General features: G+C 42.4%; 54 protein-coding genes and 4 tRNA genes (1 of these 58 running past the window's edge). 47 read left to right on the top strand and 11 right to left on the bottom strand.

Going from position 1 to position 57,671, the window contains the following annotated elements:
- The 4 genes from recF to dnaA all read right to left on the bottom strand — a co-directional run.
- Positions 1-166: the 5' portion of a DNA replication/repair protein RecF gene (recF, locus tag BFU02S_RS02800; RefSeq protein ID WP_066366249.1), read on the bottom strand. Its footprint begins 953 nt before the window's first position; only the first 166 of its 1,119 coding nucleotides appear in the window; the start codon lies at positions 164-166; the stop codon falls past the left edge of the window.
- Positions 167-177: 11 nt separating this feature from the next.
- Positions 178-396: a ribosome maturation protein RlbA gene (gene rlbA / locus BFU02S_RS02795; protein ID WP_066366247.1), complete on the bottom strand. Its 219-nt coding sequence runs from the start codon at positions 394-396 to the stop codon at positions 178-180.
- Between the two features lie 270 nt (positions 397-666).
- Positions 667-1,803 carry a DNA polymerase III subunit beta gene (gene dnaN / locus BFU02S_RS02790; protein ID WP_066366244.1) on the bottom strand — a complete coding sequence of 379 codons (1,137 nt, stop codon included), beginning with the start codon at positions 1,801-1,803 and terminating at the stop codon, positions 667-669.
- Positions 1,804-1,983: 180 nt separating this feature from the next.
- Positions 1,984-3,330 carry a chromosomal replication initiator protein DnaA gene (gene dnaA, locus BFU02S_RS02785; protein WP_066366242.1) on the bottom strand — a complete coding sequence of 449 codons (1,347 nt, stop codon included), beginning with the start codon at positions 3,328-3,330 and terminating at the stop codon, positions 1,984-1,986.
- Between the two features lie 747 nt (positions 3,331-4,077).
- Here dnaA and rpmH point away from each other — a divergent pair.
- The 11 genes from rpmH (at position 4,078) to BFU02S_RS02730 (ending at position 14,360) form a co-directional block, all read left to right on the top strand.
- The gene (rpmH, locus tag BFU02S_RS02780; RefSeq protein ID WP_042354587.1) at positions 4,078-4,212 is read left to right on the top strand and encodes a 50S ribosomal protein L34; all 135 of its coding nucleotides are present in this window, start codon (positions 4,078-4,080) and stop codon (positions 4,210-4,212) included.
- 85 nt (positions 4,213-4,297) lie between these two features.
- Positions 4,298-4,642, top strand: a complete 345-nt coding sequence (rnpA, locus tag BFU02S_RS02775) for a ribonuclease P protein component (RefSeq protein ID WP_066366239.1) — start codon at positions 4,298-4,300, stop codon at positions 4,640-4,642.
- A gap of 143 nt (positions 4,643-4,785) precedes the next feature.
- Entirely contained in the window at positions 4,786-5,562 is a 777-nt protein-coding gene (gene spoIIIJ / locus BFU02S_RS02770; RefSeq protein WP_066366236.1) for a YidC family membrane integrase SpoIIIJ, read from the top strand.
- Positions 5,559-6,188, top strand: a complete 630-nt coding sequence (jag, locus tag BFU02S_RS02765; RefSeq protein WP_066366234.1) for an RNA-binding cell elongation regulator Jag/EloR — start codon at positions 5,559-5,561, stop codon at positions 6,186-6,188. The genes spoIIIJ and jag overlap by 4 nt, the downstream gene beginning before the upstream one ends.
- A gap of 215 nt (positions 6,189-6,403) precedes the next feature.
- Positions 6,404-7,789, top strand: coding sequence for a tRNA uridine-5-carboxymethylaminomethyl(34) synthesis GTPase MnmE (gene mnmE / locus BFU02S_RS02760; protein ID WP_066366232.1), 1,386 nt, complete (start codon positions 6,404-6,406; stop codon positions 7,787-7,789).
- 84 nt (positions 7,790-7,873) lie between these two features.
- Entirely contained in the window at positions 7,874-9,763 is a 1,890-nt protein-coding gene (mnmG, locus tag BFU02S_RS02755) for a tRNA uridine-5-carboxymethylaminomethyl(34) synthesis enzyme MnmG (protein ID WP_066366231.1), read from the top strand.
- 17 nt (positions 9,764-9,780) lie between these two features.
- A complete protein-coding gene (gene rsmG, locus BFU02S_RS02750) occupies positions 9,781-10,497 on the top strand; it encodes a 16S rRNA (guanine(527)-N(7))-methyltransferase RsmG (protein WP_066366229.1) in 717 nt (238 codons plus the stop codon).
- Positions 10,498-10,893: 396 nt separating this feature from the next.
- A complete protein-coding gene (noc, locus tag BFU02S_RS02745) occupies positions 10,894-11,754 on the top strand; it encodes a nucleoid occlusion protein (protein WP_066366227.1) in 861 nt (286 codons plus the stop codon).
- A gap of 232 nt (positions 11,755-11,986) precedes the next feature.
- On the top strand, positions 11,987-12,748 hold the full coding sequence (locus tag BFU02S_RS02740; RefSeq protein ID WP_066366225.1) for a ParA family protein: 762 nt from the start codon (positions 11,987-11,989) through the stop codon (positions 12,746-12,748).
- Positions 12,741-13,595 carry a ParB/RepB/Spo0J family partition protein gene (locus tag BFU02S_RS02735; RefSeq protein ID WP_066366223.1) on the top strand — a complete coding sequence of 285 codons (855 nt, stop codon included), beginning with the start codon at positions 12,741-12,743 and terminating at the stop codon, positions 13,593-13,595. The genes BFU02S_RS02740 and BFU02S_RS02735 overlap by 8 nt, the downstream gene beginning before the upstream one ends.
- A gap of 48 nt (positions 13,596-13,643) precedes the next feature.
- Positions 13,644-14,360, top strand: coding sequence for a DUF554 domain-containing protein (locus BFU02S_RS02730; RefSeq protein ID WP_066366222.1), 717 nt, complete (start codon positions 13,644-13,646; stop codon positions 14,358-14,360).
- 32 nt (positions 14,361-14,392) lie between these two features.
- Here BFU02S_RS02730 and yyaC read toward each other — a convergent pair whose 3' ends face one another.
- Positions 14,393-15,007, bottom strand: coding sequence for a spore protease YyaC (gene yyaC, locus BFU02S_RS02725; RefSeq protein ID WP_066366220.1), 615 nt, complete (start codon positions 15,005-15,007; stop codon positions 14,393-14,395).
- Positions 15,008-15,240: 233 nt separating this feature from the next.
- Here yyaC and BFU02S_RS02720 point away from each other — a divergent pair, with 233 nt between their 5' ends.
- The 3 genes from BFU02S_RS02720 (at position 15,241) to BFU02S_RS02710 (ending at position 18,430) form a co-directional block, all read left to right on the top strand.
- On the top strand, positions 15,241-16,116 hold the full coding sequence (locus BFU02S_RS02720; protein WP_066366213.1) for a mechanosensitive ion channel family protein: 876 nt from the start codon (positions 15,241-15,243) through the stop codon (positions 16,114-16,116).
- A 22-nt stretch (positions 16,117-16,138) separates the two neighbouring features.
- Positions 16,139-16,336, top strand: a complete 198-nt coding sequence (locus BFU02S_RS02715; protein ID WP_066366212.1) for a DUF951 domain-containing protein — start codon at positions 16,139-16,141, stop codon at positions 16,334-16,336.
- 78 nt (positions 16,337-16,414) lie between these two features.
- Entirely contained in the window at positions 16,415-18,430 is a 2,016-nt protein-coding gene (locus tag BFU02S_RS02710; protein ID WP_066366210.1) for a molybdopterin-dependent oxidoreductase, read from the top strand.
- Between the two features lie 107 nt (positions 18,431-18,537).
- On the opposite strand, the gene BFU02S_RS02705 is transcribed toward BFU02S_RS02710, so the two are convergent.
- Positions 18,538-20,772 (bottom strand): SH3 domain-containing protein, encoded by a 2,235-nt coding sequence (locus BFU02S_RS02705; protein WP_084360967.1) that lies wholly within the window; start codon positions 20,770-20,772, stop codon positions 18,538-18,540.
- Between the two features lie 272 nt (positions 20,773-21,044).
- Between BFU02S_RS02705 and ychF the strand changes: the two genes are divergently transcribed.
- The 21 genes from ychF (at position 21,045) to rlmH (ending at position 38,910) form a co-directional block, all read left to right on the top strand.
- Positions 21,045-22,145, top strand: coding sequence for a redox-regulated ATPase YchF (gene ychF, locus BFU02S_RS02700; RefSeq protein WP_066366208.1), 1,101 nt, complete (start codon positions 21,045-21,047; stop codon positions 22,143-22,145).
- 145 nt (positions 22,146-22,290) lie between these two features.
- Positions 22,291-22,578, top strand: coding sequence for a 30S ribosomal protein S6 (gene rpsF / locus BFU02S_RS02695; protein ID WP_066366205.1), 288 nt, complete (start codon positions 22,291-22,293; stop codon positions 22,576-22,578).
- A 68-nt stretch (positions 22,579-22,646) separates the two neighbouring features.
- Positions 22,647-23,150 carry a single-stranded DNA-binding protein gene (gene ssb, locus BFU02S_RS02690; protein WP_066366202.1) on the top strand — a complete coding sequence of 168 codons (504 nt, stop codon included), beginning with the start codon at positions 22,647-22,649 and terminating at the stop codon, positions 23,148-23,150.
- 52 nt (positions 23,151-23,202) lie between these two features.
- Complete coding sequence (gene rpsR / locus BFU02S_RS02685; protein WP_066366199.1) at positions 23,203-23,442, top strand: 30S ribosomal protein S18; 240 nt, start codon at positions 23,203-23,205, stop codon at positions 23,440-23,442.
- A gap of 245 nt (positions 23,443-23,687) precedes the next feature.
- Positions 23,688-24,632, top strand: coding sequence for a YybS family protein (locus BFU02S_RS02680; RefSeq protein WP_066366190.1), 945 nt, complete (start codon positions 23,688-23,690; stop codon positions 24,630-24,632).
- 24 nt (positions 24,633-24,656) lie between these two features.
- The gene (locus BFU02S_RS02675; protein ID WP_066366188.1) at positions 24,657-26,630 is read left to right on the top strand and encodes a DHH family phosphoesterase; all 1,974 of its coding nucleotides are present in this window, start codon (positions 24,657-24,659) and stop codon (positions 26,628-26,630) included.
- Complete coding sequence (gene rplI, locus BFU02S_RS02670; protein WP_066366186.1) at positions 26,627-27,076, top strand: 50S ribosomal protein L9; 450 nt, start codon at positions 26,627-26,629, stop codon at positions 27,074-27,076. The genes BFU02S_RS02675 and rplI overlap by 4 nt, the downstream gene beginning before the upstream one ends.
- Before the next feature lie 191 nt (positions 27,077-27,267).
- Positions 27,268-28,632, top strand: coding sequence for a replicative DNA helicase (gene dnaB, locus BFU02S_RS02665; protein ID WP_066366183.1), 1,365 nt, complete (start codon positions 27,268-27,270; stop codon positions 28,630-28,632).
- A gap of 174 nt (positions 28,633-28,806) precedes the next feature.
- The gene (locus BFU02S_RS02660) at positions 28,807-30,099 is read left to right on the top strand and encodes an adenylosuccinate synthase (RefSeq protein ID WP_066366182.1); all 1,293 of its coding nucleotides are present in this window, start codon (positions 28,807-28,809) and stop codon (positions 30,097-30,099) included.
- Between the two features lie 286 nt (positions 30,100-30,385).
- A tRNA-Lys gene (locus tag BFU02S_RS02655) sits at positions 30,386-30,461 on the top strand.
- Positions 30,462-30,475: 14 nt separating this feature from the next.
- A tRNA-Glu gene (locus BFU02S_RS02650) sits at positions 30,476-30,547 on the top strand.
- A 63-nt stretch (positions 30,548-30,610) separates the two neighbouring features.
- Positions 30,611-30,687, top strand: a tRNA-Asp gene (locus BFU02S_RS02645).
- A 163-nt stretch (positions 30,688-30,850) separates the two neighbouring features.
- Positions 30,851-30,923: transfer RNA gene (locus tag BFU02S_RS02640), tRNA-Phe, on the top strand.
- A 168-nt stretch (positions 30,924-31,091) separates the two neighbouring features.
- Positions 31,092-31,802 carry a response regulator YycF gene (gene yycF, locus BFU02S_RS02635; RefSeq protein ID WP_066366180.1) on the top strand — a complete coding sequence of 237 codons (711 nt, stop codon included), beginning with the start codon at positions 31,092-31,094 and terminating at the stop codon, positions 31,800-31,802.
- 5 nt (positions 31,803-31,807) lie between these two features.
- On the top strand, positions 31,808-33,634 hold the full coding sequence (gene walK, locus BFU02S_RS02630) for a cell wall metabolism sensor histidine kinase WalK (protein WP_235841971.1): 1,827 nt from the start codon (positions 31,808-31,810) through the stop codon (positions 33,632-33,634).
- Complete coding sequence (locus tag BFU02S_RS02625) at positions 33,631-34,950, top strand: YycH family regulatory protein (protein ID WP_066366175.1); 1,320 nt, start codon at positions 33,631-33,633, stop codon at positions 34,948-34,950. The genes walK and BFU02S_RS02625 overlap by 4 nt, the downstream gene beginning before the upstream one ends.
- A complete protein-coding gene (locus BFU02S_RS02620; RefSeq protein ID WP_066366173.1) occupies positions 34,937-35,737 on the top strand; it encodes a two-component system regulatory protein YycI in 801 nt (266 codons plus the stop codon). The genes BFU02S_RS02625 and BFU02S_RS02620 overlap by 14 nt, the downstream gene beginning before the upstream one ends.
- A 4-nt stretch (positions 35,738-35,741) precedes the next feature.
- Positions 35,742-36,536 (top strand): MBL fold metallo-hydrolase, encoded by a 795-nt coding sequence (locus tag BFU02S_RS02615; RefSeq protein ID WP_066366171.1) that lies wholly within the window; start codon positions 35,742-35,744, stop codon positions 36,534-36,536.
- A 290-nt stretch (positions 36,537-36,826) separates the two neighbouring features.
- Positions 36,827-38,071, top strand: coding sequence for a S1C family serine protease (locus BFU02S_RS02610; RefSeq protein WP_066366170.1), 1,245 nt, complete (start codon positions 36,827-36,829; stop codon positions 38,069-38,071).
- 99 nt (positions 38,072-38,170) lie between these two features.
- On the top strand, positions 38,171-38,329 hold the full coding sequence (locus tag BFU02S_RS02605; RefSeq protein WP_084360968.1) for a CxxH/CxxC protein: 159 nt from the start codon (positions 38,171-38,173) through the stop codon (positions 38,327-38,329).
- A gap of 101 nt (positions 38,330-38,430) precedes the next feature.
- The gene (gene rlmH, locus BFU02S_RS16225; protein ID WP_084360966.1) at positions 38,431-38,910 is read left to right on the top strand and encodes a 23S rRNA (pseudouridine(1915)-N(3))-methyltransferase RlmH; all 480 of its coding nucleotides are present in this window, start codon (positions 38,431-38,433) and stop codon (positions 38,908-38,910) included.
- Here rlmH and BFU02S_RS02600 read toward each other — a convergent pair.
- The 3 genes from BFU02S_RS02600 to BFU02S_RS02595 form a co-directional block, all read right to left on the bottom strand.
- Positions 38,812-40,566, bottom strand: coding sequence for a recombinase family protein (locus tag BFU02S_RS02600; protein ID WP_066366165.1), 1,755 nt, complete (start codon positions 40,564-40,566; stop codon positions 38,812-38,814). The two genes, rlmH and BFU02S_RS02600, sit on opposite strands and share 99 nt — an antisense overlap.
- Positions 40,567-40,579: 13 nt before the next feature.
- Entirely contained in the window at positions 40,580-40,744 is a 165-nt protein-coding gene (locus tag BFU02S_RS16610) for a hypothetical protein (protein WP_157075839.1), read from the bottom strand.
- A gap of 63 nt (positions 40,745-40,807) precedes the next feature.
- Entirely contained in the window at positions 40,808-41,314 is a 507-nt protein-coding gene (locus BFU02S_RS02595) for a helix-turn-helix domain-containing protein (protein ID WP_066322370.1), read from the bottom strand.
- A 141-nt stretch (positions 41,315-41,455) separates the two neighbouring features.
- On the opposite strand from BFU02S_RS02595, the gene BFU02S_RS02590 reads away from it, so the two are divergent.
- On the top strand, positions 41,456-41,641 hold the full coding sequence (locus tag BFU02S_RS02590; RefSeq protein ID WP_066366162.1) for a helix-turn-helix domain-containing protein: 186 nt from the start codon (positions 41,456-41,458) through the stop codon (positions 41,639-41,641).
- A gap of 210 nt (positions 41,642-41,851) precedes the next feature.
- Here BFU02S_RS02590 and BFU02S_RS16605 read toward each other — a convergent pair whose 3' ends face one another.
- Positions 41,852-42,028 (bottom strand): hypothetical protein, encoded by a 177-nt coding sequence (locus BFU02S_RS16605; protein ID WP_157075838.1) that lies wholly within the window; start codon positions 42,026-42,028, stop codon positions 41,852-41,854.
- Positions 42,029-42,162: 134 nt separating this feature from the next.
- Here BFU02S_RS16605 and BFU02S_RS02585 point away from each other — a divergent pair, with 134 nt between their 5' ends.
- The 7 genes from BFU02S_RS02585 (at position 42,163) to BFU02S_RS02560 (ending at position 52,088) form a co-directional block, all read left to right on the top strand.
- Entirely contained in the window at positions 42,163-43,143 is a 981-nt protein-coding gene (locus BFU02S_RS02585) for a replication initiation factor domain-containing protein (RefSeq protein WP_148660346.1), read from the top strand.
- A 640-nt stretch (positions 43,144-43,783) separates the two neighbouring features.
- Positions 43,784-45,013: an IS256 family transposase gene (locus tag BFU02S_RS02580; protein ID WP_066322375.1), complete on the top strand. Its 1,230-nt coding sequence runs from the start codon at positions 43,784-43,786 to the stop codon at positions 45,011-45,013.
- Positions 45,014-45,547: 534 nt separating this feature from the next.
- Positions 45,548-47,326 carry a class I SAM-dependent DNA methyltransferase gene (locus BFU02S_RS17125; RefSeq protein ID WP_218005645.1) on the top strand — a complete coding sequence of 593 codons (1,779 nt, stop codon included), beginning with the start codon at positions 45,548-45,550 and terminating at the stop codon, positions 47,324-47,326.
- A complete protein-coding gene (locus BFU02S_RS17120) occupies positions 47,307-48,389 on the top strand; it encodes a type IIL restriction-modification enzyme MmeI (RefSeq protein ID WP_439950983.1) in 1,083 nt (360 codons plus the stop codon). The genes BFU02S_RS17125 and BFU02S_RS17120 overlap by 20 nt, the downstream gene beginning before the upstream one ends.
- A complete protein-coding gene (locus BFU02S_RS02570) occupies positions 48,386-50,470 on the top strand; it encodes a DEAD/DEAH box helicase (RefSeq protein WP_066322379.1) in 2,085 nt (694 codons plus the stop codon). The genes BFU02S_RS17120 and BFU02S_RS02570 overlap by 4 nt, the downstream gene beginning before the upstream one ends.
- Positions 50,471-51,655, top strand: coding sequence for a GIY-YIG nuclease family protein (locus tag BFU02S_RS02565; protein ID WP_066366160.1), 1,185 nt, complete (start codon positions 50,471-50,473; stop codon positions 51,653-51,655).
- A gap of 247 nt (positions 51,656-51,902) precedes the next feature.
- Entirely contained in the window at positions 51,903-52,088 is a 186-nt protein-coding gene (locus BFU02S_RS02560; protein WP_066366158.1) for a GrpB family protein, read from the top strand.
- Between the two features lie 138 nt (positions 52,089-52,226).
- Here BFU02S_RS02560 and BFU02S_RS02555 read toward each other — a convergent pair whose 3' ends face one another.
- Positions 52,227-52,667: a MarR family transcriptional regulator gene (locus tag BFU02S_RS02555; protein ID WP_066322380.1), complete on the bottom strand. Its 441-nt coding sequence runs from the start codon at positions 52,665-52,667 to the stop codon at positions 52,227-52,229.
- 591 nt (positions 52,668-53,258) lie between these two features.
- Between BFU02S_RS02555 and BFU02S_RS02550 the strand changes: the two genes are divergently transcribed.
- The 4 genes from BFU02S_RS02550 (at position 53,259) to BFU02S_RS02535 (ending at position 57,466) form a co-directional block, all read left to right on the top strand.
- Positions 53,259-53,606, top strand: coding sequence for a hypothetical protein (locus BFU02S_RS02550; RefSeq protein WP_066322385.1), 348 nt, complete (start codon positions 53,259-53,261; stop codon positions 53,604-53,606).
- Positions 53,607-53,683: 77 nt separating this feature from the next.
- A complete protein-coding gene (locus BFU02S_RS02545) occupies positions 53,684-55,174 on the top strand; it encodes an IS1182 family transposase (protein WP_066366156.1) in 1,491 nt (496 codons plus the stop codon).
- A 178-nt stretch (positions 55,175-55,352) separates the two neighbouring features.
- A complete protein-coding gene (locus BFU02S_RS02540; RefSeq protein ID WP_066322390.1) occupies positions 55,353-56,666 on the top strand; it encodes an AIPR family protein in 1,314 nt (437 codons plus the stop codon).
- Positions 56,667-56,836: 170 nt separating this feature from the next.
- Complete coding sequence (locus tag BFU02S_RS02535; RefSeq protein WP_066366153.1) at positions 56,837-57,466, top strand: hypothetical protein; 630 nt, start codon at positions 56,837-56,839, stop codon at positions 57,464-57,466.
- The last annotated feature ends 205 nt before the right edge of the window (positions 57,467-57,671 follow it).

The raw sequence follows: 57,671 nt of genomic DNA, 5'->3' as shown, positions 1-57,671 counted from the left end.
TTGACGTTCGGTGTGATTTTGCCATTGCTAAAACATAAATGGATTCCATGACATTTGTTTTTCCCTGGGCGTTTTCACCTAAGATAACATTTACTTTATTTTCAAATTCAATAAATAATTGCTCATAATTGCGATAGTTAGTTAATGATAAAGTTTCAATATACATGGAACGCACCCTTACGATTCGCTTATGACAAACTCCCCAAAGCCGGCAATTTCTACTTTATCCCCAATGTGAAGCTTTCTGCCTCTTCTTTGGTCTTGTTCACCATTGACCCATACTTCATGTTCACTTAAAAACCACTTGGCCATGCCGCCAGTTTGAATAACATCTGCTAATTTCAAAAATTGTCCTAGAGTAATAAATTCTGTATCCAGCTTGACTTTTTTTGGCATGTTATCACCTTCATTCCAAAAATAGACTCAATACTTTATTTTACTAAAAAAAATAAAAAAGCGAAAGTTTCATTCAGACAATGAAAAGAAAGCCACCAAATGAAGGTGGCAAAATAGAAAAGCTTAATGCTTCCGCTTAGCGGCTTGTGACCTCGAGCCGCTGGCGCCTCCGCCTAAAAGCTATCGCTTTTAGACGTGCGATGCTGATGCTGTCGAAGCTTTCCTTATGGAGCTGGACAATTCTCAAAGTCCAAATTCTTTCTTATCTTTTTAAAAAGTCCTTACTGGAAGAATTAACTGCAAAATAGTTTCATCATGGAGAGGGCGAATGACAAATGGGCGCATTGCTCCGGTAAAGCTGATTTTAATCTCTGTTCCTTCAAGGGCTTTGAGAGCATCCATCATATATTTAGCGCTGAATGAAATTTTCAATTCTTCCCCTTCAATCATTTGGCTTTGAATTTCTTCGACTACTTTCCCAATCTCTGGAGAATTGGAGGAAATTTCTATTATGCCGTCCTCATTTGCTGCTAGTTTTACCACGTTATTACGTCCTTCTCTCGCAAGGAGAGATGCACGGTCAATTGCCTGTAAGAATTCTTTCGTATTTAGAATTAAATTAGTTTTACTGTCTGCTGGAATTAATCTTGATGTATCAGGATAATTTCCTTCTAGTAATCTTGAGAAAAATAATAAATGCTTCGCTTTAAACAAAATTTGATTCTCAGTTATCACAATTTCAATCTGACCATTGGAGTCATCAATAATTTTACTCAATTCACTCAAACTTTTCCCTGGAATAACGATATTATAAGTTTCATTATTTTCAGCTTCAATTTTTGCATTTCTTAGTGCAAGTCGATGACTGTCGGTGGCAATACAGGTCAGTTCCCCATTTTCAATTCTCCAGTTGACACCTGTCAAGATAGGGCGTGTTTCAGAAGTAGATACAGCAAAATGGGTTTGGCGGATCATTGCTTTTAATAGATCCGTTGCGATATAAAATTTGTTATTTTCTTCAATTTGTGGCAGACGCGGATATTCTTCTGCATCAAGGCCAAGTAAATTAAATTCTGACTTTCCTGAACGGATGACAGTTTGAAGTGAACCTAATACCTCAATTTCTACAAAATCAGTTGGAAGTTTTCTGATGATTTCACTAAAAAACCTCGCTTGAAGGACGATAGCACCTGTTTGTTTGATTTCAACAATCTCATTGCCGTCTTCCTCTTTTGGGATAAATGATTCAATGGAAATATCTGAATCACTTCCTGTTAAAGTAACCCCATCGATTGCAGCTGTAATTTTAATACCTGTTAAGATCGGAATTGTAGTTCTTGATGATACGGCCTTCATTACATCTTGAACACTTTGGACCAAATAGTCACGCTGGATGATAAATTTCATTATTTAATCCCCCGTTATGCATAATTTTTTAACTACTGAATATAATATTTTTTTATAAAAAAAATCGTAGAAGTACTAGTAGGACTTGTTAACATGTGGATAACTAATTTTAACAACGGAAACACAGTCTATCCACATGTGGATAGACTGTGTATAGACTATCAAAAGTTATGCACAATATTAGACCTTTAGCAGTTCATTCAGTTCCTTGATTTGTTTCTGCAGTTGGGAGTCAGTCTGAAGAAGCTTTGAAATTTTTTCATGGGCATGAATGACGGTTGTATGATCACGGCCGCCAAATTCTTCACCTATTTTAGGCAAAGAATAATCGGTTAACTCACGCGATAAATACATGGCAATCTGCCTCGGAAAAGCGACAGATTTTGTTCGTTTTTTCGCTTTAAAGTCCTCCAGTTTCACATTAAATTGTTCCCCGACTGCTTTTTGAATATCATGGATTGTAATCACCTTTGGCTTTGAACTAGGAATGATATCTTTTAAAGCTTCAGCTGCCAAATCCGCATTGATATCTTTATTAATTAATGATGAATAAGCGACTACACGGATAAGCGCTCCTTCAAGCTCGCGGATGTTGGAATCAATTTGATTGGCAATATAAAGCATTACTTCATTTGGAATGTCTAAACCGTCTGCCTTAGCCTTCTTTCTTAAGATTGCAATTCTTGTTTCCAAATCCGGTGGCGTAATGTCCGTTATCAATCCCCATTCAAATCGTGATCGTAAACGGTCCTCCAGAGTCGGAATTTCCCTTGGCGGCCGGTCACTGGAAATGACAATTTGCTTGCTGTCTTCATGTAATGCATTAAACGTATGGAAAAATTCTTCTTGTGTTGATTCTTTTCCGGCCAAAAATTGAATATCATCAATTAGCAGCACATCGACATTTCGATATTTATTGCGGAAATTCTCCGCTTTATTGTCGCGAATCGAGTTAATAAATTCATTCGTAAATTTTTCTGAAGATAAATAAACGACCTTTGCAGTTGGATTATGTTCCAGCACATAGTGTCCGATGGCATGCATTAAGTGGGTTTTCCCAAGACCGACGCCTCCGTAAATAAACAATGGATTATAGGCTTTTGCCGGGGCTTCTGCGACTGCCAAGGAAGCGGCATGTGCAAAGCGGTTGCCGGAGCCGATAACAAACGTATCAAATGTATACTTTGGAATTAATACACTTTGAGGAAAATCAGTGTGCTCATCGTCTTTTTTTACCTTCTTAGGCGGTGCCGGGAGCTCAATATCCTCATCTTTTTGGTTTTGAGGAATGATAAATTTGACCGTCAGTTCCTCTCCGGTTATTTCGTATAGTACTTCAGAAATGTGTTGAGAATAGCGTTCTTCGAGCCAATCGCGGGCAAATTCATTAGGTGCTGTTATGACAAGCAGGTCGCCTTGAAGGGTATGGGCCTTTGTGGATTTAAGCCATGTCTCAAAGCTCGGCTTACTTATCTTCTTCTCCATTTCGGCTAGAGCTGCTTGCCAAAGATCAGCAATGTTTTCCAACTAATTTCCCTCCTCACTAGAAATGCGCAAGGCGCCTGCTTAGCTGCGACAAGCACAAGACAAACCGACGAGAAGGCAGTTATTTAACCTTCTGACAGATTGGCTTGTGACTTCGAGCCGCTGGCGCCTGGAGCTGGACAATTTTTGAATATTTCTTGTCTATAACTCTAAATTGTCATTTATGATCCAATCTAAAAAGACTTAATTCAGCTTTAAATAGCTGTATTATAACAGATAGGGACCTATAAATTTATAAATATACAAAACAAGGAATGTGGATATTTATATAATAAGGAAAAAAAGTGGAGTTTCGACAATATCCACCTCTTGTGGACAAGTTTTTACAGAAATTCAGAATGATGTGTCCACAGCTTATCCACATTTTGTGGATAACATCATATGTGAACAAAATTATTCAGAGTGAAAACACAAATATAATATCAAATAATAGCAAGGTGTGCAATGGTTTTTCGAACCTTATCCACAACCTGATGTACTTGTGAATAAAAATTGTCCACAGATAGATAATTTGTGAAAAACCTGTCAATATCTTGTGTGGATAGCGAAAAAAATGTCGTTTTTTATCCACAACGAAAATGTTCTGGTTATTAAAGCAACTAGGCAATAAAAAAATGGAAATAGCGTGCAATTATTGGGGAGTGGTTGACAATCTTGGCAATACATCTTTATAATAAGTAAGACTGTCATTTTGCTTTGAGAGCTATCCTTTTAGGGAGGTGTCATATAATGAAAAGAACATATCAACCGAATAAACGTAAACACAGCAAAGTTCATGGATTCCGAAGCCGGATGAGCACAAGCAATGGACGTAAAGTTCTCGCTCGCCGCCGCCGCAAAGGAAGAAAAGTATTATCAGCTTAGACCACTGAAACGTCTCAGTGGTCTTTTTTATAAGAAGTGTAATCTCATAAGTATAAAATAAAGCTGTTTAACTGAAGGTGTTTTGATGAAAAAAGAACTGCGGATCAAAAAGAATAAAGACTTTCAGGCAGTATTTCAGAAGGGGCGGTCGTTTGCCAACCGGCAATTTGTCGTCTATTCACTGAAGAAGGACGACCAGGATTTCTTCCGAATCGGTTTATCTGTCAGCAAAAAGCTCGGGAATGCTGTGACCAGGAATCGAATCAAACGATATATTAGACAGGCCATTTTTGAATTGAAAGATCAGCTCACTTCAAGCCATGATTATGTAATTATCGCTAGAAAACCGTCAGCTGAAATGGATTTTTTTGAAGTAAAAAAAAGCTTGAGTCATGTCCTTAAAGTAGGAAAGGTCTTAAAGAATTTGTAACTGGAAATAATATTTATTGGTTTAGTAAAAAATGGTGAAGGATAGAGACAAGATTTATTACTAAGTGTTAAAATACAATGAGAAAACAATAGAGATTTATACATAAAAAGTTTCACGATATTTTAAGAGGAGGAAGTGTTTGGTTGAAAAAACGAATATTACTGGTAGTCGGTATTTTTTCATTACTTTTTTTACTTGCAGGATGCAGTGAAATCAAGCAGCCGATAACACCGGAAAGCAAAGGGATTTGGAATCACTATATCGTTTACCCATTATCCTGGCTGATTAAGGAAACTGCACACTTGCTTGGCGGAAATTATGGCTGGGCGATTATTATTGTGACTATTATTGTTCGTCTCGCAATTTTACCGCTGATGATCAAGCAGACAAAAAGTTCAAAGGCCATGCAGGCATTACAGCCGGAGCTTACTGCCTTACGGCAAAAATATAGTTCAAAGGATCAAAAAACTCAGCAACTGTTACAGCAAGAAACAATGGCATTGTTTCAAAAGCATGGTGTGAACCCGATGGCCGGCTGTTTTCCACTAATTATTCAAATGCCTATTTTAATCGGTTTCTATCATGCAATTTCCCGAACAAGAGAGATTGCTCAAGGTTCTTTCTTATGGTTTGATCTGGGTGAAAAGGACCCATATTACATTTTACCAATTGTTGCAGGAATCACGACATTTATCCAGCAAAAGATGATGATGGCCGGTACGGCAAACCAAAATCCGCAGATGGCAATGATGGTATGGATGATGCCGATCATGATCGTTATTTTTGCCTTTAACTTCCCGTCGGCTCTTTCACTTTATTGGGTTGTCGGAAATATTTTTATGATTGTGCAAACCTATTTTATTAAAGGTCCGGAATTGAAGGCACAAGCCGCCGGCACTTCGGGAGGAGCGAAAAAGTGAAACAGGTGACTGCTACAGGACAAACTGTCGAAGAAGCAGTAGAATCGGCTTTAGCTCAATTGCAAACAACGAAAGACCGTACAAATGTTGACATTATTGACGAAGGAAAAAAGGGAATCTTCGGTATTTTTGGCTCTCGCCCGGCTGTTGTAAAAGTAACAGTCAAAATAGACCCAATCGAAGAAGCAAGAACATTTCTCAAACATGTGAGTGAACAAATGGGTGCACCAATAGAAACTGAAGTGTATCGTGATGGCAAGCAGGTCCGGTTTGTTTTAACCGGCGAAAAAATAGCTTTATTAATTGGGAAACGGGGCCAGACTCTAAATTCCCTTCAATATTTGACACAGCTGGTGATTAACCGCCACTCTGATCAGTATTTGACAGTATTTTTGGATGCCGAGGATTACAGGAACAAGAGAAGTGAAACCCTGATTCAATTAGCACATCGCCTTGCCCAAAAGGCAATTAAGACAGGGAAAGATGTTGCATTAGAACCAATGCCTTCTTATGAGCGGAAAATCATTCATACCGCTTTGTCAGAAGAAAAAGAAGTAAAAACAAGTTCGGATGGAACCGAGCCGCATCGTTATGTGGTCATATCGCCAATTCGGAAAAAAATATAAAACATCCTATCGATTTGATAGGGTGTTTTTTTATACGAAAAAACACCTTGTTAGCAACTAATTGCAGCAATTTTGTTTTATTGTTATTCACATGTGGATAAGTTAAAATAATACAAAGATATTTTTAGACTGTGGATAACATGGTATACTAATAATTTGAGTAAAAAATCATTGGCCATTTAAGATAGATCGTTAGTACAGTGAGGTGACAAGAAGTGGATTATGATACGATTGCGGCGATTTCAACTCCAATGGGGGAAGGTGCGATCGCGATAGTCCGTTTAAGCGGAGAGGAAGCGATCTCGATTGCAGATCAACTGTTTCGTGGAATTGGTGGAAAAAAGCTGGCGGATCAAAGCTCCCATACAATTCATTATGGTCATTTAGTTGATCCGGCTAGCGGGCAGACAGCCGAAGAGGTAATGGTCTCGGTCATGAAGGGGCCAAAAACCTTTACCAAAGAAGATGTAGTGGAAATTAATTGTCACGGGGGAATTGTTTCTGTTAATCGGGTGTTGCAACTGGTATTAAAACAAGGGGCAAGGCTTGCAGAACCGGGTGAATTTACAAAGAGGGCTTTTTTAAATGGACGGATTGATTTATCACAGGCGGAAGCAGTAATGGATTTAATCAGGGCCAAATCTGATAAGGCAATGAATATTGCTCTTGGCCAGATGGAGGGACGGCTGTCTAAGCTGATTCGCCGTTTGCGCCAGGAAATTTTGGAGGTACTGGCTCATGTGGAGGTAAATATCGATTATCCGGAATATGACGATGTAGAAGAAATGACTCATAAGATGATGGAGGAAAAAGCTCGCTTTATAAGAGAGGAAATTAAGAAACTGCTGCAAACCTCCCAGCAGGGGAAAATTCTCCGAGAAGGCCTTTCTACTGCAATTGTCGGCAGACCGAATGTCGGTAAATCATCATTATTAAATATCTTGGCTCAGGAAAACAAAGCTATTGTTACGGACATACCGGGAACAACGCGCGATGTAATTGAAGAATATGTTAATGTTCGCGGTGTGCCGCTTAGGCTTTTGGATACAGCGGGAATCAGGGAAACAGAAGATATCGTTGAGCAAATAGGGGTAGAGCGGTCCCGCCAGGTGTTAAAGCAGGCTGATTTAATTTTGCTTGTCCTGAATTATTCAGACCAATTGACAAAAGAGGACGAAGCACTATTTGAAGCAGTAAAAGGCATGGAAACGATCGTAATTGTCAATAAAACAGATCTCCCGCAGCAAATTGACTTAGAACGGGTAAAGGAATTGGCAAAAAACCATAAACTCGTAACAACTTCATTATTGGAAGATCGCGGGGTTGATGAACTGGAAGAAGCAATTGCGTCTTTATTCTTTACGGGTTCGATTGAAGCGAAAGATGTCACATATGTGTCTAACAGCCGTCATATCGCCCTGCTGAACCAAGCATTAAAAGCGATAGAGGATGTTATGATAGGTGTAGAATCAGACACGCCGATCGATATCGTTCAAATTGATTTGACAAGAACTTGGGAATTCCTTGGGGAAATCATCGGCGACAGCGTTCATGAAAGTCTCATAGACCAATTATTCTCACAGTTCTGTTTAGGAAAATAGACACGGAAGTCATGGTTTAAAAAGTGCAGTTATACGAAATTCAAAGAAGTTTTTCCGTTTGTTACGGAAAGGAGGAACCATTATATGACATATGAAGCAGGAAATTACGATGTGATTGTCGTCGGCGCTGGCCATGCAGGCTGTGAGGCGGGCTTAGCTTCGGCGCGTCTTGGAGCGAAAACATTAATGGTGACCATTAATCTTGATATGGTGGCCTTTATGCCGTGCAACCCTTCTGTCGGTGGACCTGCCAAAGGGATTGTCGTCCGGGAAATTGATGCACTAGGCGGAGAAATGGCAAAAAATATCGATAAAACGTATATTCAAATGAGAATGCTGAATACGGGTAAAGGGCCGGCTGTCAGGGCACTGAGGGCACAGGCCGATAAATTTGCCTATCAGCATGAAATGAAGAAAACGCTCGAAGAAGAGCCAAACTTGACGTTAATTCAAGGTATGGTAGAAAGATTAATTGTCGAAGATGGGGTATGCTGCGGTGTCATTACAAAGACAGGTGCTGTATACCGCTCCAAAACCGTCGTGATCACAACAGGGACATTCTTGCGCGGCGAGATTATCATTGGAGAATTGAAATATTCCAGCGGTCCGAATAACCAGCAGCCATCTATTAAGCTGTCAGAACATTTGGAGGAGCTTGGGTTTGAACTTGTCCGTTTTAAGACAGGAACACCGCCTAGGGTGAACAGCAATACGATTGACTACAGCAAGACAGAGATTCAGCCTGGTGATGAAATCCCGCGGGCGTTTTCTTATGAAACCACGAAATTTATAACCGACCAACTGCCTTGCTGGCTGACCTACACAAACGAACATACACATGAGATTATTGATGCGAATCTGTATCGCTCTCCAATGTATTCTGGAATGATTAAAGGCACAGGGCCGCGCTACTGTCCATCGATTGAAGATAAGGTAGTCCGGTTTAATGATAAGCCGCGCCACCAAATTTTTCTGGAGCCGGAAGGAAGAAATACAAAAGAAGTCTATGTTCAAGGATTGTCAACAAGCCTGCCGGAAGATGTTCAAAAGCAAATTTTAAAAACTGTTCCCGGCCTTGAGAAGGCAGAAATGATGCGAGCGGGATATGCGATTGAATACGATGCCATTGTCCCTACACAACTATGGCCGACATTAGAGACAAAGGTTGTAAAAAACCTTTATACCGCTGGGCAAATCAACGGGACATCCGGCTATGAAGAAGCTGCAGGTCAAGGACTGATGGCCGGAATCAATGCAGGTTTAAGGGCGCTTGGACGCGAAGAGTTAGTCTTGAGCCGCTCCGACGCATATATCGGGGTGCTAATTGATGACTTAGTAACGAAGGGAACGAATGAACCGTATCGTCTGTTGACCTCAAGAGCGGAATACCGTTTGCTGCTTCGTCATGATAATGCGGACTTAAGATTAACCGAAATTGGCTATAAAATTGGCCTTATTCGTGATGAACGCTATCAAAAATATGTAGCTAAAAAGAACGCCATTGAAGAAGAAAAGGAAAGATTAAGGTCAACTATCTTAAAACCAAATACAGAAGTTCAGGAATTAATCAGGAGCATTGGCGGCAGTGAACTAAAAGATGGAATCCGTGCTTCCGATTTATTAAAGCGGCCCGAAATGACTTATGAACTGCTTGAAACCTTAACAAAACCGGAACATCCATTAGATGATGAAGTGAAAGAACAAGTAGAAATTCAAATCAAATATGAAGGCTATATTGAAAAATCCTTGCAGCAAGTGGAGCGTTTAAAGAAAATGGAGGATAAAAAAATCCCAGAAAACATTGACTATAACGCTATTACTGGATTAGCGACGGAAGCAAGACAAAAATTAAATAAAATCAGGCCGTTATCACTTGCCCAAGCATCACGCATTTCCGGAGTAAATCCCGCCGATATTTCGATTCTGCTTGTCTACTTGGAACATGGACGGATTGCCAAAGTCTCAAATGATTAGGTTAGTGAGGAAAGAAAATGAATGTTGAACAATTTGCCGCAAGTTTAAATGAAAAGGGGATTGCACTGACTGACCGGCAGTTGGAGCAGTTTGACATCTATTATGAAACACTTGTTGAGTGGAATGAGAAGATGAACCTGACAGCGATTACCGAAAAATCAGAGGTTTATTTAAAACATTTTTATGATTCCATTTCAGCAGCATTTTACTTTGACTTTACCGGATCCCTAAGGCTTTGCGATGTCGGTGCCGGTGCCGGCTTTCCGAGCATTCCGTTAAAAATTGTATATCCGCATTTGCAAGTGACGATTGTAGATTCACTGAATAAGCGGATTTCTTTTTTACAGCATCTTGCGAATATGTTAAACCTTGAAAATATCCAATTTGTTCATGATCGTGCAGAGACCTTTGGCGTAAATACTATTTTCCGGGAAAAGTTCGATGTTGTAACAGCAAGGGCAGTGGCCCGAATGTCAGTGCTAAGTGAGTTATGCCTGCCGCTTGCCAAAGTAGGAGGGCACTTTATCGCATTAAAGGCATTACATGCCAAAGAGGAATTAAAAACGGCACAAAAAGCAATTACGACTCTCGGAGGCAAAGTAGAAGAAATGTTTACTTTTACATTGCCGGTTGAGGAAAGTGAGCGGAATATTATCATTATTAAAAAGGAAAAGCAAACACCGAAAAAATACCCAAGGAAACCGGGAACCCCGGCAAAAATGCCAATTGAATAAGTAGGAAACTCTTTTCTTCATACAGTAAAGTAAATTTTGTCTTCGAGAATTGTTCAGCGCAAGCAGCCTAGCCCCTCGGGACAAAAACCAGACTTTTAGGGCTAAAGAACGCTGAGCAAGGCGCTTGCGCTTTTCTTAAAAGATAAGAAAGTATAAATTTGACTTCGAGAATTGTCTAGCTCCAGGCGCCAGCGGCTCGAGGTCACAAGCCGATCCGTCAAGAAGGCTAAAAAGCAGCCTTCTCGCCGGCTCGTCTTGTGCTTGTCGCCGCTAGGCGGGCGCCTTGCGCTTTTCTTAGTACTGACAATTCTTCAGCAAAAATGGTATCCTAGGCAGGAAGAATCAATTTATGCAGAGAATTATGTAATAGGGAGTTTCATAAAGGTGGTGTTGGGGATGAAAAATTCATTTACACGCTTTTTTGGTCTTGGTGATAAAGGACAGACACTTGAGCTCGAAAAAGAATTAACAGCTGAGAAGCATGATGAAATAAAAAAAGTACTGATTGATCAAATCATTCCTAACCGTTTTCAGCCGCGGACGGTATTTGATGAAGAGAAGATTGAGGAATTGTCAAGAACGATTCATATACATGGTATTATCCAGCCGATCGTAGTCCGGGAGTTTGCTCCTGGCAAATATGAAATTATTGCGGGTGAACGGCGCTGGCGGGCGATGAAAAAACTGGGCTGGACAGAGGCTCCAGCCATTATTAAGAATTTATCTGATGCGGAAACAGCATCTGTTGCCCTTATAGAGAACCTGCAGAGGGAAGAATTGTCGCCCATTGAAGAAGCAATTGCTTACGGGAAGCTGCTTGAATTGCATAATTTAACACAGGAAGCACTTGCCCAGCGCCTTGGGAAAGGGCAGTCTACTGTTGCCAACAAACTGCGGCTCTTAAAATTACCGCAGCCCGTCCAGGATGCATTGTTAAATAAAACGATTACCGAGCGTCATGCCCGTTCACTCATTCCGTTAAAAGATCCGGAGAAACAGATTGCTGTTCTAGGAGAAATTATTGAGAAAAATTTAAATGTGAAGCAGACCGAGGAGCGGGTTGTCCGACTATTAGAACAAAAAAATGTAAAGCCAAAACCAAAACGAAAAGCCTTCAGTAAAGATATGAGAATTGCCGTCAATACCATCCGCCAATCACTTAGTATGGTAACAGATAGTGGGATTACCCTTGATGCTGAGGAAGAAGAATTTGATGATTATTACCAATTCACAATCCGTATTCCAAAGAAAAAATAAATGAAGTAAATGAGGACTAAACAAAATCATTGTTTGGTCCTCATTTTTATATAACTGGGAACATCCCCTTCACCTGTCTATTGGATTATTTTTTTTAAAAAAACTACATCGAATAAAATTCGTGTTAAAATAAAGAAATGGAATTTCTCTATCTAAATCTAGGGTAAGTGAATCATTAATTTGATAGAATAAAAAAGTAAGACAATTGTAGAAATTAAGGGTAGGTGACATTGTGGGTAAAATTCTTTCTATCGCCAATCAAAAGGGCGGAGTTGGTAAAACCACTACTTCTGTCAACCTGGGCGCCTGCTTAGCTTACATAGGGAAACGTGTCTTAATAGTGGACATTGATCCGCAAGGAAATGCAACAAGCGGAGTTGGAATTGAAAAAGCAGAAGTAGATCAATGTATATATGATGTTTTAGTAGATGATGTTAAGGCGCAAGAAGTCATTAAAACAACAGCTGTGGAAAATTTATATTGTATTCCGGCCACTATTCAACTTGCCGGGGCTGAAATTGAATTAGTTCCCACCATTTCAAGAGAAGTTCGCTTGAAAAGAGCCATCGAAGAAGTAAAAGGTCAATTTGATTATGTCATTATTGATTGTCCGCCTTCGTTAGGCTTACTAACCATCAATGCTTTGACTGCCTCTGACGCGGTACTAATTCCGGTACAATGTGAATATTACGCTTTAGAAGGATTAAGCCAATTATTAAATACGGTCAGATTGGTGCAAAAGCATTTAAACCAGGACTTGAAAATCGAAGGTGTGTTATTAACCATGCTTGATGCAAGGACAAACCTCGGTATTCAAGTCATTGAAGAAGTGAAAAAGTACTTTCAAGATAAAGTTTATAAAACCATTATTCCAAGAAATGTGCGTCTGAGTGAAGCTCCAAGCCATGGGGAACCCATCATAACATACGATGCCAAATCCCGCGGTGCTGAAGTTTATTTGGATTTAGCAAAGGAAGTGGTCGCAAATGGCTAAAGGGTTAGGAAAAGGTCTGAATGCATTCTTTAATACGGAGGCTGTTGATAAGGAAGAGACAGTTCAAGAAATTAAATTGAAGGAACTGCGCCCAAACCCTTACCAGCCAAGGAAGACTTTCGCACAAAAAGCGATTGAAGAATTAAAGGATTCTATTCTAGAGCATGGAATATTGCAGCCGCTGATTGTCCGAAAGAGCATTAAGGGGTATGAAATTGTAGTTGGAGAGCGGCGTTTCCGTGCCGCCAAAGAGGCCAAACTCGAAACGGTTCCCGCGGTTGTCAGGGAGTTTTCGGAACAGCAAATGATGGAACTTGCTGTACTGGAAAACTTACAGCGTGAGGATTTAAATCCTATTGAAGAGGGATTGGCCTACCAAACATTAATGGAAAAGCTGAAGCTAACTCAAGAAGAAGTAGCCAAGCGCTTAGGAAAAAGCCGGCCGCATGTTGCGAATCATATCCGACTCCTCTCGCTTCCGCCTGCCATTCAAGAGTTGATATCCGAAGGGAAAATAACAATGGGCCATGGTCGCGCTTTATTAGGATTACGGCAGAAGGCCAAACTTCCTGCAGTTGTGGAAAAGGTCATCAAGGAATCACTAAATGTACGCCAGTTGGAAAAATGGGTTCAGCAATTAAATGAGAATGTTTCACGTGAAACAAAAAAACAAGAACAGAAAAAGGATGTTTTTATTGTAGAACGTGAGCATTCCTTAAGAGAACGTTTTGGAACAACTGTCCATATTAAGCAAAACAAAAATAAAGGGAAAATTGAAATCGAATTTTTCTCCCAGGAGGATTTAGAAAGAATCCTTGAATTATTAGATCATGATGATACTTTTTAACCATCTGACGGATGGTTTATTTTTTTGGTAAGCAAAAGGGGGATGACGATGTTTTTATTAGGAACCATTGTGAATGTACTTTTAATTATTATTGGATCCCTGCTTGGGAAACTGCTGAACCGAATCCCGGAAGGAATGAAGACAACGGTTATGTTTGCCATTGGTTTATCCGTTATGGTTCTCGGTTTACAAATGGGATTAAAAAGTCAAAATTTCGTTATAGTCATTATTAGCCTCGTATTCGGTGCCATTATTGGAGAATCGTTGAAATTGGAGGATAAATTAAATGATTTAGGATTATGGCTCGAAAGAAAACTCGGTTCAAACGAAAAAGACAGCATTTCAGAAGGATTTGTTACAGGGACACTGATTTTTTGTATTGGGGCAATGGCAATTATTGGTGCCCTTAACAGCGGAATTAGCGGGGATCATTCCGTTTTATATATGAAGTCTATCATCGATGGTTTTACGGCATTAATGTTAACAACAACACTTGGAATGGGCGTTATTTTTTCAGCTGTGCCTGTACTTGTTTACGAAGGCTTAATTGCTTTATTTGCTACGCAAATCAACCAATTTATTCCGAAAGAATTAATGAATCAATTTATTATCGAAATGACATCTGCCGGAGGGATTATGATATTTGCTATTGGCTTAAATTTAATTGGGCTGACAAAAATAAAAGTTGCCAACTTCCTTCCCGGTATTGTCGTAGTAGGAATCATCTCTACAATTTTGTATAGTATTCATTTTTATTTTAAATAAATAAACAGCCGGTTCTTAGACCGGCTGTTCCATTAATAAGTCTGTTCTTCTCCTACCCAATCCAATCGTGTCCAGCTTTGCTTGGCGTAAACAAGGCTAGCTTGATAGATTCCGCTAGCAATCGTTTTGGCCATTTTCATGACAAGATTTAACCGGGTATTTTGTAGAACGAAAAATTCCATGAACCCGCTGACATTCACGATTCCGGTGATATGTATATCTCCGACGGCGGGTAGTTGTTTGTTTACTCCGGCACCAGGTTTGACAGGGCCGCTGCCAACTTGTATAGTACCGACATTTTTCATGCGACCCAAACAGGCGTCGATTCCGATGATATACGGATTGGCATGTTTTGTCATAATTACATGAAGTTTTTCTTCTAAATTAACAGCATGAATAGGCTCATCTAATGTTCCATATACATAAAAGACTTTCGGTCTTTTCTCCTCTAATAATGTACCGATCAGTGGCCCTAATGAATCTCCGGTGGAGCGGTCAGTTCCAATGCAAACAAATACAATCGGGCGGGACGCCATGGGCGGAAGGATGGTCAGCAATTCAGCTGCTAAATCTTCCGCAGCATGAACATCATCATGATTAATTTGCGCTTTCCCCCTCCGGTCAAAGAAATAGGTCTTTAGATTCATTATGTCCACTCCTTAAATACATATTAAATATAAAAGAATAATATGCAGCCATTATTAGGCAGATTCATTTAGTATTGTTTAAAATTTTTTAATACCCTCTTTGCCTTATCATTATACGGAAATTTTCGGAAATCTATACATAAATAGAGGGGAAAAGTATAAACACAACGCTATTCTCTAATCAGAAAAATTGTTAAAATGATAGAGGAATCAAGCTAAAGGAAGGTGTATAAATGAACTTAACAGCTGTGAATATTCCAAAACTTTTTCAAACCTTTCAAAACGAAGAGACATGGCTAAGATTTGGAGCAGGTCTTCTGAAGATTATTGTGATCTTGATCATTGCCAAGATCTTAATCAAAATAGGGGAAATGGCCATCCATAATATTTTTAAAATCAGGAACCTTTCACCGCTTGCGAAGCCGCCTGGACGGAGAGAGGAAACCCTTTCTAAACTTCTACAAAATATTCTTTCATATGTTGTTTATTTTATTACGTTTATGATGATTCTATCCGTGTTTGGGATTAATGTGCAGGCACTGATTGCCGGAGCAGGGATTGTTGGTTTGGCAGTTGGTTTCGGAGCACAAAATTTAGTGAAGGATGTTATATCCGGCTTTTTCATAATCTTTGAAGATCAATTCTCCGTCGGCGACCATATCCGGGTTGGACAATTTGAAGGAAATGTTGAAGCCATTGGATTACGGACAACCAAAATCAAAAGCTGGACCGGGGAATTGCATATATTGCCGAATGGAAGTATCACCCAAGTAACGAATTTTTCTTTAAATAATAGTATTGCCGTTGTTGATATTGCCATTGCTTATGGTGAAGATATTGGACGAGCTGAAAAAGTAATTGAGGATAGCTTACAAAAAATGCCGGATCAATATGAAGATTTAATCAAAGCACCTGAACTTTTGGGTATTCAAACACTGGGACCTACAGAAGTAGTACTAAGGATTGTGGCGGAAACACGGCCAACGAAGCAGTCCGGAATTGCCCGAGCGATTCGCAAGGATATCAAGCTCTTGTTGGATGAACATGGAATAAAAGTCCCGCCACCGCAACTTGTCATGTATCCAGAAGGAGCGGGAAAGCCGAAGTAATAAGATGACAGGAGGAACATGAATGGAAGGAAAAGAATTTGCTCTCAATGATATTGTAGAGATGAAAAAGCAGCATCCATGCGGAACAAATCGCTGGAAAATTATCCGGATGGGGATGGATATCCGGATTAAATGCGAAGGCTGCGGTCATAGTGTTTTAATTCCGCGTAGGGAATTCGCTCGTAAAATGAAAAGAGTATTAGTGAAGCATGAAGGGTAAATTCATGCTTTTCTTTTTGTAAAAGTTCAATTATTTTTATTAAAATAGGCGATAGAAAGTTAAAATGGGGGTGAAAGTTTGGCCATCATAAGAAAAGCAGCCTGTCCATTAAATTGTTGGGATAGCTGTGGTTTACAGGTGACAATTGAAAACGGCAAAGTAGTGAAAGTAGAAGGTGACCCGGATCATCCGATCACAAAAGGGAAAATCTGCGGCCGGGGAAGAATGCTTGTGGATCGGACAAATTCATCTAAACGTTTATTGCACCCCTTAAAAAAAATCAACGGTCAGTTCGTAGAAATCTCCTGGGATCAGGCACTTGATGAAATTGCCGGCAAATTAAAGGAAATAAAGACGCGGTTTGGTACGACTGCTGTGCTGCATAGCCATGATTATGCCAATAATGGCATTTTGAAAAACTTGGATCAGCGCTTTTTTAATTGTTATGGAGGCGTCACTGAACTTTACGGTTCATTATGCTGGGGGGCAGGAATTGAAGCGCAAAATTGGGATTTTGGCGGTGCGTACAGTCATGAGCCAAATGATATTTATCATAGTAAAAACATTGTCATTTGGGGCAGAAATGTAGCCAGAACCAATATGCACTTTTATGAACAACTGTTAAAAGCCAAAAAACTTGGGGCAAAACTTTATGTGATCAATCCATTGTATAATGCACCAGCTAAATTAGCCGATGACTTTATTACGATAAAACCTGGAATGGATGGACTATTAGCGGCAGGAATTATGAAGGAAATCCTTCGCCTGGGGTTAGAAGATCGCACATTTATTGAGCAGTTTACGTATGGTTTTACTGATTTAGTTCAGCTGCTAAATGAAATGACAATTGCACAAATTAGTGAAATGACGGAAATCCCAGCAGAACTCATCACCAAATTAGCTTATGTATATGCTGATAAACCGACAAGTACGTATATGGGATTAGGAATGCAACGCTATCGAAATGGTGGAAATACCATCCGTTTAATCGATGCTCTTGTAGCAATAAGCGGTAACATTGGCATTCCGGGCGGCGGGGCTAATTATGCTAATACACAAGTAGGACAAAGTTTTGCTTTTGAAGAGTTAACAATGCCAAATCGCAGGCAGGCCCATCGGCAGTTTTCCATTATGAAACAGGCAGAAAACGTTTTAACCGCTACTAATCCTGAAATTAAAATGATTGTCGTGACTTGTGGTAATCCGCTGACACAGGTCCCGGATTCGAGTATCGTAGAAAAGGCTTTTACTTCGGTGGATACATTGGTTGTTATGGAGCAATATATGACAGACACAGCCCGGCTTGCCGATTATGTGTTGCCGATAACAACAGCATTTGAAGAAGAGGATTTTTATTATGCTTCAATGTACCATCATTATGTCAATTACGGCCCAAAACTTGTCTCCGCTCCCGGTGAGGCAAAGCCAGATTTGTGGGTTTGGACCCAATTGGCTGAGCGGCTTGGATTTGGGCAGGATTTTCAATTTACAAGAAAAGAATGGCTGGAAATGACGCTAAAACCGCTAGCCAAGCATGGTCTTTCACTGGAATCATTAATAGAACAGCATACAATGGAATTACCTGTTGCGAAAATTCCATGGCATGACCGAAAATTTAAAACCCCTTCGGGAAAATTCGAATTTACTTCCCTTCTGGCTCAGCAAAAGGGTGAAAATGGAAAGTTAACGTTAGCGCTTCCGGATGAATCAAAATGGTCAAAACCGGACTTGGCAGATAAATATCCGTATAACCTGCTGACGATTCACCCGATGCGTTCCAACCATTCACAGAATTATCATCTATTGGGTGGAAAAGTAAAGTTGAAAGTAGAGATTGCCCAAAATATTGCCGACGAATTATCGTTACAAAATGGAGACTATGTAAGGGTATGGAATGATCGTGGTGAAGTGAAGGGCTATATTTCCATTTTACCTGCAGCCCATCCTAACACCATCAATATTGATGAAGGGATTTGGCAGGAATTTGGCGGATCTGTCAATCTACTGACCTCTAATAAGGAATCAGATAATGGTTTAGGAAGCACTTTATATGATTGCCTCGTAAACTTAGAGAGGATTCCCTTGAATGAATAATGAGCTCAGGGCTGCCGTATCGGCAGCCCTGTTATTTTAATAAACATCAGACGACTAAAAGCTATTGCTTTTAGTCGGAGGCACTAGCTTGGCGCCTTGCGCTTTTCTTACTTATATTTCGGGATTTCCAGTACTAGTTTATATGAATCTAATAACTTGTATAAATTATAAATCTGCTGAACTTGTTTTGCGGCCCAGCCGATATCTGAGGCATACTGATGTGTTGCTGTGCCCAATAATGCTGCAGCACTTGGATTCCATCTCATTTTATAAAGTGTGTCCTGGCCAGCATTGATATATCCATCGGCAATAAACTTGGCACCGCCGATAATAGCTGCTTCTGGAGTGAACCACCCTGCGTTATAAGCAAACTGTGCTCCGCTTGCCACTGCACGTTGATCATAGGCTCCAATTCCATACATATTGTAAACTGTTCTTCCATTAATCTTTACTCCATTAGCAAGTTCCGATTTTCCGTTATTTGTTTCAAGTAAGGCATGGGAAATTAAATAAAGCTCATTAATTCCATATGTATTACTTGCTTTAATAAAGGTTGAAGCCATGCCTTGTAGAATTCCTTTTCCCTTTAGAATTCTTTCATTTACTTCATCGGTATTGAGGTTTGTTGTAATCGACAGTTTTAAAAATTGTAAGGAATCTACTGTATTATTTAAAAAGTTATCCGGATTTACGTAATAAGAAATATCATCCGGACTGGCATTTACCCATTGTTTATTATAGGAAACCTGGTACCAATCATGGCCGTCTGTTCCTTTTACTTTTGCAAGAATTTTTAATGGTTCTTGATTGTTAACTTTACCGACGATCCAATAGTTTAAACCGGCTCCGCCCCTTACACTCCAGCCATTGCCATTTACGATTCCGCTTGAAGAACTGGTTAAGGTTAATGCATCAGAACGAATATAGGTATTGTATTTTTTATCTGTCTGCGGGTTTGTGGGTATTTCTAATTTCACCATGTCCTTTAAGCTTATATTATAAGTTTGTGTTATTTTTTCTATAGAGTTCTTCGATGTATTTGGACTTAATGGCGGTGTAGCAGATAGGTACTGTGAACTGACATAGCCTGTTTGTCCGTTTGCTGTTACCTTTGCCCAGCCATTTGCTTCAGAAAGAACAGTGACAACCGTTCCTCTGGCCAATTTGGCGATGATCGCTGCATTGGAAGTGCCAGCTGATCGCATATTAAGACTTGAACCGTATATAACGTTTACATATTTTTCAGCTTTTGTCTGATTACTCTGCCCGGGACTTGGTTCTTGTGAATGATTGGTTTCAGTATCAGGTTTTGTGACCGATAAATAGTTGGAATTAACATATCCGGTTTGACCGTATACTTCAACTTTTGCCCAGCCATTTGTTTCTGAATCAACGTTTACCTCTACTCCGCGAGCTAATTTGACTACTATCGATGCATTTTCACTAGCACTTTTCCGCATATTCAATGTAGAACCGATGTTGACATTGACATATTTAGTTGTGGTTTTTGGTTTAGCCGCAGATGAAGAATTGGTATTTGATTTGGCGGACGAAAGAAATGCAGAGCTAACATAGCCTTCTATGCCATTGGCTTGGATTTTTGCCCAGCTACTATTCTCTGTACTTACTTCTACCTCGGTACCGTTTGTTAATGTAGCCACAATAGCTGAATTAGTGGAAGGATTTTTTCTTACATTCAATTTAGATGTTGAACTGATATTAACATATTTAATGACGGGCTGTTTTGTTTTTGAAGAGGAAGTTTTGCCCTGGCTGGGGTTTTCAGCTGATAAGTAAGCTGAACTGACATATCCGGTTTTCCCATATGCCTCAATTTTCGCCCAGCCGGCAGATTCAGAGTAAACTGTTACGGCAGTGCCTGTAGCAAGTTTAACAATGGTCGAAGCGCTTATTGAGGCACTATTGCGCATATTTAATGAACCAGAGCTGACATTAACATATTTTGTCGTGGGGACAGCTTTTGCAGCAGTACTTGTCTGATTAGGATTATTGGATGATAGAAAATTGGAATTGACATAGCCTTCCTTCTCATTAGCGGTCACTTTCGCCCAGCCGTTGGCTTGTGAATAGACGGTTACGACAGTGCCTTTCGAAAGACTGGCAATAATAGCAGCGTTTGAGGAAGCAGCTTTTCGTAAATTTAGTGTGCCACTTGTTACATTCACATATTCGGTAGTAGTAGTTTGTTTTGCATAAATGGTTTCATCAAAGGCCATTGTCGATAGCGCAGCAAAACAAAATGTTGGCAAGATTGCTTTTTTGACAATATTCCCTGAGATCTGTGTTTTTTCTATTTGTTTAGTATTTTTATCTTTCTTCATAGCTCCTCCCCCAGGTATAAATTGATTAGAAATATGTCTATTTTAAGTAGAAAAATAGATCGATATATGTTGATATATATTAATTTTCGACATTTACTAAAAATAGTTTAGAAGTACAAATGTATTTTTTAGTTTTACGCATATCAATATGATCCCTCGCTTCTTCTTGTGTTTTTACTATAAAGTGCCTATAATTGTGAAAGACTTATCCATTAATTTTATAGAAAAACGATTGTTTCAAGATAGAATGTCTTTTGAAGGAGTGAACTTGTATGGCTTTAACAGCAGGTATTGTTGGTCTGCCGAATGTGGGGAAATCGACCCTTTTTAATGCTATTACTCAGGCAGGGGCAGAATCAGCAAACTATCCCTTCTGTACGATTGACCCGAATGTCGGGATTGTTGAAGTGCCCGATTACCGTCTACAAAAGTTAACTGAGCTTGTGCAGCCGAAGAAAACAGTACCAACCGCATTTGAATTTACCGATATTGCCGGCATTGTGAAGGGTGCCAGCAAAGGGGAAGGATTGGGAAACAAATTTCTTTCGCATATTCGTGAAGTGGATGCCATTTGTCAGGTGGTCCGCTGTTTTGCGGATGATAACATTACCCATGTATCAGGTAAGGTTGACCCTATTTCCGATATTGAAACCATTAACTTGGAATTGATTCTAGCAGACATGGAAACCGTTGAAAAACGAATCAGCCGTGCGGAAAAATTAGCGAAACAAAAGGATAAAGATGCAGCGGCAGAGTTTGAAGTGCTGACATTGCTACGCGAAGCATTTGAATCAGAAAAGCCTGCTCGTTCCATTGATTTTACTGAAGATCAGCTGAAAATTGTCAAACACCTTCATTTGTTAACGATTAAGCCTGTGCTTTACGTGGCAAATGTTGGTGAAGAGGATATAGCAGATCCATCAGGCAATGAATATGTCAAGCGGGTACGGGAATACGCAGCAGCTGAAAATGCCGAAGTGATTGTTATTTGCGCCAAAATTGAAGAGGAAATTGCCGAACTTGAAGGGGAAGAAAAAGCGATGTTCCTCGAAGAACTGGGGATTGAGGAGTCAGGCCTTGACCAATTAATCCGCGCTGCCTACAGCCTACTTGGATTGGCAACCTATTTTACCGCTGGTGTTCAGGAAGTACGCGCTTGGACATTTAGAAAAGGAATGAAAGCACCTCAATGCGCCGGAATTATTCACTCGGATTTTGAACGAGGCTTTATTCGGGCCGAGACAGTTTCTTATGAAGATTTAGTAACGGCAGGAAGCTATAATGCTGCAAAGGAAGCCGGAAAAGTACGCCTTGAAGGAAAAGACTATGAAGTACAAGATGGGGACATTATCCACTTCCGATTTAATGTATAAAAATAATAATGAATTAAACATGGCGAACAGGAAAGGGACATTGCTTTTCCTGTTTTTCTATGTTATAATTTCAACTTGTGAGTAATGAATAATTGCTCCTTGCCCACTTTCATGGGCCGCTTAGACCAAAAGGAGGTGCCTAAAGATGAACAAGTACGAAATCATGTACATCATTCGCCCAAACATTGAAGATGAAGCAAAGAAGGCTCTTGTGGAGCGCTTTAACAATATTCTTCTTGAGAATGGTGCGGAAACAGCTGAAGTGAAAGAATGGGGTAAACGCCGTCTTGCATATGAAATCAATGATTTCCGTGACGGATATTACGAAATCGTGAAAACGACTTCCCCAGCAGTTGCAGTGCAAGAATTTTCTCGTCTTGCCAAAATCAATGAAGACATCATTCGTCATATCGTCATTAAAGAAGAAGCGTAAGTTTAGATAAATACATTCCATTATTGTTTCACGTGAAACATGGAACGGGAGAAAAGGAGTTGATTCTGATGTTAAATCGTGTTGTGCTTGTTGGCCGGCTGACGAAAGATCCGGATTTGCGTTATACGCCAAGCGGAGTTGCTGTTGCTACGTTCACTTTAGCGGTGAATCGTAACTATACGAATCAGCAGGGGGAGCGCGAAACAGACTTTATTAATTGTGTCGTTTGGCGTAAACCAGCTGAAAATGTAGCGAACTTTTTAAAAAAGGGCAGCTTGGCAGGCGTAGATGGCCGTATTCAAACCCGCAACTATGAAGCACAGGACGGAAGACGTGTTTATGTTACCGAGGTTTTAGCGGAAAGTGTTCAATTCTTGGAACCAAAAAGTGCCGTCAGCAATAGAAACGACACCGACTATTTTGGTGCACCGCCAAGAGAACCACAAGGCGAAGCTCCATTTGGGAATCAGAATCAACGGCCTAATACCAACCAAGGTTATACAAGAGTAAATGACGATCCATTTGCCGGAAGTGGTCAAATTGACATTTCCGATGATGATCTGCCATTCTAAATGATAACCTTTAAAAAATTAATTCATAAAGTAATAAAGGAGGGAACGATCCATGGCAGGAGGACGTAAAGGCGGACGTGCAAAACGCCGCAAAGTATGCTATTTCACTGCAAATGCTATTACACACATTGATTATAAAGATGTAGACTTACTGAAAAAGTTTATTTCTGAACGTGGAAAAATCTTACCACGCCGTGTAACTGGCACAAGTGCAAAATACCAACGTAAATTAACAGTAGCCATCAAACGTGCACGTCAAATGGCATTACTGCCATTCGTGGCTGGTGAATAATAAATAAAGACAGCTGGGGCTTTCTGCTCTGGCTGTTTTTTTTAGAAAGAAAGTATAAAGTTTGACTTCGAAGATTGTCCAGCTTCAGCGCAGCCCCTCGGGACGGACTAAATGTTCAAAAAAACAGACTTTTAGTGCAGAAGAACATCTGCCTGTTAGAGTGACCAGGCGCTTTTCTTATATAGTTGAATACCTGTACAGATCCCGTTAAAATAAAGAGATAGGATTTCATTAGAGGTGAAGAAGTGAAGAATGTAAGCAAATTGACAGAGGGTGCGATACTGCTGGCGGTGTTTGCTGTTTTAATGTTCATAACGATTTATATCCCCATTCTTGGAATTATTACAAATCTTGTTCTGCCATTGCCGTTTGTTTTATTTTCGGTAAATAATAACCTAAAATATATTGGAGCTTTCGCTATAGCTGCTGTCTTTATTTCGTTTATTGCCGGTTCCCTTATAGGGCTTATAACCGTGCTTATGTTTGGCATAACGGGAATCGTTATGGGCTATATGGTGCAAAGAAAAGCAAGCAGATCAGCCATTTTAATTGGAAGCTCACTCATTCTTCTTGTCGGATTAATCATTACATATGCTGTAAATGTTGCCTTTTTCCATTTTGATTTTTTTAAAGAGCTGATAGATCTTTTTAAGAGGTCGGAGGCTATGACGGAAGATATAATGAAATCTAGTGGGAAAACGGATCAGCTCAAGAAAGTTAAACAGCAATATGAAATGATATTTCAAATGATTCACACACTTGCTCCGAGCCTGTTCATATTTGCTTCCATCTTTTATGCAGGTTTAATCCAATTGATTTGCTTCCCCATTGCAAAGAGATTTGGAATGAAAGTACCGATTTGGGGGGAATTTAGAAATCTTACCCTGCCAAGAAGTTTATTATGGTACTTTTTAATTGCAATCGGGGCCAATATGCTGTTTCATCCCCAAGAAGGAACTTTTTTATATATTGTTTTGCAGAATGCGTTCTATATATTGGAAATGTTTATGGTTATTCAGGGGCTTTCATTTATATTTTTTATCTTATACCAGAAGTCTGCTGCGAAGGGACTTGGGGTGATCATTGTAATTCTTGCATTCACGATTCCGACTATTCATTATATAATAATGTTATTGGGCATCACAGACATGGGCTTTGATTTTAGAAAGCGTTTTATGAATAAAGAGTAAGTCTTGAAATTAGGAGCTGACAAAATGCCTCCATATTTAGAAAAGCGGTCAAATCGGTACCCGTTTTATGGGTTGATAGGCGTTGTAGTATTACTGTTCGGCGTTCTGTTTTTATATAACCGGGTTTTAAGCCTTGTTGGCCTGTTGCTGCTGTTTTTCCCGCTTTATTTTATGGCTGTAATGGAACGGCGCCAGCGATCGGAAATGGAGGAGTATATTTCAACTCTCTCCCACCGGGTGAAAAAAGTCGGCGAAGAAGCACTGATGGAGCTTCCAATCGGGATTATGCTGATAAATGAAGACTATTATATTGAATGGACTAATCCATATTTATCGTCGTGTTTTGATGAGGAAGCCTTGATTGGAAGATCTCTCTATGATGTAGCCGACAACTTGATCCCATTAATAGAACAAGAAGCAGAAACGGAAATTATCGCACTTCATGATCGGAAATTCCGTGTCATTCATAAGCCTGATGACCGTCACTTATATTTTTTTGATGTCACGGAACAGATCGATATTGAAAAAATGTACCATGACGAACGAACGGTTATCGCTATTTTGTTTTTAGATAATTATGATGATTTGACCCAGGGAATGGATGACCAGATGCGGGGAAGCATCAATAATATGGTGACTTCCATTTTAAATAAATGGGCTCATCAAAATGGAATTTTCCTCAAGCGGATTTCGTCTGAACGATTTATTGCTGTATTTAATGAGGGGATCCTTCATTTACTAGAGAAAGAAAAGTTCACCATTCTCGATGAAATTAGAGCAATGACCTCAAAACAAAATATTTCATTTACTCTGAGCATTGGTGTGGGTACGGGTGTTTCTTCCCTGCCAGAATTAGGGGTGCTAGCCCAATCGAGCCTTGACTTGGCATTAGGCAGGGGTGGTGACCAGGTAGCCATTAAACTTCCAAATGGAAAAGTGAAATTTTTTGGAGGAAAAACAAACCCGATTGAAAAGCGGACACGGGTAAGAGCACGTGTTATTTCCCATGCCTTGAGAGATCTAGTAACTGCCAGTGATAAAGTCATCATTATGGGACATAAAAATCCTGATATGGATTCAATTGGCGCCAGTATTGGAATTTATAAAGTGGCACAAATGAATCAGAAGGATGCCTATATTGTGATCAACATGCAGGAAATGGACAGCAGCGTGAAACGGTTAATGGCAGAAATCCGCCAACAGGAACATTTATTTTCCCGCTTTATTGGACCGGAAGAGGCTTTAGAAATTGCCACGGACAAAACATTACTTGTAGTCGTTGATACCCATAAGCCATCTTTAGTTATGGAAGAACGGCTGCTAAAACGAATCGATCATGTTGTGGTGATAGACCATCATCGCCGGAGTGAGGACTTTATTGCGAATCCTTTGCTTGTATATATGGAACCGTATGCCTCCTCTACATCGGAGTTGGTAACCGAATTTCTTGAATATCAGCCAAAACGCGGTAAAATTGAAGTAATTGAAGCAACCGCCTTACTGGCGGGGATCATTGTTGATACAAAAAGTTTTACATTACGAACGGGTTCCCGTACATTTGATGCTGCCTCTTACTTGAGAGCACATGGAGCTGACACCATTCTTGTTCAAAAGTTTTTAAAAGAAGATGTAGATACATATTTAAAAAGGGCGAAGCTCATTGAATCCGTTTCCTTCTACCGTGAAGGAATTGCGATTGCTAAGGGAAAGGAAAATGAACTGAATGATCAAGTGATTATTGCTCAGGCAGCCGACACGCTGCTGACAATGGATGGAGTTCTTGCCTCTTTCGTTATTTCCAAACGTAGTGAAGGAGTAATTGGAATCAGCGCCCGTTCATTAGGGAATATCAATGTTCAAGTCATTATGGAAAGTTTAAAAGGCGGAGGTCATTTGACGAATGCCGCCACACAGCTGTCTGGCCTGACAATCGAAGAAACGGAAAGAAAGTTAAAGCAGGCTATTGATGAATATTTTGAAGGGAGTAAAAAAGAATGAAAGTTATTTTTCTAAAGGATGTAAAAGGCAAAGGGAAAAAAGGCGAGATCAAAAATGTAGCGGATGGCTATGCTCATAATTTTTTAATTAAACAAGGTTTAGCGGTGGAAGCAACGAGTGCCAATATTAGCGCCTTGGATGCGCAAAAGAAAAAACAAGAAAAGTTGGCTGCAGAAGAATTGGAAGAAGCAAAAAAATTAAAAGAGAAATTGGATCAACTCACTGTTGAGTTGACAGCGAAAGCCGGTGAAGGCGGTAGACTGTTTGGCTCCATTACATCCAAACAAATTGCTGATGAACTTGAAAAGAAACATGGCATTAAAATTGATAAGCGGAAGATGGAAATGGCAGATGCCATCCGATCCCTTGGACACACAAAAGTTCCCGTCAAGCTCCATCATGATGTAACGGCAACTTTAACTGTACATGTAAAGGAAGTTAAATAAAGCAAGTTTGCTTCACTCTCTCTTTCCGGTAAATTTCCAGTGCGTAATTTACGGAAAACATGTTAGAATAAAAAATGATATTAAGAAATGTGATCGGTTTTTTACTGGTCACTTTTTTCTTTGGTCGATAGGAACTACGCCTCTATCTTCTAACTGATTTTATAAATCCTCTTGAATGGGAGGTTTTAAGATTGAGCGATTTATTTGCAGATCGTATGCCGCCGCAAAATATTGAGGCTGAGCAGGCGGTTTTAGGAGCGATTTTTCTTGAGCCGTCATCTTTAATAACGGCGTCGGAAATTTTAATACCGGAAGATTTTTACCGTGCGGCACACCAAAAAATCTTTCATGTCATGCTTAAACTTGCTGATCAAGGAAAAGCAGTTGACTTGGTTACCGTAACAGAAGAATTGGCAGCGGCCAAACTGATTGAGGATACGGGCGGTGTCAGCTATTTAAATGAGCTTGCCGGAGCCGTTCCGACAGCTGCTAATATTGAATATTATGCTAGAATCGTAGAAGAAAAGTCCCTGCTGCGAAGATTAATCAGGACAGCGACCAATATTGCTACGGATGGATATACCCGTGAAGATGAAGTCGAAACGGTATTAAGTGAAGCGGAAAAAAGCATATTAGAAGTTGCCCAGCGGAAAAATGCCGGTGCATTTCACAATATTAAAGATGTGCTTGTCCGTACTTATGATAACATTGAAATGATGCACAACCGCGTTGGGGATATTACCGGGATCCCGACAGGTTTTACCGAGCTTGACCGGATGACAGCAGGTTTCCAGCGGAATGATTTAATCATTGTCGGCGCCCGTCCTTCTGTGGGTAAAACAGCGTTTGCCCTAAATATTGCGCAAAATGTTGCGATTAAAGCTGGAGAAAATGTAGCGATTTTTAGTCTTGAGATGGGTGCCGAGCAGCTGGTTATGCGTATGCTTTGTGCGGAAGGAAACATTGATGCCCAAAGGCTGCGTACGGGTTCCCTTACAGATGAAGACTGGGGAAAATTGACGATGGCCATGGGAAGCCTATCGAATGCCGGAATATTTATTGATGATACACCTGGTGTCCGTGTAAATGATATTCGGGCTAAATGTCGCCGATTAAAGCAGGAACATGGCTTAGGGATGATTTTAATTGATTATTTGCAGTTGATTCTAGGTTCAGGAAGATCTGGGGAAAATCGGCAGCAGGAAGTATCTGAAATCTCTCGGGCACTTAAACAACTGGCCCGGGAGCTAGAAGTGCCCGTCATTGCCCTCTCCCAGCTTTCCCGGGGTGTGGAGCAGCGTCAGGATAAACGGCCGATGATGTCTGATATTCGTGAATCAGGAAGTATTGAGCAGGACGCAGATATTGTTGCCTTTTTATATCGTGATGATTATTACGATAAGGAATCGGAGAATAAAAATATTATTGAAATCATCATTGCTAAACAGCGTAATGGCCCCGTTGGTACCGTCCAGCTGGCATTTGTAAAAGAATATAATAAATTTGTCAACTTAGAGAGACGTTTCGATGATTCGATGGTTCCCCCCGGAGCATAAGGTTAGCCAAGCTTGGCTGGCCTTTTTATTTTGCTAGTTTACTATATTAATACGAACATATTTAACTATACTTATATAAAATGTTCGTCTTTAATTTGATTTTAGGCATCGAAATTGATAAACTAAGATAGTGTTGCATAGTATTTACGTTGAAAATTATGGAGGTGCCTTTTTATGACATCAGTTGTGGTTGTTGGTACTCAGTGGGGAGATGAAGGAAAGGGGAAAATAACGGATTTCCTTTCTGAAAATGCCGAGGTTGTTGCCCGCTATCAAGGCGGAAACAATGCAGGACACACCATTAAATTTAATGGTGAAACGTATAAACTGCACTTAATTCCATCGGGAATTTTTAATAAAGAAAAGATTTGTGTCATCGGCAATGGAATGGTCGTTGACCCAAAGGCCCTCATACAAGAGCTTGCTTATTTACATGAAAAAGGAATTACAACTGATAATCTCCGGATCAGTAACAGGGCCCATGTGATTCTTCCATATCATTTAAAATTGGATGAGGTGGAAGAACAAAGAAAAGGAGAAAACAAGATCGGCACAACCAAAAAGGGAATTGGTCCTGCCTATATGGATAAAGCTGCCCGCGTAGGGATTCGAATTGCCGATTTGCTTGACCGGGAAATATTTGAGGAAAAGCTGGAACGAAATTTATTGGAAAAAAACCGCTTGTTTGAACGAATTTACGAGGTTGAAGGCTTTAAAAAGGAAGACATTCTGGAAGAGTACTATCAATATGGCCAGCAAATTAAACAGTATGTCTGTGATACTTCAGTTGTATTAAATGATGCATTGGATGAAGGCCGCCGCGTCCTATTTGAAGGGGCTCAAGGCGTGATGCTGGATATTGACCAAGGTACCTATCCATTTGTTACCTCTTCTAACCCAGTTGCCGGCGGTGTTACGATTGGTTCAGGTGTCGGCCCGACAAAGATTACTCATGTCGTCGGTGTATGTAAAGCTTACACCTCCCGTGTTGGGGATGGCCCGTTCCCAACCGAATTGCATGATGAAATTGGCAATCGGATTCGTGAAGTTGGTCGTGAGTACGGCACGACTACTGGAAGACCGCGTCGTGTTGGCTGGTTTGACAGCGTCGTTGTCCGCCATGCCCGCCGTGTCAGCGGTATAACAGACCTTTCATTAAATTCAATTGATGTATTAACGGGAATTGAGACATTAAAAATTTGTACTGCTTACCGTTATAAAGATGAAGTCATTACGGAATATCCGGCAAATCTAAAGATTTTATCACAATGTGAACCGATTTACGAAGAGCTACCTGGCTGGACTGAAGATATTACTGGTTGTAAATCTTTAGATGAACTGCCTCCAAACGCCCGCCATTATGTTGAAAGGGTCACACAGCTTACCGGTGTGCCATTATCAACCTTCTCCGTAGGCCCGGATCGTTCTCAGACAAATGTAGTGCGCAATCCTTGGAGACAGGTGTAATGATCAAACAGGAAGTCCTTCAAATCGAGGGGCTTCCTTAAATCATTTAAAAAAAAGTTTTAAAAAAGTATTGCCTAATTAATAGGTTTAATGATAATATAAAAAACGTCGCAAAGAGATGATAGAAATCATCAAATAAGAGCCATTAGCTCAGTCGGTAGAGCAACGAGCAAGGCTTCAATGAAAAAGCTGCGAGTTGTACACGCCGAGTTGCTTCTTGCATAAGCATTCTGAGGCGGGGACATCTGACGATTGAAAACTTTCCTGTAGGGGATTATCTTAATAAGAGCCATTAGCTCAGTCGGTAGAGCATCTGACTTTTAATCAGAGGGTCGAAGGTTCGAGTCCTTCATGGCTCACCATTTAAAAATAATATGGCCCCTTGGTCAAGCGGTTAAGACACCGCCCTTTCACGGCGGTAACACGGGTTCGAATCCCGTAGGGGTCATCGGCATTTGACAGTCGGCAAGCGGCTGGCAAGGACAGCTTCCTTGTTGACTGTCATATATATGGTCTGGTAGTTCAGTCGGTTAGAATGCCTGCCTGTCACGCAGGAGGTCGCGGGTTCGAGTCCCGTCCAGACCGCCATTTACATAAAGAGCATGGCTCAATAGCTCAGTCGGTAGAGCAACGAGCAAAACTTCAGTGAAAAAGCTGCGAGTTGTACACGCCGAGTAGCATCTTGAATAATCTTCCTGAGGCGTGGACAAAGGACGAACTAAAACTATACTGTAGGGTGCTATCTAAATTCGGCTCAGTAGCTCAGTCGGTAGAGCAAAGGACTGAAAATCCTTGTGTCGGCGGTTCGATTCCGTCCTGAGCCATTCAATAAAAAATAAAAGTCTCTGGTTCATGTAACTAGGGGCTTTTTTGTTTTTTCTGCTAATTACTAGTAGATGAATTTAAGCTGAAACAGTGGTAAAGTAAAATAGAGTAAACATGCCTATTAAGCACTTGTCTAAATAGATTGAGTAAGTGAAAGGAGCAATAATATGGACAAAAAAATTCTAGTTGTCGATGATGAAAAGCCAATTGCAGATATTTTGCAGTTTAACTTAAAAAAAGAAGGTTATAGTGTCTATTGTGCCTATGATGGCAATGAGGCTCTCCAATTGGTAGAGGAGATTCAGCCGGATTTAATTCTCCTGGATATTATGCTGCCACTAAGAGATGGGATGGAGGTATGCCGCGAAGTCCGGAAAAAATATGATATGCCCATCATCATGCTAACAGCGAAGGATTCTGAAATTGATAAAGTGCTTGGGCTTGAACTTGGCGCGGATGACTATGTAACGAAGCCGTTTAGTACAAGGGAATTAATTGCCCGCGTGAAAGCGAATTTACGCCGTCATAATACAAGTATGAGTCCGACTGAAGAAGAAAACGAATCAAATGAAATTGTTATTGGATCACTTGTGATCCATCCAGATGCTTATGTGGTATCCAAGCGCGGTGAAACCATTGAATTGACACACCGCGAGTTTGAATTGCTTTACTATTTGGCAAAACATATCGGCCAAGTGATGACAAGAGAACACTTGCTGCAAACTGTCTGGGGATATGATTACTATGGGGATGTCCGTACAGTTGATGTAACCGTCCGACGATTAAGGGAAAAAATTGAGGATACTCCGAGCCATCCGACTTGGATTGTGACCCGCCGTGGAGTTGGATATTATTTACGGAATCCTGAACAGGAGTAATGGCGTTGAAGAAAAAGCTTGCTTTCTTTCGTTCAATACATGTGAAGTTTGTCATCATCTATGTCCTTCTTATTTTAGTGGCTATGCAAATTATCGGTGTTTATTTTGTCAAGCAACTTGAAATGACATTAAGGACTAATTTTCAAACATCGATCAAAGAACGTGTGAATTTGCTAGCCTATAATATTCGAGAGGAAATGGAAAAGGAAAGAAAACCCGATGAACCAACACTTGAGCAAGAAATAAAGAAAATGCTCCGCGATTTTAAAGCAGTTGATATATCGGAAGTCCAGGTTATTGACAGATCACTGAAAATCCTTGGTACCTCTGATCCTAATAATCAAGGAGTTGTTGGCGAAAGGACAACAGAACTCCAAATAAAGCAGTCGATGGTAATGGAAGAGGACCAAAGCAGTATTTTAATTGATCCTCAAACAGGACACCGCATTTGGGTCCTCTCTACCCCGATAAAATCAGGGAAAAAAGTAATAGGTGCCATTTATCTCGTTGCCAAAATTGAAAATGTATTCGAACAAATGAAAACGATCAATAATATTTTTGCAACTGGAACAGTGATTGCTTTAGCTATTACTGCTGCATTAGGAATTTTGCTGGCACAAACCATTACCAGACCAATCGCTGATATGACAAAGCAAGCTCAGGCGATGGCGAAAGGGAATTTCTCCCGGAAGGTCAAAGTATATGGGAATGATGAAATTGGAACATTGGCTGTTACCTTTAACAATTTAACGAAGAAACTGCAAGAAGCTCAGGCGATGACCGAAGGGGAACGGAGGAAACTGTCTTCTGTTTTGGCACATATGACGGATGGTGTCATAGCTACTGACCGTAAAGGTCGGGTGATCTTAATTAATGATCCTGCAGCAGAAATGTTGAATGTTTCACGTGAAACAGTGTTGTCTCAGCCGATTGTTTCTTTACTAGGATTAGAAGAAACCAATACATTTGAGGATTTACTTGAGGAAGAGGGTTCATTAATTCTCGATTACAGTACAAAGAAAGAGGCATATATCCTAAGGGCCAGCTTTTCGGTTATTCAAAAGGAAACTGGCTTTGTGAACGGCTTGATTGCTGTCCTCCATGATATCACGGAACAGGAAAAAATTGATGCGGATCGACGCGAGTTTGTTGCCAATGTATCCCATGAATTAAGGACACCATTAACAACGATGAGAAGCTATTTAGAGGCACTGGCTGATGGGGCTTGGAAGGATGAAGAACTTGCTCCGAAATTTTTAGAAGTCACAAGGACTGAAACAGAGAGATTGATTCGCCTTGTCAATGATTTGCTCACCCTATCAAAAATGGATAGTACCGATTACAAGATGAAAATGGAGTGGGTAAACGTCGTTAAGTTTTTCCATCGTATTATTGATCGGTTTGAAATGTCAAAAAAACAAAATGTCACCTTTAAAAGAATGTTGCCCGATCAGGGAATATATGTAGAAATTGATGAAGATAAGATGACACAGGTTTTATATAATATTATTTCTAATGCCTTAAAGTATTCTCCTGAAGGTGGACAAGTAACATTTTCCATTCATCAGAATGAAGATAAAGTGATTGTCAGTATATCCGATGAAGGAATGGGGATACCGAAAGAAAGTATTGGAAAAATATTTGACCGTTTTTACCGTGTTGACAAAGCCAGAACCCGAAAAATGGGCGGTACTGGATTAGGACTTGCCATTGCACGAGAAATCGTCGATGCTCATGGCGGCTTAATTTGGGCCGACAGTGAAGAAGGCAAAGGAACCACCATTTCCTTCTCATTGCCCTATGATCGTACGGAAGAGGATGAATGGTCATGAGATATGAAAAGTTGAAATCAGTGGTTTTAACGGTACTTGTTTTGTTTAGTATTCTGTTAACGTGGAATCTTTGGACATACCAGCCTCATTATGAAACGATGGAAAGCAGTAATTACGTACAAGAGGTTACCTTAAGTGAAAAACAAGAAGTACAAAAGATTATTCAACCTGATCGAATGCTTTTTCATTTAAAGGGGGGGCATTACGGAACCAATAATCCTGGAGAGCTTGAAAAGTTCATTAAGGAATTAAGCAAATGGACGTTTACGGATGTAAAGGAATATACAGCGAAGGTGCCGAACATTAAATCATTAATGGTTGGTGCAGGCAATGCAGAAGTAGACTTCTCAGGAGAGGTGCCGATCGAATTATATCGCAGCGTGCTTAATATTGAAGCAAGGAAAGTCCCTTCTTTTACTTTCGACCGGATCATTATTAATGTAGGTAATCTAGAAAAGGAATACGGAATCGTCTATTTTGTTTCTACTAAGAGCCATAAAGTGTATATGGGTCATATATCACTTGCAAATGCAAGTCAATTCTATCATGACTTTGTGAAAAATGCAGACCAATACCCGCGTTATTTTGCTTTTGATACTCCTGATAAACAAATTTTCCTTCCGGATCAGGAGACAAAAATGACAACATATAAGTATTTGCCAGTAACCCTTAATTCGGAGGAATTTAAGGATGCTCTTTTCAGTGACCCAAGCTTTGTGCAAAAAAGTATTGTCAAGCAGGGAGAAGAGTATACAAATGGTTCCAGTAAAATGACCGTTAATTATGCCAGCAGTATGCTTTTTTATGTGAATCCGACAGCAGAGGATCATTATGTTGACAACCCGTATGATTTAGTGAAACGAAGTATTGATTTTGTCAATGAACATGGCGGTTGGACAGACGATTTCCATTTTGTTTCACAAAATGTCAAGAATAGCTCAGTGATATTTCGTTTATATAGCATGAATGGATACCCAGTATTTAATGATACAGGTCTTTCGGAAATCAATGAAGTCTGGGGACAAAATGAAATTAATAAATATGTCAGGCCAAATATTTCATTGGATCTTCCACTGACATCAGAAATGCAACTGGTGAAGATGCCATCCGGGCATGACGCCTTGAAAATCCTATTAACCAAAAAGAATTTTCGGCCAGAGCTGCTCGAAGATATCGTTTTGGGATACCGGATGGAGCGGGATGCGGATGAAAATAGGCTGATCGTCTTAGAGCCTTCCTGGTTTTACCGTTATGATAATATTTGGGGACAGATAACGACGGATGATCTGGGAGGACAAGCGCATGGATTGGAGTAAAATTAAGACAATCTTTATTATTACATTTCTGATTTTGGATGTTTACCTATTCTTCCAATTCTTGACCATTCGAAATGCCAATAAATACGAAATTGCGACTGAGGCAACTCTTGAAGAAAAGCTAAAAGCCGATGGTATAAAGTATACAGATCTGCCGAAGACCCAGATTAAAGCACAATATCTAAGTGCAAAACCAAAGATATTTACCAAAAGTGACATTGCCAAACTTAAAGGGCAAACTGCAACATTGCTCGGCGACCCGGCTACGACTCTTCAGGGAACCCTGCAAAATCCTTATCAATTGGATTCTAAGTTGGATCCTTCCAGTATTGCTAATTTCTTAAAGGATCATGTTCTTTATGGTGACCATTATCAATTTTGGGAGAAAGATGATAAGACAAAAACCATTACTTGTTTTCAAAAATTTGAGGCTACCTTATTGTATCAAAATATTAATGGGATGATTACGCTTCATTATAATACGAATAATCAAATTGTCTCCTATCAGCAAACGTATCTGGAAGGTTTTGAGAGGCTGACAGCAAAGGAAGAAATTCTTTCTCCACTTAAGGCGATTGAAGCCTTGCATCAAAAGGGTGAATTAAAGCCGAAAAGTAAAATTACCAAGATTGAACTGGGTTATTCAACACTAGTACAATTGGCGGCATCTCAAGTGCTGGCACCTACCTGGCACTTTATCATTAATGATAAAGAAAATTTGTTCGTAAATGCATTTGAAGGTCAAATTATCCAGTTTAATAGTGATGCTAAACCAAGTGTGGAGTGATTTCATGTCATTAAGTTATAGTATTCTAGCAAGCGGGAGCACAGGGAATGCTTTCTATGTAGAGTCTGAAAACCATTCCTTCTTAGTCGATGCCGGATTTAGCGGCAAGCAGATGGAAACCTTGTTTCAACAAATTGGTCGTGATATTAGCAAGCTGTCTGCTATTTTTGTTACCCATGAACATAGCGACCATATAAAAGGAATTGGGGTTTTGGCCCGGAAATATAAATTGCCTGTGTTCGCAAATGAAAAAACGTGGCGAGCAATGGAAAGCTCTGTTGGGGAAATCCCAACAGAGCAAAAGTTTGTTTTCCAGATGGAATCGGTAAAAAGTTTTGGTTCGGTGGATATCGAGTCTTTTGGTGTCTCACATGATGCAGCGGAACCGATGTTTTATATTTTTCATCATGAAGGAAAAAAGCTTGTCTTGATTACGGATACTGGCTATGTAAGTGACCGGATGAAGGGAACGATTTCAAACGCCGATGTATATATATTTGAAGCTAATCATGATGTACAAATGCTGCGCATGGGAAAATATCCGTGGAATATTAAACGGAGAATTTTAAGTGATGTCGGCCATGTATCCAATGAAGATGCCGCCTTGGCGATGAGTGATGTCATTGGCGACCGGACCAAAAGAGTCTATCTCGCCCATCTAAGCCTTGATAATAATATGAAAGACCTGGCAAGAATGTCGGTGACGCAAACACTTGCGAGCCGTGGGATCATTGTCGGAGAACAATTCGAACTTTACGATACCGACGCCAAAATACCAACAGCCTTAACAGCAGTATAATATCGTTAAAATTTGGAAAAAAAGTGTGATGACGTATTGGATATCATCACTCTTTTCGCATACCTCGTTGTTTTTTTCTTAGATTATGTAATATTACACCTGAGTATCGAGATTTTCAGGGATTATTTGCGAATCTAGGCAGTTTATTTGCGAATTTACGAGTTTTATTTGCGAATCTGTCCCTTTTATTTGCGATTCCAATAAGCAACAATTTTTTAGAAGGTTGTATTTTAGCAAATAAAGGGTAATGAAGTAAATAGTAGATTTCGTAAGAGAGGAATGGTGTATAAGTGGGGTACTATGATGATCATTCGCCAAGCCGTTATTCAGAGGGTTCTAAAAATCGGGGCGGCATCTTTATTGCAAGCCTTATAGGAGCCATTATAGGGGCAATCTTGGTCATTATTGCGCTTCCAGTGTTATCAAATCGTGGGATGCTCCCCTATAAAATAGAACCAAATGAAAGTGCAGTAACGGAAACGAATCATCAGCAGCATGTTGTCCATAAGCAAGTTGCATATGAGGTAACAACAGATTCGACTAAAGCAGTGGCCAAGGCAGAAAATGCAGTTGTCGGCGTTACGAATATTCAAGCAGCAAAGTCCAATTTTTGGTCGTATCCGAATGGCAGCAACAGATCAGAACAAGCAGTAGGCACAGGTTCGGGTGTGATTTATAAAAAGGCGGGCAATCAGGCCTTCGTTGTAACCAACCACCATGTGGTGGAAGGTGCAACTAAGCTGGAAGTTACGCTGGAAAATGGAACAAAACTACCGGCGAAATTATTGGGCAGTGATATTTGGACGGATTTAGCTGTCCTTGAGATCGATGGAAGCAAGGTGACGGATATAGCTGACTTTGGCGATTCTGATACATTGAAACTTGGAGAACCGGTGATTGCGATTGGGAACCCGCTTGGGCCTGCTTTTTCAGGCTCAGTCACTGAAGGAATTATTTCTGGGTTAAAGCGTACCATCCCGGTGGATATTAATCAAGATGGCACTCCTGATTGGCAGGCCGAAGTATTACAAACGGACGCTGCGATTAATCCCGGAAATAGCGGCGGGGCGTTAATCAATATGGCAGGTCAAGTCATTGGGATTAACTCGATGAAAATCGCCCAGAATGCCGTAGAAGGGATTGGATTTTCCATCCCTATCAATTCTGCGAAACCGATCATTGATGATCTTGAGAAATACGGCAGTGTGAAACGACCCTATATGGGAGTAGATTTAAAATCAGTGGATGAAATCCCGGCATACTATCAGTCTGAAGCACTGAAGTTGCCACCAAATGTAAATTATGGAGCAGCAATTCGCAGTGTGGAACCGAATTCACCAGCAGCCAAGGCCGGACTGAAAGAGTTAGATGTCATTGTGGAAATAGACGGTCAAAAAATTAATAACGTCATCGATTTACGGAAACAATTGTACGAGAAAAAGAAAATCGGACAAAAAATGACCGTTAAATTTTATCGGAATGGTAATCTCCAGGAAACCACTTTAACACTTACAGGCAATAGTGTGCAGCAGTAAGAGGGTGACATCCACCCTCTTGTTTTTGTGATCAGGTATGTCATAATAAAGGCCGGTAAAAATATTGTAGAAATTTTGTTGTATGGGAAGGTGAATCAGATGGTGTATGCTTGCGAGGAACATGTTGATATTGCGTTAGATAAAATTGTTTATGAGTATGAAACATTTCCGCATTTAACAAAAATAGATGTGGAAAACTTATCAACAACCTGTGAATTTTGCGAAAACCCCGCTGTATATATTGTGGCGAACAAGTGATTTCATACAAAATGTGGACAATGGTTGTGTATATGTGGATAACTTCTGTGGATATCTTGTTTGTAAACTGTTTGTAATCAATTTTTAAAGGGTTGTGGATTGTGAATATCTCTATTATTACGGTTGGCAAATTGAAAGAAAAGTACTTAAAACTTGGCATTGACGAGTATTTAAAGCGATTATCCGCTTATGCAAAGGTTGAAATCATTGAAGTAGCAGATGAAAAAGCACCGGAAGAACTAAGCGAAGTGGAAATAATGCAAGTAAAACAAAAAGAAGGAGAGCGGATATTAGCCAAACTAAGTACAGATACATACGTAATTGCCCTCGCCATCCAAGGTAAAATGCAATCATCAGAAGAATTGGCAAAAGAATTGGACCGGCTGGCGACCTACGGAAAAAGTAAAATTGCTTTCGTCATTGGCGGATCATTAGGGTTGAGCAATGAAGTGTTGAAACGGTCGAATGAACAGCTCTCCTTTTCACGGATGACCTTCCCCCATCAGCTCATGAGGCTGATTTTGGTGGAGCAGATTTATCGGGCGTTTCGGATTAATCGGGGGGAACCGTATCATCGCTAAAGGTAAAATAGGGGTGCCCTTCAGTAAACTCTCTGAGGGCACCAGTTCATACCCGGATACTTTGAGGTGGCTCAGGCGGTCTTTGAATTCATGGTAAAGCATATCAATTAGATCGAAGATGTTCTGAGAAGCGGCGTCAGTAAAATCAAAACTGTATATGATTTTCTCAATACGACGTCCGATACCGCGCGGAGCATCTTTACTTATTTGGATTTCCTTAATTACGAGACGCAGTAGGGCTTTTTTATGATCAGCGTCTACAACAGACAACGTTTGATGTAGATCTGTTAAAAGAGTTCGCAGTGCCTCGTAATCAATTGGTGTTGTATCTGCCTTGGTTAATGAAGTATCGAGCTGAGTGAGCTGATGCTCGAATTGATTTTTGTCTTCCTCAAGTTGATTGAGTTTGGGGGTAAGAATCGTTTTTGATATGGTGCCATCCAATAATTCCTCTACAAGTCTATTGATCTTCGATTCGCATTGTTTGATCTTTGATTGAATCATAGCTTTTTCTTCAAGAACAGGCTGTATGGCATTGATCCGCTGTTCGTTGATCATTGCAAGTAAATGTTGGAGCTCTCCTGAACGAGTAATCAGTAATGATAGCTGTTCCATTACTTCATTTTCTGCGATATCAGCACGAATGGAGTTTGCCTTACAAGCTGTTCTCCCTTTGTTGTGGTGTTGCCCGCAGATATAATAACGATAGGATCTTCCTCCTTCACCCTTGGAAGTTCCCGGAACCATTCCTGTTCCACACATCGGGCATTTGATCAATCCGCTTAATATGTAGGGATCATTTGATCTCTTCGGTTTATAGGATCGCTTTTGGCGAATCTCCTGTACACGTTCCCATTGTTCCAGTTGTATGAGCGGTTGATGTTCACCATCGGCTAAAATGAAGTCTTTGTTGCGCCCTTTTCGTCTTTTTTCATTCCAGTTTTCCAATTTATTAAAGCGGATTTTCCCAATATAAATCGGGTTGCTAAGGATTTCTTTAACTGCATTCACCGCAAATTGGTTACCTTTTTTGGTCCGGTAACCTTTTTCATTAATACGCGACACGATTGCTTTATATCCAAGACCTTGTTCCGCCAGATTGAAGATCTCGCGGACAATCAAGGCTTCGGATTCATTCACCACCAGTGTCTTGCTGACGCTATCATAGCCCAGACATTGACCGCCATTGAATTTACCCAGTTTAGCTCTTTGCGTCATTCCCATTTTGACCCGACCGACAATCGTGTTTCGTTCGAGTTCGGCAAATGACCCCATAATCTGAAAAACCATTTTCCCCATCGGGGTCGAAGTGTCATAGTTATCAATTGCACTTACAAGCTTGATATCATTTCTTTGAAGCTCATCATGGATCTCCAATGCATCTTTAAGGTTGCGGGCAATACGATCCATCTTGTAGACCAATACAACTTCAAATTTCCGCAGTGAGGCATCTTTGAGAAGTTGCTGCATCTTGGGACGTCCGGTGATATTCTTTCCGCTGAATCCTTCATCTACATATTCGTTAACCACGACCATCTTTTGCAATTCCGCATATCGATGGAGTTCTTCCAATTGGGCTTGAATGCTGAAGCCTTCATTAGCTTGTTCTTCGGTACTGACACGAGCATAAATGACTGCTTTCTTTTGTTCCGGCATGGTCGGTGACTCCTTATTCCTTTGGAATTTCATGATTCATATTGGTTTGAATATTCACTGAGTGATTTAAAAGAAGGGCTAGTTGTTTGAGAAAATGATCCTTCTTTTGAATCTCTTCCTGAGATGGATAACGGAACAGTGGGGCTCTTGATTCAATCAGACAATGATTTGGATTCATTCGTTGATCTTCTCCTTTTATGAATTGAATACTCATAAGATCTCTTATGGATAAGCAACGCTTTTAAGATTCCGAATTCGTGGCTTTACTCTCTTGATCACGTGCGACTGTAAGGTTCCACAACAGTTTCACGTCACGGATGAATGCTCTTTTGAGACTATCATCAGACTTTTGGAACTCGGTGAAGAAATTCCGGCCAAGTGTTTCCTTAATATATGTCAAAAAATCACTGACTCCGGATTGTTCACTGGGTTCAAAATTTTGGGTATTGGGTTTGTTATTTGTAACAGCATTTTTAACAACCTCATGAACGTAATCAATATAGTTTCCAGTGGAGATTTTTGCTTTTTTTAAAATCGGATCGGCTGGCTGAAAGAGGAGTGAATCCAAACTTGTGTTTAAGACTTTTCCAATTTTTATAAGGGTATCAATGTCCGGTTTGTTGCGATTATTCTCATATAGAGAAATCATCGGTTTTGACACACCTATGGCATCAGCAAGTGCCTGTTGCGACATTCCCAACTGCTTTCGTAATTCCTTGATTCTATTACCAAGATAATTGTCAGGCACGAAAAACCACCTCTTTCGTCGTATGAGATAAATATATATCTTATTTTTTGTTAAGTCAAATCAAACATTATTGTGTAAAATCAGATAATAACGTATAATAGTATTTGATATTACTTAACATTGAATGGAGGATATTGATTCATGAACACACACGATCTCCCATTATCACTCACGGTTCATGAGGTGGCCAACATATTGCGTGTGGGCGTTAATAAAGCCTATGAAATCGTCAGAATGCCAGGTTTTCCTGCTATTCGTCTTGGATCTCGAATTATCATTCCTCGTGATGCCTTTCTCCAATGGATGAATAATCCAAGTAACAGTTAAATGCGGACTTTCTTACAGTTCGTTTTATCATCCCCTATGATGTCTCAACTCCCACAACATTTGGCACTACATAACAAACGCTGAACAGCCAGCAATGACTGAAAGACTTATGTGATGCCTAAAACAGTTGATCTCTTAATGACCGGGAACATTATCCTCGGTTTATTACAATCCCCGTTAAGATAAAATACTTCGGTTTATTGCCCGTGTTTACAATTGCTCATCAAAATGTACTTCCATTTTGATCCCTGTCAATTTACTTTCATTGAGATATGCCTTTCGCATGGCAAGATCTGTCTCATATGAATCCCCAGTGTTTATCATTCGGTTATTACTATCCCTGCTAAGATGAAATACCTCTGCTTCCAGCTTCCAATTCATATCCACGAAGGAGTAGCCCCTTGAGTATATCCCCGTTTTGGAATCATCAAGTCAAAGGTAGCAACGTATGCAAAACTACATATAGACACTTATTTGAGGCTGAAACCGAGCTATGGTTGTGTCCGTTTGATGGTATACATATGGTGACTGGCTCCGATCTTTCCGGTCAGTTCCGTGATCTTTTGGATAGTCATGGCATAAGGCGATTGTTTACGAAGCTTGATGCCAATGAATTTGGTTACGGAGAATGTGTTAAGCTCGGATGTATTACGGTGTTCATGAATCCCACATTCCGCAACACTTCAAGGTACAAAGTCATCATCAATCCATCCAAAGCCGGCATGTCATTTAATCAACTACACCAGTGGATGAGTTTCATTGTTGATGATCCTCGCGATCTATTAATCAGTAGGATTGACCCCAAAGTTGACCATCACGATATGAATTTAGATGATCTATTCGATAAGATCTGGGTACCGCGTGTTAGAAAGACCAATGATATTTTCAAAGACCAAGGAACAATGTATTTCGGCTCAAGAAAGTCGGATTGGCAAGTCTGTGTATATAACAAGGCGAAGGAACAGGGGATAATTGGTGACTGGAGCAGAATTGAGATCCGTATACGGTTCAAACGGGCGCAGCGTATAGACGCCTTGACATTTTTCAGCAGACTTAAAGGATATCAACCATTTAAAGAAGTCTACATCGTGGAAAACGATCAGTTCTTTCATGACTTGTGTTTGCACTGGCGAGTGGATGCATCTTTATATTCCGTTCAAGAATGTCTCAAATCCCTGACCCCATATCAGAGAAAGCAGGTTTTAGGGACTCTGCAATCTTATGGTAAGATTCGCGACCTACAACGCGAATTCGAATTGCAACTTGAACAGTGGTTGAATCCATCGTCTTATCAGGGTACGACACCTCACCTTTCTGAAACGGAAAGCATTGACAACCCCGTCGGTAAATCATTTCCATATAGCGTTGGTGACTATATTTTAATAGTTGTACCACGATGGAATTGCAATAACTGGTTGCGGATTATTGTGTTAAAATCTGTGGACGATTTAGGCCGTTCCCCACCTCCAGTTGATAGGGTGGTGCTCCTTGCTCGAGGATAAATCAGATTATCAACGAGATGAATATTCGTTGTATCCGTACTCGGTCTTCATCAATATCATTCCACATTGGAGTACCGCCCCCAAAAGCCGCCCATCTTAGATAGGTATCAATCAAATGGTTGACTGAAACGTAACTCATCTATGAATCGAACTTCTTGATAGTCCATAAATGTGCAAAAGTGACATATTGTCGGTATATACATTACAATTTGTAACTACATTATGGGTTCTGGCTTCAGAATTTGATAAGCAATTAGTTGTATCATTTTGATATTGCTTAACGATGAAAGGTTCGACGGATCCTGGTATAGAGGTGCGGGGTTATAAAAGCGACCTTTTTCTAACCGCTCGTAGCATTTATCGCAGTTAGTCTGTTTGATTACCCTGTGGGGCATCGAACGCCAATCAATTTTATGAGCCCAAATTTAGGTGCACCCAAAATATATATTAATTTTAGATCTATATAGGCCAGTCCTGAAAATGTCTTTTGAAGACCACCTTTAAAAAACACACTCAATTAACAGTTGAGTCCGATATTATGTGTAAAAATGGACTCTCTTAAAAAATAAGAGAGCCATAGTCAAAAACCCTCGGTTAGAATGAAGTTTGCGGACACCATTCTAGGAGAGGAGTTTTTGTCATGGCTCAATACCAGATTACCGTAGATTCTAAGCTTTTGCGCCAGTTATTTTTGGGGAATTCTCAGGATGCCGGGGTGGCTGCGTTGTTAGAATCCGTATTGAACCAAGTATTGCAGGCTCAAGCGAGCGAACAATTGGCTGCAGAGCCCTATGAGCGGAGGGAAGACCGACAAGGTTATCGAAATGGTACCTATCCTCACCAACTCACTACCCGTGTGGGAACGATTACTCTTCGAGTTCCTCGTATTCGTAACGGTAAATTCTCTACGGAGTTGTTTGCCCGATACCAACGGAGTGAACAAGCTCTTGTCTTGGCGCTGATGGAGATGGTCGTGAATGGTGTTTCGACCCGCAAAGTGACCCAGATAACGGAGAAATTGTGTGGTACGGAGTTTTCCAAGTCTACTGTGTCCGAACTCTGCAAACGTCTGGATCCCGTGGTGAACGCTTGGAACAATCGCAGTCTCCGTGATTCTCGCTACCCATTTGTCATTGTCGATGCCCTCGTATTGAAGGTTCGTGAAGAAGGCCGTGTCCGTGCTCGAGGCGTGATGTTGGCATATGGAGTGAATACAGACGGCCACCGTGAAATTCTCGGACTGATGCTTGGAGACAGTGAGTCAGAAGCGAGCTGGAGTGAGTTTTTTGCTTGGTTGAAGAGCCGGGATTTACGCGGAGTGGACTTGATTGTGTCTGATCATCATGGTGGCTTGGTTCGAGCTGTACGCAACCACTTTCAGGGTGTCACTTGGCAGCGCTGTCAGACCCATTTCATGCGGAATATCCTGGATGCAACTCCTAAAGCTTTGCAGGAGGAGCTGTATCCACGTGTAAGGGCGATTCTGGATGCACCGGATATGGATACCGCTCGATTGCTTCTTGAGCAGGTACTGGAATCTTACGAGAGCAAGGCGGCCAAAGCCATGAGGATTCTGGAAGCTGGTTTTGAAGATGCGACAGCTGTCCTCATGTTGCCAGAAAGATACCGAAAACGCCTACGAACAACGAACGGAATGGAACGGCTCAATGAGGAGATTCGACGGCGTGAACGAGTCATTCGCATCTTCCCCAACCGGGAATCCGTCGTTCGTCTCATCGGTGCTTTGCTCATAGAGATCGATGAAAAGTGGGCAAGTGGCAGAAAGTATCTTGATATGAACGAGTATCTAGCCTGGCAGCAAACTCAAGTACCAGAAAAGAAAGCTTCCAAAGTGACTCATATTCGCTAGGCTTCATATGACCGAGGGATTTTACACACAAATATGGACTTGATCCAATTAACACTTGAATTAACGGAGGTTTATGAGCAGATGGCATCGGCCCTTATCGTTAACGGACAGGAATGTAGAATAGTACACCTATGTATTACATCAAATATGTTTTAGCGAATATCATCGAATCCAACGTGATCGCAAGACCTCCCGAAGAGACACGCTCTGCGGAACAAAAGTCGATGTAGGGACCGTATATATTTCCACTCCGACTCCGCTGGGCGTAACTTGGTAGCCCAGACCCTTACGAAGAATATATGGATGAGTCAGTCCACCTTGATAGACTTCAAATTTAGGTGTTACTATATTCAAAGTAGAAATGACATACTGTCGTTAAGAGTCTACATTCCAATGCAGCGCTAAAATATAAACGCGGCTATCTATTGCCTTGATAGTCGGGTATGGTTGGAACGGCGTTTACTGTTGCCACAGAGAGTGCACTAGGGCTTCATGCCGGCAACATAACTAAACCGGGAGGGACTCGATGCCGAAATGAACCCAGTAGAAATCGAAGCAGCAGTCTCCGAATTGGCGGACCAGCCTTTTGACAAGGAGGAGTTCCCGTTTGCCTTCCTGCGGGCGTTCGGGAACAAGGAGACGACAATCAAGCGACTGCGCTCGGGCGAAACGAATAAGTCTGACCTGGGCGGCGTCCTGCAGACGAACAACATCCATATCGCGGTCGCCCAGCCTGGCGAAGTTACCAAGACTCTTGCCGCATTGAAAGCAAGCCCGGCAACGTCCAGGGCGAAGGCGCGCTACATCCTCGCCACTGACGGGGTAGATTTTGAGGCCGAGGATCTGGAGTCCGGCGAGACGGTCGCATGTTCCTATCAGGATTTTCCGGATCATTTTGGCTTTTTCCTGCCGCTTGCCGGGATCACGACCGTCAAGCAGGTACGAGAAAGTTCCTTCGACATCCGGGCAACGAGCCGTTTGAACCGGCTCTATGTCGAGCTGTTGAAAGACAACCCGCAATGGGGAACGGCCGAACGACGCCACGAGATGAACCAATTCATGGCGCGTCTCATCTTCTGCTTCTTTGCCGAGGACACCGGCATCTTCAGCGGGATGCGTCTGTTCACAAACACCATCGAGCAGATGAGCGCGCGCGATGCCTCGAACACGCATGAAGTGATCAGCGAAATCTTCCGCGCCATGAACACGAAGATTGATGATCGCGCGAAAGCAAAATTGCCTCGCTGGGCCGACGCGTTCCCTTACGTGAACGGCGGACTCTTCTCGGGCAGTGTAGATGTGCCAAGGTTCAGCAAGATCGCGCGCTCCTACCTGCTGCACATTGGTGGCCTGGACTGGACGAAGATCAACCCGGACATCTTTGGTTCCATGATCCAAGCCGTTGCCGACGATGAGGAACGTGGTGCGCTCGGTATGCATTACACGAGCGTGCCAAACATCCTGAAGGTACTCAATCCGCTGTTCTTGGATGATTTGCGAGCGCAGCTTGAAGCAGCGGGTGACAACCCTCGCAAGTTGCTAAACCTGCGCAAGCGCCTATCGAGGATCCGGGTTTTTGATCCGGCCTGCGGTTCGGGCAACTTCCTGGTCATCGCTTACAAAGAGATGCGCGCGATTGAGGCCGAGATAAATCGGCGACGTGGCGAAGTTGGGCGTAAGAGTGATATACCGTTGACCAATTTTCGAGGCATCGAGATACGTGACTTTTCGGCAGAAATTGCACGCTTGGCCCTCGTCATTGCGGAGTTCCAGTGTGACGTTCTTTATCGTGGAATGCAGCTAGCTCTATCCGAATTCTTGCCGCTCTCAGCGGACAACTGGATCACCTGCGGCAATGCCCTGCGACTGGACTGGCTTAGTATCTGCCCGCCGACTGGAACAGGTGTGAAGCTCCACGCTGACGACCTATTCCACACGCCGCTCGATCAGGCGAAGATCGACTTTGAGAATGAAGGTGGAGAAACGTACATCTGCGGCAACCCACCGTACAAGGGCAGTAAGTGGCAAACTGACGAGCAGAAAAAGGACCTGGCCAATGCATGGTTGAAACACCCAAAGCTCGCCAAGACAACGGATTACGTCACAGGGTGGTTCGCCAAATTACTGGACTACATTGACGCTGAGCCGAGCGCTGTTGGCGCATTTGTAGCCACCAACAGTGTTTGTCAGGGTCAGCAGGCTATTGATGTGTGGCCAGTGGTGTTTCAGCGAGGGTGTGAAATTCGCTTTGCGCACCTTCAACATAAGTCACGATATTCCAGTCTAAGTTCCGGTGTTTCAGCGAGGGTGTGAAATTCGCTTTGCGCACACGTCTTTTAAGTGGGCCAATCTGGCCAGCCATAACGCGGGTGTTACCGTGGTGATCGTCGGTTTGGGAAAGAGTTCCGCTGCGCCGAAGAAGCTGTATCAGGATGGCTTGGTCAAGCAGTGCTCGGCAATAGGCCCGTATCTGGTACCAGATAGCCTAGCCCATGTGCAGAAGGTCAATGCCCCCATTGGCCAACAGTCGCCCATGCTGTTCGGCAACATGCCGCGCGATGGCGGGCATTTGTTTCTGGATAGTGACTTGGCTGCCAGGGTTATGGCTGAAGATACCGCTGCTCGCCCCTTCATCAAGCGATTCGTCGGCTCGGACGAATTGATACACGGCAGGCTGCGGTATTGCCTGTGGATTGAAGACGACGAAGTAGAGGCAGCAAGGAAAAGTGAATTCATAGCGCAGCGATTGAAGTTGGTGGCAGAGAACCGCCTCCAATCGGCCGCGGAATCAACTAGAAAATTTGCATCACAACCGCATCGATTCGTCCAGATTGCGGGCTTTGCAAAGCACACGACAATCGTCGTGCCGCGAGTTTCATCAGAAAATCGGCCTTACCTACCCGTTGATTATTTGACATCCGACTACGTGGTTGGCGACCGATGCTTTGCCCTTTACGATGCTCCCATATGGAACATGGCCTTGATCGCCTCACGGCTGCACTGGGTCTGGATTGGTGCGGTCTGTGTGCGATTAGAAATGCGATTCTCCTACTCGAACACGCTCGGCTGGAACACCTTTCCCGTTCCACCTTTAACCGAGAAGAACAAGGCCGACCTTACCCGTTGCGCCGAGGACATTCTATTGGCGCGTGAGGCACACTTCCCAGCGACGATCGCCGAACTCTATGACCCCGACAACATGCCTGCTGATCTACGCGAGGCGCATGAGCGTAACGACGAAGTGGTGGAGCGCATCTACATAGGACGTCGTTTTCGCAACGACACCGAGCGGCTAGAAAAGCTGTTCGAGCTTTACACCAAAATGACGGCTTCAACGAAACCGACCAAGAAGGGCAAGAGGAGGGGAGACGCATGACCAACGGAAATAAATCAATCCCCTCCATTTCGGTGTCCTACGCCCGCAACGGAAGTGCGGCCAAGGTCAATGCGCTAGGCATGCGACCGATGCAGGAACGCGCCTATGAGCGGCGCGGCGAGCAGTACCTGCTTATCAAGTCGCCGCCAGCCTCCGGCAAGAGCCGGGCGCTGATGTTCATCGCTCTTGACAAGCTCCACAACCAGGGGCTCAAGCAGGCGATTATTGTGGTACCCGAAAAATCCATCGGTGCGAGCTTCAACGACGAGCCGCTGAGTCAGTTCGGCTTTTGGGCTGACTGGCACGTGGAGCCGAAATGGAACCTATGTAACGCGCCTGGCGCGGACAACGGTGGCAAAGTCAAGTCGGTGGGTGCGTTCCTTGAAAGTGATGATAAGGTGCTGGTCTGTACCCACGCTACCTTCCGCTTTGCCGTCGATCAGTTCGGAGTAGAGGCGTTTGACGATCGGCTCATCGCGGTGGATGAGTTTCACCACGTCTCGGCCAACCCCGATAACAAGCTCGGCTTATATCTCGGGCAGTTCATTGCCCGCGATCGTGTGCATATCGTGGCGATGACCGGCTCGTACTTCCGCGGCGACGCCGAAGCCGTGCTAGCCCCTCAGGATGAGGCGAAGTTCGATACCGTTACCTACACCTATTACGAGCAGCTCAACGGATACGAGTATCTTAAGCAGCTCGACATTAGCTATTTCTTCTATTCCGGTTCATACACCGATGACATCCTCAAGGTGCTTGACCCGGCCGAGAAGACCATCATCCACATCCCGAACGTCAATTCGCGTGAGAGCACGAAGGACAAGATCAGGGAGGTCGAGCACATCATCGAAAAGCTGGGTGAATGGCAAGGGACTGATCCTGCGACCGGCTTCCAGCTAGTCAAGACGCCAGGTGGCCGAATCCTCCGGATCGCCGACCTCGTGGACGATGATCCGACGAAGCGCGACCGAGTGGTGGCGGCACTGAAAGATCCGGCGCAAAAAAACAACCGCGACCATGTAGACATCATCATCGCCCTCGGCATGGCGAAGGAAGGCTTCGACTGGATCTGGTGTGAGCACGCACTGACGGTTGGTTATCGGTCGAGTCTCACCGAAATCGTGCAAATTATCGGCCGTACGACCCGCGACGCGCCAGGCAAAACTCGCGCCCGTTTCACCAACCTGATCGCCGAGCCTGACGCCTCCGAGCAGGCGGTTACCGAGGCCGTGAACGACACCTTGAAAGCCATTGCTGCCAGCCTTCTGATGGAGCAGGTCCTTACGCCTCGTTTTGAGTTCAAGCCCAAGAATCCAGCGAGCGGTCCGGTACAAGGGTTCGACTATGGAGACGGCGGTTATGACCCAGAAAAGTGCAACGTCGGCTTCAACCACGAAACGGGACAGTTGCAGATCGAGATCATAGGTTTCTCCGAACCCAAGAGCGAGGAAGCCGTGCGCATTTGTCGAGAGGATCTGAACGAAGTGATCGCGACCTTCGTTCAGGACAAGACCAGCTTGGAGCGTGGCTTGTTTGATCAAGAACTGATGCCGGAGGAGCTGACTCAGCTTCGGATGGGCAAGATCATTAGGGAAAAGTACCCCAACCTCGAGGAAGAGGATCTGGAAGCGGTCCGCCAGCACGCCATCGCTACGCTTAACCTGACGCAACAGGCCAAGAAAATTGGGATCGGCGGCAACTCCGGGGGGAGCAACGAGCCGTTAACCAATACTGCCTTCATCGAAAACGTGCGTAAGTTCGCGATGGACGTGCGGGAATTGGATATCGACCTCATCGACAGCATCAATCCTTTCGGCGAGGCTTACGCCATCCTCGCCAAGACGATGAGCGAGGACAGTCTGAAACAGGTTGCGGCCGCGATTGCGGCGAAGCGTGTCAGTATCCCCTACGAAGATGCCAGAATGTTGGCTGAACGGGCTTTGCAATTCAAGAAGGAGCACGGGCGACTACCGGACATAAATGCGCAAGACCCATGGGAGAAGCGCATGGCCGAAGGTGTCGCAGCGTTGCAGCGCTATCGTGCCCAGCAAAAGGCCGCAGAAGGTAGTGGAGGGAGATAAATGTCTAGGCTTACTGATGACGAACTACTAGATGCGCTTGGTGTGGACACGGAGATAGCGAAGACAAGCTCTCACTCGCCACGTGAGGAACGCATCATCGCGGGGTTTGAGGAAATCCAGCGATTTGTCGAGCGGTATGGCCGTGCTCCACAGCATGGGAAAGACAACGATATCTTCGAGCGGCTCTACGCCGTGCGACTCGATCGCCTACGTGCGTTAGAGGAATGCAGGGATCTTCTTGTGCCACTCGATTACCAAGGGCTACTGAGTGGGGCTGAGAATGCGTCGGTCAACCCGGTGGAATCGATGGATGACGATGAATTGCTCGCCGCACTTGAAGGCGCGGATGGCCCTTCCAGCATTACAGAACTACGCCATGTGCGCTCCCGAGCCGAAATACGGGCGGCCGAGGAGATCGCCAAACGCGAGAAGTGTGAGGACTTCGAACACTTCCGGCCGCTGTTTGAGCAGGTTGAGCGCGAAATCAAATCTGGTGTTCGACAAACGCGGCCATTTGGTAAGGATGCGAGTGTCAATACGGGTAACTTCTTTATTTTGGGCGGCCAACTTGTCTACGTGGCTGAGAAGGGGGATGAATTTCGAGCACCGAATGGCCATCCTGATGCTCGGCTTAGAGTCATATACTCTAACGGTACCGAAAGTAATCTCCTGCTCAGGTCTTTGCAGCGTGCGCTGTACAAAGACGAGGCTGGGCGCCGCGTGACCGAGCCGGTTTCCGGGCCGTTGTTCAGCTCAATCTGGGACGAAGGCGATATCGAAAGTGGTACTATCTATGTCCTGCGCAGCCTGTCCAATCACCCCTTCATTGCGGAGCACCGCGAACTCATTCATAAGATTGGCGTAACGGGCGGTAAAGTTGAAACACGCATCGCTAATGCGGCGCACGATGCCACCTACCTGCTGGCGGATGTCGAAGTCGTCGCCACCTACAAACTGGCCGGTATCAACCGAACGAAACTGGAATGTATATTACACCGCATCTTTGCACCGGCCCAGCTCGACCTCACCATCCATGACCGCTTTGGCCACCCTGTACGGCCAAAGGAATGGTTCCTCGTGCCACTGCACGTGATTGACGAAGCGGTGCGCCGTATTCGGGATGGCTCAATTACCAATGTGGCCTATGATCCCAGGACGGCCAGTTTGGTCTGCCTTGCTCAGTAGAGATGGGATGCTCAGATGATGAAATGCGGGAAAGACGACATTGTGCATATTCCAGTCAATACCGCCACCTGTTCCGGAAATATTTAGGCCGGTGAATCCGAAAAATCACGCCCACCGAGTCCGGAGAAAATCATGAATCTACCACCGAATGCTATTGAACTAGGTAGTTTATGCGACAGAGAGCAGTGAGGCCCCTTACTCAGTTAACGGGCAGTAGAGTATAGGAACATTGACCTTTGGAGGGCTCATGGCGGAACGAATACGGATAGTTGAATACAATCCAAGTTGGGTTTCTATGTTTGAAATTGTTCGGAACTTCGTGACTCCAGTTCTTACGGACATCGTTGTTGCAATAGAGCATGTAGGCAGTACATCAGTTCCAGGTTTATCAGCTAAGCCGATCATCGATATGCATGTTGTAGTCAGATCCTAGGCTGAAGTGCTGATCAATACAACCACGTATAACGAGAAAAATCCCCTTCCGAGAAGGGGATTTCCTCATTAATTACCGTGTCGCATAAGCTGAGTCAAATTAGTTTTGATTTAATAATGAAATGTGACCCAGAAATTATTACTTCTTTAATATGATCATTGAATGTTTGCCTTCAGCCATTTTATAAGTTCTAACAATCCGTGATTTTAGATCTAACCATTGAGCTATCTGTAATCGTCTATTTAGGCATTCGATTGTTTTGTCAATGTCGTTATCTTCGACGATCATCATTTTATGTTGATCGTCAGCCATATCATAATCATTAACAACACGTGATTTGAATAACATCCAGAGTTCTTCCTGTGAAAGTGTAGATGTGGTATCTCCCTTATCAACAGATTTGATCAAACTTTGTTCTTTTAATTCATCGGATTTTGGCCGGTTGATTTGTATATATCCTTGATCCTCTAATTTCTTCAGCACGCGGTGGATGCTCTCCGGAGGTAGGTCTGTCTCTTTGGCAAGATCCACTAATTGAATTTTTCTTAAATCATTTGGATTTTCATCATTGGTGAACATTCTTGTATCCTCCTCAAAATAAATTTGATTTGCTGGCGCTAGCCGGAAGCACAAAATTGATTGTGCAGCAGTCTAAACTGCACTCGAGGAAAATAGAAGTCACAGAGGCTTGTTGTAATTGTATCGCGTAAACATGCGCGGAGCGCGGGTAGGAAGACCCAGTGAACCCAGTGGGGCACCGAACATTTAATAAAGATCGACAAACATCGTAGGTGGACCCCAGAGAATATATATAATTTTTAGCTCTCATAAGGGCCCATCACTTGAACAAATAGATTAATAGGAACTATAACCATCCCATTGTTGCCATAAATTAGATTGGAGAGACATTGGCAGATCGGTTAAAACCATTTGGGTGAGTCTATAACAAGTGACCACACCGAAAAATGAGACGGGGGCTAGCCGCCCCCTCTTACTCGATTGATTGGGTATACCATGTGGAACGGATAATTGATATCATTTGTTTTGCCGATTGTTTCATCCATAAGGCATTTATTCCAATCTCGTATAGAAATTTGCTTCTTCATCTTGTATAAGATTGTCGTTCAGCCTTGCTAAGGGTAAATATCACATTTTTTGAGGTGGCTTCCCGTGAGTGAGTTTCATATTGGTGTGATTCGCAATCATTTAACGAATTTGTTCACGAATTTGATAGATCTTAGCGACTATAACGGAAAGTCAGAAGAAGAACGCGAAAATGCTTTTCTTACGCGCTCTTTGGCTGCATTTTCCCTTATGAGTTTAGCGGAAATTTCAGTGGAAGATGCGGCTGCGTCTGTTACTGACGGATATCGTGACAACGGAATTGACGCCTTATATTATCGAAGTTCCGAGAAAATATTATATCTAGTTCAGTCTAAATGGAGACAAGATGGAAAGGGAAGTGTTGATCTAGGAGTCTGTCCGACGAAGCGGACTGAAATAGAAATAAATATATAAATCGGTCATATTTTGGCAGGAATAATGTCTCTGTTTGTCGAATTATATGTGTATCTCAATAGCAGAGGTGCGTAGCGGTGGCGAAATTCAAGCCTTATTCAACGGAACAAGGAGAACTTATCCCAACTTATCTTAGTGAATGGGTACCGGAAAACCATTTGGCGCGATTGGTAAGCGACATCGTCGACCAATTGGATTTGTCGGCCATCACGAAGAAGTACTCCGACCGCGGGGAAGAAGGCTATCACCCGGCTCTGTTATTGAAATTGTGGTTTTATGGATATGCCACTGGCGTGTTCACCTCCCGCAAAATTCGTACCGCTTTGGACGAAAATATTCCGTTTCGTTGGTTGTGCGGCGGGGACAAACCCGATTTCCGAACGATCAGCGATTTCCGAAAAAATCATTTGGAGCAGATTTCGGGCCTATTTCAACAAGTACTCGAAATCGCCATGAAGTTGGGATATGTCTCGCTTGGCCATGTCAGCATCGACGGTTCCAAAGTGAGGGCGAATGCTTCCAAGCATAAAGCGATGTCGCGGGAGCGCATGAAGCAAGAACTTCAGCGACTGGAAAGCGAGATCAAGGAAGCGCTGAAGAAGGCCGGAGTGGAAGAAGAACAGGAGAGCCCTGTACTGCTCCCGGAATCCGTGAACGCTGAAGTAAAGGATCGTCAGGCGCGGCTGGATAAAATCCGGGAAGCGCTGAGCGAGTTGGAGGCGCGGAAGCCGGAAGCAGAATCCGACACGCCGGAAAAAGATCAAATCAACTTCACCGATGCGGAATCCCGCATCATGGATACGAAGACGCAAGGCGTCATTCAGGGCTATAACCCGCAAATCGCTGTCGATGCCGACCAACATTTTATCGTTGGCTTGCAGATGTCGAACAGCACGAGCGACCAGCAACAATTCGAAGGTGTTTTGGCTTCCGTAGCAGCGAATACGGGACGTACACCGGAAAAAGTGAGCGCGGACGCCGGTTATTTCAGTGCCGCCAATATCGGAGCGGCGGAAGCAGCCGGAGTCGATGCCTACATCGCTGCCGTGAAAGAAGGCAAGCGCGCTCAGAATCCGTACGATAAAACCAACTTTCGTTACGATCCCGAAACGGATACGTATGTGTGTCCTGCAGGAAAACTATTAGAGCTCAAAGCTACTCAGCATGCCAACAACCCGAAGAAAGAAACCAAATGGGTATACGAATGCCAGGCTTGCTGTGAATGCCCTTTCCAAAAGGACTGCGCCAAAGGGAAATCCGGTAAACGCACGATTACACGTGCCGAAAGCGATCCGGTTCGCGAAGCGATGCGTACCAAAGTGCAGAGTGATGCCGGTAAAGCAGTCTACCGCAAACGCAAAGCCATCGTAGAACCTGCATGGGGCGAAATGAAAGAAGTACAGGGATTCCGCCAATTTCACCTTCGCGGCGAGCAGAAAGTCGCTGGCGAATTTGTCCTGCTTGCGCTCAGTTACAATATACGAAAGCTGCATTCTGCCAAAAATCCCAAACCCGCCACTCTCTATAAGCGGGAGAAGTCTGCCCAAAAACAGAAAAACGCAGCGTAATACGGAAAATATGGGTCATGATAAGGACTAAAGCGCTAAAAAACTACTATAATATGGCAAATATTGAGTCTTCGACGGGGGGGAGTACCCGCATTTACTCAGTCCGTCGGACAGACTCCTAGGTGAGTTTCAGAAGTTCCTACGTGGAGTCCGTTATTTAACAATTCCTAGATTTGACTTGTTCAATGATAAGGTAAAAAGCCACCAGAGGGACATTGAACTTGCCCTCAGCGATGCTAATACGAAATTTATGATAGTACTTGTATACACTGGGCAGGCACCCCTTAGTCAGGATATTTCTACTGATGTAGACGCCTTTCTTGAAGAAATGAATGATACGTCTGAATTTGCTCGATTTAGGTCACTACGGCAATCGAACATATACAATATGATAGCTAGGGGATCTAAGGGTGAGTCAATTAAGGCTGATGTCGTTCTCTCTAATTGGGGACGAATCGAGACACCATATAAGGCATATTATGGCCAAGTTGCGGCAAGCGACGTAGCAAGTTGGTGGGAAGATTACTATCCACAGTTATTTGCCCCTAACATCCGTCTTTTCTTAGGCGATACAGATGTTAATGACGGTATTATTGCCACACTACATAAGGAACCGGAGAAGTTCTGGTACTACAATAATGGGATCACAGCATTGTGTTCGACCATCAAGAAGAAGCCAATCGGTGGGAATTCGCGAGAATCCGGTATTTTTGAAATTGAAGACCTAAAGATAGTGAACGGTGCTCAAACGGCGGGGGCCATAGCTAAGGCTGCTAGCTTGTATCCTGAAAAAGTTCAACTTGCGATGGTACCGATAAGGTTCATTGAACTTGAGGGTAGCCCACCGGACTTCGAAAAAGATGTAACAAAAAACACGAACACTCAAAATAGAATTGAGAAACGGGATTTTGCTGCATTGGATCCAGAGCAAGAGCGGCTAAAAGAGGAATTGGCGTTATATGGAATTACCTATGTGTACAAGTCTGGTGAAATTGTGGGTCACGGCATAGATGGCTTTGACATTATAGATGCCACGGTAGCACGTGCATGCTACCAACAGGGAATAGAGCTAACAGTTCAAGCAAAACGAGAAATAGGAAAATTGTGGGATGACATTGAGAAGACACCGTACAAAATATTGTTCAATTCGTCGGTCAACTGTATTGAGCTATGGCGATTAGTCCAAATATTACGCATAGTTGAACGTGAACTTAAAGAAATCGAGCAAAACTCTTCAGGACGTGAGAAATTATGTGCAGCTCATGGTAACCGCTTTATTACCCACTTGGTTTATAAGAGATCCAGGGATATTATTAATTCGCCTGAGATATATCTAACAGAGGATGAAACTACTACTATTAAATATAGAACCAAGGCGGCCTTTGTCGAATTGTCCAAAGTTACAGAAACTGATTATCAAGAGGCGTACTTGGCTAGTTTATTCAAGAATGTTTCAAAGTGTAAAGATATTGTTGAAAAGTATTTCACTTAACGTAATTGAGGCATGTGATATGTCGTTTTTAAACAACTCAAGTCGATTTCAGCTCTTGGAGAGTGATAGCTAGGGCTACGCAATTGGGTCAGTAAACCTGAATGTTTAAAACGTGGTAGAGAGCGGAGATTCATACGTAGTCAAGGGATTACAGAAAGGATAATTAAAAAATGCAAAAGAAGCGACAGCATAGGCAACCACAAAAACGGTCAACATGCCTAATTTGCAATGATTCTTTGCATGGTAAGCAAATTTTCCTTTGTAAAAAGGATTCTTGTCATATGTTTTGGAACAGGGCATACGCTATTTGGAACTCCGCTGACCGTGCAAAGGTTTGCCACACCTGTTTCCCTTCGATTGAAGCCTTTGCAATATACCTAAAACAGGAGTGGGATCGAGTCGGTGGGATCTGCGCATATACGGGCTATAAAATGCAATTGTCTGGTAGGGATAACGAAAACCTCCTTGTATGGAGTGTAGATAGAAAGGACCCAAAGGGGATTTATAGTAAAAAGAATATAGCCCTGTGCTTGAACTTTATCAACAGAATGAAAAATATCCTCGGTGAAAATGAATTAGTAGATGTTTGTACGCAAATTATACGCCATATATATGAGACCAAACTTGGATTGGGTACACCACAAGAAATCGGTAATCGACTTGCTGAGCATCTTACCCAGCCACATGCTGGTGATGCCCCACCAGCAAGCATCTATCAACTATGGTTGGATGACTCCACAAATCCACCAATTATTAAAAAATATGACGAGGACCAAGGTTGCTGGGTGACTGTGAAATAACACGAATTATTCCGGATATAAACTGTTTGGCCCACATTTATGAACTAGGTTGCCCATATCTTGCCCATATGCTACTTAAAACTGACCGTGATAATCGGTGAACAATAGTGACAAAAACCTTGATATATCAAGGTTTTTGTCACTTACTGCTCCTAGCCTTTGGAATTCCTAAACCGCGTCTACTGGAACGAGAGAGTTTAATACT

Origin of the sequence: Neobacillus fumarioli NBRC 102428, assembly GCF_001591485.1 — a bacterium.
Classification (GTDB): Bacteria; Bacillota; Bacilli; order Bacillales; family Cytobacillaceae; genus Neobacillus; species Neobacillus fumarioli.
Note: the sequence above shows the minus strand (reverse complement) of the source record. Positions and strands in the feature narration are given on the sequence as shown.

Excerpts from the sequence above, each read along its gene's own strand:
- rlbA (WP_066366247.1), bottom strand. The coding sequence starts at position 396 with ATGCCAAAAAAAGTCAAGCTGGATACAGAATTTATTACTCTAGGACAA.
- dnaN (WP_066366244.1), bottom strand. The coding sequence starts at position 1,803 with ATGAAATTTATCATCCAGCGTGACTATTTGGTCCAAAGTGTTCAAGAT.
- rpmH (WP_042354587.1), top strand. The coding sequence starts at position 4,078 with ATGAAAAGAACATATCAACCGAATAAACGTAAACACAGCAAAGTTCAT.
- rnpA (WP_066366239.1), top strand. The coding sequence starts at position 4,298 with ATGAAAAAAGAACTGCGGATCAAAAAGAATAAAGACTTTCAGGCAGTA.
- mnmG (WP_066366231.1), top strand. The coding sequence starts at position 7,874 with ATGACATATGAAGCAGGAAATTACGATGTGATTGTCGTCGGCGCTGGC.
- rsmG (WP_066366229.1), top strand. The coding sequence starts at position 9,781 with ATGAATGTTGAACAATTTGCCGCAAGTTTAAATGAAAAGGGGATTGCA.
- noc (WP_066366227.1), top strand. The coding sequence starts at position 10,894 with ATGAAAAATTCATTTACACGCTTTTTTGGTCTTGGTGATAAAGGACAG.
- BFU02S_RS02735 (WP_066366223.1), top strand. The coding sequence starts at position 12,741 with ATGGCTAAAGGGTTAGGAAAAGGTCTGAATGCATTCTTTAATACGGAG.
- BFU02S_RS02730 (WP_066366222.1), top strand. The coding sequence starts at position 13,644 with ATGTTTTTATTAGGAACCATTGTGAATGTACTTTTAATTATTATTGGA.
- yyaC (WP_066366220.1), bottom strand. The coding sequence starts at position 15,007 with ATGAATCTAAAGACCTATTTCTTTGACCGGAGGGGGAAAGCGCAAATT.
- BFU02S_RS02720 (WP_066366213.1), top strand. The coding sequence starts at position 15,241 with ATGAACTTAACAGCTGTGAATATTCCAAAACTTTTTCAAACCTTTCAA.
- BFU02S_RS02715 (WP_066366212.1), top strand. The coding sequence starts at position 16,139 with ATGGAAGGAAAAGAATTTGCTCTCAATGATATTGTAGAGATGAAAAAG.
- BFU02S_RS02705 (WP_084360967.1), bottom strand. The coding sequence starts at position 20,772 with ATGAAGAAAGATAAAAATACTAAACAAATAGAAAAAACACAGATCTCA.
- ychF (WP_066366208.1), top strand. The coding sequence starts at position 21,045 with ATGGCTTTAACAGCAGGTATTGTTGGTCTGCCGAATGTGGGGAAATCG.
- rpsF (WP_066366205.1), top strand. The coding sequence starts at position 22,291 with ATGAACAAGTACGAAATCATGTACATCATTCGCCCAAACATTGAAGAT.
- ssb (WP_066366202.1), top strand. The coding sequence starts at position 22,647 with ATGTTAAATCGTGTTGTGCTTGTTGGCCGGCTGACGAAAGATCCGGAT.
- rpsR (WP_066366199.1), top strand. The coding sequence starts at position 23,203 with ATGGCAGGAGGACGTAAAGGCGGACGTGCAAAACGCCGCAAAGTATGC.
- BFU02S_RS02675 (WP_066366188.1), top strand. The coding sequence starts at position 24,657 with ATGCCTCCATATTTAGAAAAGCGGTCAAATCGGTACCCGTTTTATGGG.
- rplI (WP_066366186.1), top strand. The coding sequence starts at position 26,627 with ATGAAAGTTATTTTTCTAAAGGATGTAAAAGGCAAAGGGAAAAAAGGC.
- BFU02S_RS02660 (WP_066366182.1), top strand. The coding sequence starts at position 28,807 with ATGACATCAGTTGTGGTTGTTGGTACTCAGTGGGGAGATGAAGGAAAG.
- yycF (WP_066366180.1), top strand. The coding sequence starts at position 31,092 with ATGGACAAAAAAATTCTAGTTGTCGATGATGAAAAGCCAATTGCAGAT.
- BFU02S_RS02625 (WP_066366175.1), top strand. The coding sequence starts at position 33,631 with ATGAGATATGAAAAGTTGAAATCAGTGGTTTTAACGGTACTTGTTTTG.
- BFU02S_RS02620 (WP_066366173.1), top strand. The coding sequence starts at position 34,937 with ATGGATTGGAGTAAAATTAAGACAATCTTTATTATTACATTTCTGATT.
- BFU02S_RS02615 (WP_066366171.1), top strand. The coding sequence starts at position 35,742 with ATGTCATTAAGTTATAGTATTCTAGCAAGCGGGAGCACAGGGAATGCT.
- BFU02S_RS02605 (WP_084360968.1), top strand. The coding sequence starts at position 38,171 with ATGGTGTATGCTTGCGAGGAACATGTTGATATTGCGTTAGATAAAATT.
- BFU02S_RS02600 (WP_066366165.1), bottom strand. The coding sequence starts at position 40,566 with ATGCCGGAACAAAAGAAAGCAGTCATTTATGCTCGTGTCAGTACCGAA.
- BFU02S_RS16610 (WP_157075839.1), bottom strand. The coding sequence starts at position 40,744 with ATGAATCCAAATCATTGTCTGATTGAATCAAGAGCCCCACTGTTCCGT.
- BFU02S_RS02590 (WP_066366162.1), top strand. The coding sequence starts at position 41,456 with ATGAACACACACGATCTCCCATTATCACTCACGGTTCATGAGGTGGCC.
- BFU02S_RS02585 (WP_148660346.1), top strand. The coding sequence starts at position 42,163 with ATGGTGACTGGCTCCGATCTTTCCGGTCAGTTCCGTGATCTTTTGGAT.
- BFU02S_RS02580 (WP_066322375.1), top strand. The coding sequence starts at position 43,784 with ATGGCTCAATACCAGATTACCGTAGATTCTAAGCTTTTGCGCCAGTTA.
- BFU02S_RS17125 (WP_218005645.1), top strand. The coding sequence starts at position 45,548 with ATGAACCCAGTAGAAATCGAAGCAGCAGTCTCCGAATTGGCGGACCAG.
- BFU02S_RS02570 (WP_066322379.1), top strand. The coding sequence starts at position 48,386 with ATGACCAACGGAAATAAATCAATCCCCTCCATTTCGGTGTCCTACGCC.
- BFU02S_RS02565 (WP_066366160.1), top strand. The coding sequence starts at position 50,471 with ATGTCTAGGCTTACTGATGACGAACTACTAGATGCGCTTGGTGTGGAC.
- BFU02S_RS02560 (WP_066366158.1), top strand. The coding sequence starts at position 51,903 with ATGGCGGAACGAATACGGATAGTTGAATACAATCCAAGTTGGGTTTCT.
- BFU02S_RS02555 (WP_066322380.1), bottom strand. The coding sequence starts at position 52,667 with ATGTTCACCAATGATGAAAATCCAAATGATTTAAGAAAAATTCAATTA.
- BFU02S_RS02535 (WP_066366153.1), top strand. The coding sequence starts at position 56,837 with ATGCAAAAGAAGCGACAGCATAGGCAACCACAAAAACGGTCAACATGC.